This is a genomic window from Vibrio splendidus (assembly GCF_002873455.1).
GTDB classification, from domain to species: Bacteria; Pseudomonadota; Gammaproteobacteria; order Enterobacterales; family Vibrionaceae; genus Vibrio; species Vibrio splendidus_J.
Window position 1 is genome coordinate 57,672 of the sequence record NZ_MCUN01000052.1, and the last position, 57,671, is coordinate 115,342.

Genomic DNA, 57,671 nt, shown 5'->3' on the forward strand with positions numbered 1-57,671 from the left:
CACTGCTTACTGTCGATGACGTTATGGAGGGGATCCCTTCCATGATCCCTGATGTACAAGTCGAAGCCACTTTTCCTGATGGCACCAAGTTGGTGACCGTTCATGAACCTATCGTGTAGGGAGAAGTAATATGGCTGGTTCCACAAAACAATACTCAGGATTCGTTCCCGGAAAAGTCGAAACCGCTCCCGGTGACATCACTCTCAATGAAGGCCGCGACACAACGTCCGTTAAGGTTCAAAACATTGGCGATCGTCCTGTTCAAATTGGCTCTCATTACCACTTCTATGAAGCAAACCCTTCACTGATCTTTGACCGAGAAGCCACTAAAGGCTTTCGACTCAATATTCCTGCTGGTACTGCAACTCGCTTTGAGCCGGGTCAGTCGCGTAGCGTCGAGTTAGTGCGTTACGCCGGTAAGTTAGAGATCTATGGCTTCCAAGGAAAGGTGATGGGCAAGCTTTAAGCGCTCTTCACGGAAATAATTAAAATAACAAAGGATTGATCATGGCGACGATATCCAGACAGGCTTACGCCGAAATGTTCGGGCCAACAGTTGGAGACCGAGTGCGTCTTGCTGACACCGATTTATGGCTAGAAGTTGAAAAGGATTACACCGTATACGGCGACGAAGTGAAGTTCGGCGGCGGTAAAGTTATCCGTGATGGACAAGGGCAAAGCCAACGTCCAAGTGCCGAAACTCCAGATTTGGTGATCACTAATGCGATTGTGTTGGATTACTGGGGTATCGTAAAAGCCGATGTCGCCATCAAAGATGGTCGAGTTCAGGCATTGGGCAAAGCGGGCAACCCAGATGTTCAACCGGGCGTTGATATTGTGATTGGCCCGGGCACAGAGATTTTAGCCGGTGAAGGTTCAATCCTGACAGCTGGTGGCATTGATTCACACATCCACTTTATTTGCCCACAACAAATTGAAGAAGCGCTAGCTTCAGGTGTTACCACCATGATTGGCGGTGGCACTGGGCCAAATACGGGTACCAACGCAACCACATGTACGCCGGGGCCTTGGAACATGCACCGCATGCTGGAATCGCTCGATCAATTCCCAATGAACTTTGGTTTGCTCGGTAAGGGGAACGCTAGCCAACCGGAAGCACTACGTGAACAAGTAGCCGCAGGCGCAGTTGGTTTGAAGTTGCACGAAGACTGGGGAACCACACCTGCGTCAATCGATACCTGCTTGAGCGTTGCTGACGAGATGGACGTACAAGTGGCGATTCATACTGATACCTTGAATGAATCTGGCTTTGTTGAATCGACACTGGGTGCAATCGGCGATCGCGTGATTCATACCTATCACACCGAAGGTGCAGGCGGTGGTCATGCTCCCGATATTATTCGCGCTGCAGGCGAACCGAACGTTTTGCCCTCCTCAACCAATCCAACACGACCTTACACCATCAATACGGTCGATGAGCATTTAGACATGTTGATGGTGTGTCATCACCTTTCACCATCGATCGCTGAAGATGTCGCGTTTGCTGAATCGCGTATTCGCCGTGAAACCATTGCCGCAGAAGACATTCTTCATGACTTAGGTGCGTTTTCTATGATCGCTTCGGATTCTCAAGCGATGGGGCGAGTGGGTGAAGTAATAACTCGAACTTGGCAAACCGCGCACAAGATGAAAGTTCAGCGCGGTAGCCTAAAAGAAGATTCAGACTACAGCGATAACTTCCGTCTAAGACGTTATGTCGCTAAGTACACCATTAACCCAGCGATAACTCATGGCATGTCTCATGAAATCGGTTCGATTGAAGCCGGAAAATTAGCTGACTTAGTGTTGTGGAAACCTGCTTTCTTTGGTGTGAAACCAAGCGTGATTTTGAAAGGCGGCATGATCGCCATGGCACCAATGGGTGATCCAAACGCTTCTATTCCAACTCCTCAGCCAGTTCACTATCGCTCTATGTTTGGTAGCTATGGTAAGGCGTGTCAGAACACATCAATGCTGTTTGTCTCTAAGGAAGCCAAAGCGCAGAACATCGATAAGAAATTGGGTTTGCAGAGTTTGATTGGCGTAGTGAGCAACTGCCGAAACATCAGCAAAGCCGACATGAAGCTCAATGATTGGATGCCGAAGATTGAGGTGGATTCTCAGACGTATCAAGTACGCGCCGATGGTGAATTGCTAACTTGTGAGCCTGCTGAAGAGTTGCCAATGGCACAGCGGTACTTTCTATTTTAAGAGCTTGGCTGAAGGCTCTTGTTTAAAGGCTTAGCTGAGGGCTCTATTTTAACTCTCAATTGAGGGCTCTTTGACAGAAGTCTCTTATTCTAGTGACACTATTTTGAACGTTATAAATCTCACAAGGAGATTGAGGTAATAGCATGATTGAACTTACTCAAATTCAAGCCGAGTTGAACACGGCTCCAGATGGCTTTCTAAGTCTACCGATTGATAGCCGTATTAAGAGTCGTCTTAAAGTCACACTCGATGACGGTCGAGACGCAGGGCTGTTTCTACCACGCGGCCATATCTTGCGTGGCGGTGAACAATTAACTAGTGAGTGTGGCTTAACTGTCGAAGTGAAAGCGGCACCGGAAACCGTGTCGACTGTTTACTGTAAAGACTCGCATCTATTAACTCGTGTTGCTTACCACCTTGGTAACCGACATGTTCCGTTGCAAGTGGAAGCGGGCTGGGTGCGTTATCAACATGACCATGTTTTGGATGAAATGGTTGAAGGTTTGGGCGCGACAGTGACGACCGAAAAACAACCTTTTGAACCTGAAGGTGGCGCTTATGGCGGTCGCTCGGGTGGTCATCATCACCATCATTAATCGAGTCATTTGAGACTCACCCATTTATAGATACAACCACGATATTAATAACAATAATACCAATCACAGTAAGTAAGTGATCAACAATAGCGCAGAAAAAAGGCTTGAGAACAAGGCATAATTTTTCGATAAGTAGTTATTCTACAATCAAAAATTATAACGCAGTTATCGAGCATTTTAGCAAGCTAGGGTGAGCAATTATTTACTACGATTGGTATAAAGCAAGGAACTCGCGATGAACTTTAAAACAGCTGCAGGCTTATGCACTTTCACAATAGCTTCTCTAACAACATCGACATTGGCATTGGCTCACCCGGGGCACGGTTCGCATTCGGTTCATGAGTCTCACTCATTTATGTCTGGCTTAACTCACCCAGTGACAGGCATGGATCACCTAATCATGCTGATCGCTTTTGGTCTGCTAATTGGCGCACTTTCATTTTCCACCAAGACAAAAGCAGCTCTGATTTGCGGTGGATTGGTGTCTTTAGTGGTAGGGCTTATCGCAGGCCAAGCCCTAGGTTTCTCTGTGATTGTTGAGCCTGCCATTATCGCTTCTCTGTTTGTCGTCAGCTTATGTTTATGGCATGTATTCTCACCATCAACCAAGCGTGTAAACAGCGTATTAGTTGCTTCGATTGCTATGTTGTTTTTCCATGGTTACGCACACGGCGTTGAAGCCGCGAGCAACCTGACTCAGTTCGCAACAGGCATGAGTATCAGTGCTTTGGCTCTGATGGTTATCGGTACTTTTGTTGGTCGCGCGGTTTACTCTAAATGGTTGTCAGTCGGCGTGGCTTCAGCAAGCGCATTATTGCTGTTAGTCGCGTAGGCTCTCGAACTTATTTGATTCTAGAAGACTGAGGGCACGGTTATGACTACAACAGAAAATGTCGCCATCTATCGTCTGTTTCAATTGATCAGTCCGTCATTGCCGATTGGTGGGTTCACTTACTCGCAAGGCCTAGAGTTAGCGGTTGAAGCGGGGTGGGTGACCGATCGCGATAGCATGGAACAGTGGCTCAATACCATCGTCAGTTCCAGTATCGCAACCTTGGAATTGCCCATCTTAGAGCGTCTTTATCACGCGCTAGAAAAGGGTGAAATCGATGAGATTGAGCATTGGTGTAACTATTTATACTCAAGCCGTGAAACCAGTGAATTGCGAGCGGAAGAAAAGCAGCGTGGGCAGGCATTGAACACCTTGTTGAAGCGCTTGGATATCGATATTTCGCTGGTGGATTCTGTTGATAGTCATCCAAACCAATTGTTGGGCATGTGTATGGCGGCTCAGCATTGGGGTATTGATTTAGAAAATCTCAAGCAAGGTTACTTATGGAGCTGGCTTGAAAATATTGTTACCGCAGGCGTGAAACTGGTGCCTTTAGGTCAAACCGATGGTCAGTTGGCACTGATTAATATCACCAACACCTTTCCTGAGGTAATCGAAAAGGCAGGCTCGATAGAAGATTGGATGATAGGCAGCTTTTCGCCATCAATGGCATTAGCAAGTTCACTGCACGAAACACAATACACACGACTATTTCGTTCGTAGCGGTCAGCTAGAACGGTGTAGTAAAAAGAATATAAGGAAGTAGACAATGGAAAGTTATAAGCAACCCCTTCGAATTGGTATTGGCGGCCCGGTAGGGTCAGGTAAAACAGCGCTATTAGAGGTGCTATGTAAGGCGATTCGCGACAAGCTCAATATCGCCGTGGTAACAAATGATATCTACACCCAAGAAGATGCCAAGATACTTACGCGAGCAGAGGCTCTAGAACCAGATCGTATCATTGGTGTAGAAACGGGTGGTTGCCCACACACGGCGATCCGTGAAGATGCGTCGATGAACCTCGCGGCAGTAGAAGAGCTTGCTAAGCTGCATAAGAACCTTGATGTGGTATTCGTCGAAAGCGGTGGCGACAACCTCAGTGCGACGTTCAGCCCTGAGTTAGCCGACCTTACTATCTACGTGATTGATGTAGCGGAAGGGGAAAAGATTCCACGTAAAGGCGGGCCGGGTATTACGCGTTCTGATCTGCTAGTCATCAACAAGATCGATTTAGCACCGTATGTTGGTGCGTCACTTGAGGTGATGGAGCAAGATACGCAGCGCATGCGACTAACCAAGCCATATGTGTTCACCAACCTAAAAGAGAGCCAAGGCTTAGACTTCATCATCAACTTTATCGTGACAGAAGGCATGCTAACCATGAAGGAGCCTTCTACGATTGAGTAGAGTTTGAATACGTTCGCTTTCTTTTGAAGCCAATAGATACAAAAAAGCCCTTTTTATTATCGATAGGGCTTTTGGGTTTAAAGGATTTTTAACGTTCTAGTCGAAGCTAAAGCTCGCTCTTAGCAACTCTTGTTGTTACTTGCGATTCAATTACACCATCTTCAACTTGGGTGGTGATCACTTCGCCCACCTCAACATCGTTGATTGATGACACAGTCTTGCTCGATGCGGAATGAGTAATGCTGTAGCCACGCTTTAGAGTTGCCAGCGGGCTCACTGTTTCTAGCTTCTCGGCAGCCATAGCGAGCTGGTGGCGAGTGGTTAGTAGTGTTTTATCCATTGCATCCAATAGTTTTTGCTCTGAACGTTGCAGATGCAGCTTCTGTTCACCAAGGCGCTTCACTGGCGAGTTCAACTGAAGCTGATGTTGTTTACGTTCAACACGCTGCGCATGCTGCTTTAAGTATTGAGTCATACCACGACGTAAACGCATGTCTAAGTCATCAAGCTGCTGACTCTGCTTTTGCAGTTGGTAGCTCGGGTGTTGTTTCTCTAAGCGGTATTTCAACGTTTGAGTTGATTGCGCTTGTTTGATTAACACATGACGAATCGCACTCACTAAACGAGCACGTTTAGAGGCATAAGCTTGCTCTTTATGACTGTTGTCACGGCTAACCAATTCAGCGGCTGCTGATGGCGTTGGAGCACGCATATCTGCGACGAAATCGGCGATAGTGACATCAACTTCGTGTCCAACGGCGCTGATAATCGGGATCTGACTTGCTGCAATTGTGCGAGCAACGATCTCGTTATTGAAACACCATAAGTCCTCTAATGAGCCGCCGCCACGGCCAACGATCAATACATCACACTCGTTACGCTCATTGGCACGTCCAATCGCTTGAGCGATCTGAATCGAAGCTCCTTCACCTTGTACCATGGTCGGATACACGATGACTGGCAATGACGGGTCGCGTCTTTTCAGTACATCGAGAATATCGAAGAGGGCTGCGCCTGTTTTAGATGTGATAACACCAACGCACTTAGGGTGTTCTGGCAGAATTTGTTTACTGGATTGAGCAAATAAGCCTTCCGCCGCCAAGTTCATCTTAAGTTTTTCAAACTCTTGCTGAAGCTTGCCGTCACCTTCTGGCTGCATACTTTCGATGATCAGCTGATAGTCACCGCGTGGCTCGTAAAGAGACAGACGTGCTTTGACTAAAACTTGATTACCGTTCTGAGGCTTAAAAGTCACACGACGGTTATTGCCACGAAACATAGCGCACTTAACTTGAGCGCGAGAGTCTTTAAGCGAGAGGTACCAATGACCAGAGACAGGTGCAGAGAAATTTGAGATTTCACCAACGAGCCAGACTATTCCCATTTCGTTTTCTAATAGGAGACGAACCTCTGAGTTGAGGCGAGAAACAGTAAAGATGTTTGGATTAGTCATAGAAGCACTATCTTTCCTTGAAGGAAGGTCTTTCTTGGAATCTCACAGGGCGTGAGTATGGAAGATAGCGGCAATATAATACATAGCAAGGGGGTAAATGCAAATTAAAAATACAAAAATGTGTAGCCAAGCGATTTCGTTGGCCGTATAATCCGTCCGCAATATCTAATCCAAATGCAGTTTGATTTTCCTTAATTGGCTGCCCTCATTAGGCGAAACGATGAGATTGGATTGTTTCTTTTTACTCCTATTATTGTGAGATATTGCAAATGCTAAGAATTGCCAAAGAAGCGCTGACATTCGACGACGTACTGCTAGTGCCAGCACACTCCACCGTTCTCCCTAATACAGCTGATCTTCGCACTCAGCTGACGAAGAATATTTCCCTAAACATCCCAATGATCTCTGCATCGATGGATACTGTGACAGAAGCTCGCCTAGCGATTGCACTGGCACAAGAAGGCGGAATAGGCTTCATTCATAAGAACATGTCTATTGAACAACAAGCTGAAATGGTTCGCCAGGTTAAAATTTACGAAGCAGGTGTGGTTTCTCACCCTGTTACTGTAAACCCTGACGCGACAATCGCTGATGTTGTAGCTCTTACTCAAAAACACGGCTTCGCCGGTTTCCCTGTTGTTACTGAAACAAACGAACTTGTTGGTATTATTACTGGCCGTGACGTTCGCTTTGTGACTGACCTTTCTAAGAAAGTTGACGTAGTAATGACGCCTAAAGCTCGCCTTGCTTCTGTTAAAGAAGGTGCAACTCGTGAAGAAGTTCAAGAGAAAATGCACGAAGCGCGTGTTGAAAAAGTTCTTGTTGTAAATGATGACTTCCAACTAACAGGAATGATCACTGCAAAAGATTTCCACAAAGCAGAACGTAAACCAAACGCTTGTAAAGATGAGCGCGGCAGCCTACGTGTAGGTGCAGCTGTTGGTGCTGGTGCTGGTAACGAAGAGCGCGTTGCTGCTCTTGTTGAAGCTGGCGTAGACGTTCTACTTATCGATTCTTCACACGGTCACTCTGAAGGCGTACTTAACCGTATCCGTGATACGCGTGCTGCATACCCTGATCTACAAATCATCGGTGGTAACGTAGCAACTGGCGCTGGCGCTCGTGCTCTTATCGAAGCGGGTGTTAGTGCGGTTAAAGTGGGTATCGGCCCGGGTTCAATCTGTACTACTCGTATCGTTACTGGTGTTGGTGTTCCTCAAGTAACAGCAATCGCAGACGCAGCTGAAGTAGCAAATGAATACGGTATCCCAGTAATCGCAGATGGCGGCATCCGCTTCTCTGGCGATATCTGTAAAGCTATCGTTGCTGGCGCATCTTGTGTGATGGTTGGTTCAATGTTCGCGGGTACTGAAGAAGCACCGGGTGAAGTTATCCTTTACAACGGTCGTTCTTACAAGTCTTACCGTGGTATGGGTTCTCTTGGCGCTATGTCTCAAGGTTCTTCTGACCGTTACTTCCAATCTGACAACGCTGCAGACAAGCTTGTTCCAGAAGGTATTGAAGGTCGTATCGCATACAAAGGTCGTCTAAAAGAGATCGTTCACCAACAGATGGGCGGTCTACGTTCAAGCATGGGCCTAACGGGTTCTGCAACTGTTGAAGACATGCGTACTAAAGCTGAGTTTGTTCGTATTTCTGGTGCGGGCATGAAAGAATCTCACGTACACGATGTTCAAATCACGAAAGAAGCACCTAACTACCGTTTAGGTTAATAATACGTCCAAACGTTTGAATAATGTGCTGATTTAGTCGGCACATTACTATACCAATCGTAGTAAATAACTGGTCATCCTAGCTTGTTAAAAAACTCGATAACTTCGTTAGAATTTTTGATTGTAGAATAACTACTTATCAGAAAATTCTGCCTTGTTCTCAAGCTTTTTTCCTGCGCTATTCCTGAACACTTACTTACTGTGATTGGTATTATATCTAAAGCCTGTTTTGTTGAACGTATGATTTTTGCAAAACATTGCCTTATAGATAACTTACGAAAACGTTTGCTTTATTTCTTGAAGAGTTAATCAGAGGTGAGTAAACTCGCCTCCGTTTTATCACATAGCCAATAAGACTGCTTACAATGACTAAAAATATTCATGACCAACGTATTCTAATTCTGGACTTCGGTTCTCAATACACACAGCTAGTAGCTCGTCGTATTCGTGAGATCGGTGTTTACTGTGAACTTTGGAGCTGGGACGTAGAAGAAGCGGATATTCGTGAATTCAATCCAGACGGTATCATCCTATCTGGTGGCCCTGAAAGTGTAACGGAAGAGAACTCTCCACGTGCACCTCAGTACGTATTTGATTCAGGTGTTCCTGTCTTCGGTATCTGCTACGGCATGCAAACGATGGCTGAGCAACTTGGCGGTAAAGTAGCAACGTCTACTGAGCGCGAGTTCGGCTACGCTGCTGTACAAGTAACGGGTGAATCTGCACTTTTCGCTGACCTTGAGACAACTCAAGACGTTTGGATGAGCCACGGTGACAAAGTGGTTGAAATCCCTGCTGATTTCACGAAAATCGCAGAGACAGACACTTGCCCATACGCAGCAATGGCAAACGAAGATAAGAAATACTACGGTGTTCAATTCCACCCAGAAGTAACGCACACTAAAAACGGCCTAAAAATGCTTGAGAACTTCGTTCTTAACGCGTGTGGTTGTGAAGGTCTGTGGACTTCAGCGTCTATCATTGAAGACGCAGTTGCTCGTATTAAAGAACAAGTAGGTGACGACGAAGTTATCCTTGGTCTTTCTGGTGGTGTTGATTCATCAGTAGTAGCGATGCTTGCTCACCGCGCTATCGGCGACAAACTAACATGTGTATTTGTTGATAACGGCCTTCTTCGTTTAAACGAAGGCGAGCAGGTTATGGACATGTTTGGTGATCAATTTGGCCTTAACATCATTAAAGTTGATGCTGAAGAACGTTTCCTTAACGCTCTTGAAGGCGAAGCTGAACCAGAAGCGAAACGTAAGATCATCGGTCACGTATTCGTAGATATCTTCGATGAAGAGTCTAAGAAACTGAAGAATGCTAAATGGCTTGCTCAGGGTACTATCTACCCAGACGTAATCGAGTCTGCAGCATCTAAGACTGGCAAAGCACACGTAATCAAATCTCACCACAACGTTGGTGGTCTTCCTGATGATATGGAAATGGGCCTTGTTGAGCCTCTACGTGAGCTGTTTAAAGATGAAGTACGTAAGATAGGCCTAGAGCTTGGTCTTCCATACAACATGCTTTACCGCCACCCATTCCCGGGTCCAGGTCTAGGTGTTCGTGTACTTGGTGAAGTGAAGAAAGAGTACTGTGATTTACTGCGTCGTGCTGATGCTATCTTCATTGAAGAGCTTCACGCTGCTGACCTTTACCACAAAGTATCTCAAGCATTCACGGTATTCCTACCAGTACGTTCAGTTGGCGTAATGGGCGATGGCCGTAAGTACGATTGGGTTGTATCTCTACGTGCAGTAGAAACTATCGACTTCATGACTGCTCACTGGGCACACCTACCATACGACTTCCTAGGTAAGGTATCTAACCGTATTATCAACGAAGTTAACGGCATTTCACGTGTTGTTTACGATATTTCTGGTAAGCCACCAGCAACTATCGAGTGGGAATAATCTCTTAGAGATTTAACCAGTTTTGATTAAGATCTTAAGCCTCGAACTCAGTTCGGGGCTTTTTTCTTTCTGATTCAGGGTATTAAAGAGCCATATCTAACCGCTAGAAACCAAATCAGTTGGAAACTAGATATCAGCTCAAGAAAGCATGAGACGCGTTGTTACGTTTAACTATACATAAAACTATCACTCGCACTTTTTATAAATTCATATCGCAACAGCTAGGCTATTTCCCATGTGCCACATACTCTTTGATGGACTTATTAAGGACAGATAAGAGAATCCATCATGTTAAAAATCAAACATTTGGCGACAGTAGTTGGCTGCACTTTAGCAGCACACAGTTACGCGTCTTTGAACATTCAACCTGATCCGCAAAACCCGAATGGCTACCTTGTTGAAAAGTCGGCATTACAAGCTGCTGAACAAGCGAAAACATCCGATCCTATGTATGCGATCTGGTCACAAGCATTACAAACTCGTCCCAATAGTATTGTTGAAGCTATTGAGCCGGGTTTAGCCTCGAATCCTGAAAACGTAAAACGAGTCGAGCGTGTATTCCCTCAATCTGAATGGGACTTCCTCACTCAAATGGCGGCGCCAGAATACACCTACACTCGTTTCTTACGTGCGATTGGTAAATTTCCCGCTTTCTGTGGAGAGTACACTGACGGCCGTGACTCCGACGCCATCTGTAAGAAATCCATCATCACCGCTTTTGCTCATTTCTCACAAGAGACGGGCGGTCACATCGCGATAGACAACACCTCTGATAACCCATTAGCTCTCGAAGAGTGGCAGCAAGCGCTGGTGCATGTTCGTGAAATGGGTTGGTCTGAAGGTCAAGAAGGTTACACCACCGGTTGTGGTCAGAATGATTGGCAGAATGCACGCTGGCCTTGTGCTGCAGGGCAGGGCTACTTTGGGCGTGGTGCTAAACAGCTCTCTTATCACTTTAACTACGGCGCGTTCTCGGAAGTGATGTTTGATGGCGATGCAACGGTTCTATTGAACAATCCCGGTTTAGTGGCGGATTCTTGGTTGAACTTGGCTTCTGCTATCTGGTTCTTCCTTACGCCTCAAGCACCTAAACCAGCAATGCTGCATGTTATCGACCGTACTTGGACGCCATCTCAACGCGAATTGGATGCAGGTATTGGTTATGGATTTGGTACCACGATTAACGTGATTAATGGTGGTATCGAGTGTGGTGAGCAGAACAAAGACAAAGGCCAACCAGTTAACCGTATTCGTTACTGGGAAGGGCTAGCGGCACACTATCAAATTCCGGTAGAAGCGGATGAAGCCAATACTTGTTGGCAGCAAACGCCTTACGGAAGTTTGAACCTCAACGGCGCAACCGATGTGTTGTACACCAACTGGGATGGCAACTGGAAATACTACGCAGACCGCCCAGAAGGCTACTCATTTGAATGTGAGTTGGTTGGATTCCAAACGGCATATTCAGCGCTGGTGGCTGGCGATTATGAGAAGTGTGTGACCAACTTTTATGGGTCACATGCGAGTTGGCCTGAAGTGAAAGTGGTCGATAAGCTTGATCCAGTAGACCCTGGTACTGATCCGGGGGGTAATGGTTGGAGTGCGACCAAGGTTTACAACGCTGGTGACCAAGTTACTCACAACGGTGCAACCTACGAAGCGAAATGGTGGACACAAGGGGATGACCCGGCCAATGGCGGCCCTTGGAAATTGGTTGCTGGAGAGCCAACACCACCCGTGACAGACCCATCGCCAGTTGCCCCTGAACCTGTCGATCCTGATCCGGTTGACCCAACACCAGTTGAACCACCTGTTACCGAGCCGCCTGTCGTCGTTGACCCATCGGTGTTTATCACATGGCAAGCGGGCGTTAGCCAAGTGAGTAACGGTGATAAAGTGACTCATAACGGCAAGTGCTTCGTAGCGAAAAACGGCCCGGGTGTATGGGAAAGCCCTGTTCAGTCGAATTGGTTCTGGGATGAAATTAGCTGTAATTGATCGTCTGAATACTGAAAATCGGTCTAACCGACGAGTTCAGTAGTACGACCATAATGATATAAATAATCAAAAGCCGAAAGTTTCTACTTTCGGCTTTTTTTCGTTTCGAACTTGGCTATCTAAGGAGGGCTATTGGTCTATTTGGCTATGTTGAAGCGTATTTAAAGACTAATTATCCAGTTAGAGGATAAAGTTCTGTACAAATGATGATTGTGAATTTATATTCAAATTTAATTTATATTTATTCTTTTTATTTTAGGGTTAAGGTGTACCTATGGAACAGACAGATATCACGTCACTCATCCCCATTGTGATTACTTTGGTGTTGTCGTTGGCGACAAGGAATGTAGTGATAGGCCTATTTGCAGGCGTGCTGAGTGGTGTGGCAATGCTCACTGGTATGTTTAGCGAACTTAACCCGCTTGATACGTTTGGTACCATGGTGAAAGGTTACTTAGTCCCTCAACTTACCGACAGCTATAACGCTGGTGTGATCATGCTGTTGGTGTTCATCGGTGGCTTTGTTGCTTTGATGGAGAAATCAGGCGGTGGTGTTGCGTTTGCAAAACGTGTTACTCAATGGGTAAGCCACAAATGCCAAGCTCAAATCTCAGCATGGTTGGGTGGAATCGTTATATTTTTCTCAGACTTAGGTACTCCGTTAATTGTTGGCCCTGTTTTTCGTCCCCTTTTCGATAAACTGAAACTCTCAAGACAGAAGCTAGCATTCATCATCGACTCAACCTCGTCGCCCGTCGCTATTCTTATCCCTTTCATTGGATGGGGCGTTTACATCATGAGTCTAATTCAAAAAGAGTTTACGACGTTGAACGTCAACATGTCTGATTGGGATGCGTTCATCGGTGCAATTCCTTTTCAGTTCTACGCATTCCTAGCGATTTTCATCGTCCCGTTAGTGTCCGTTAAAGGTTTAGACTTTGGGCCAATGGCAAAAGCCGAGCGTGATTGCCAAGCGGGAATCGATACTGGCGTGAATAGCGACTCACTGAATCCGTTCTCGCATAAAAATGCAAAGGCCTCTTTTGTTTGGGCTCCATTGTTAGTGATGCTGGTGGTGTTGTGTGCCATGTTGGTTCCTCAAGGCTTCCCATTCCAAAAGGTCGCGGGTTCCTCGTTCAGAGCGGCTTTATCATCGGCTTATTTCTTTGCCGCGATCACCTTGATCTCGCTAATGGCGTGCTACGGTGTAAGAAAGCTGTCTGATGGCGTTTCTGTTTACTTAAAAGGCATGGGAAACATGATGCCAGTGGCGATCATCTTGGTATTGGCTTGGGCGTTAAGCACAGTCGGTAAAGAGTTGGGCGCAGCGGCTTATATCGCCGATCAAGCACAGAGCGGCTTCCCTTACTGGTTAGTACCTGCCGTTGCGTTTTTACTATCGGCTATCATTTCATTTGCTACCGGATCGTCGTGGGGAACCTTCGCGATTATGATGCCATTGGTTATTCCTACGGCTGTGGCAATAGATGCTCCGCTTCTCGTTGCGATTGGTGCGGTGTTATCGGGAGGCTTGTTCGGTGACCATTGCTCGCCTATCTCTGAGACAACGATTCTTTCTTCAACAGGGGCAGGGTGTGATCAGTTTGAACACTTTAAGACTCAGCTTCCTTATGCATTGATGAACGGCTCTATCGCTTTGGTTAGCTTTGTTGTGGCAGGCTTTACTGGAAGTGCATTGGTGGTTCTAGGTGCGCTTGTTGCTCAGCTTATTCTTGTAACTCTATTAGCTAAGCGTGATGCGAGTAAAAGCGCTTCTTCAGAAGTTCAATCTCAAGTGTCTGAATCTAAAACACAACAAGCGTAATTTAAGATTACCAAACAGGGGTGAGATTCCTGATATCTCGTCCCTCGATTCTGGAATGACGTAGCCCCAGCCTTTATCTAATTCCCCAACACTTACCTCACGCGTCATTCCCTACAGTGAGGAACGAACGTGATAGGGAATCTCTTGTATGTGCCGTAAGAGTTTATATCGAAGAGTAGATACCAATATATCGCCCCTCGATTCTGGAATAATGTAGCACTAGCCTCTATCTAATTGCCTCGACACTTACCTCTCTCGTCATTCCCTACAGTGAGCAACGAGCTGATAGGGAATTTGTTTATTGATAGTCTCAGTGAATTAAACAGACTGGTTATGAAACTAATTTTCCATAAGATCATTTGTACAATCTTAGTTTGCGATAACTGGATTACCTAGTTGTACGGTTTATAGATTAAAATTTTCTGATAATTTTTATCGATTTTTTTTAATCAACCACTTTAATAAGGTAAATTCGCAATGTCGACCAAACTAGCTAACCCAGCGCCATTAGGCCTAATGGGTTTCGGTATGACCACTATTCTTCTTAATATCCACAATGCAGGTTTCTTTCCAATCGATTCAATGATTCTTGCTATGGGTATTTTTTACGGTGGTCTGAGCCAAGTTATCGTGGGCACTATGTGTTTCAAACGTGGTGACACGTTCGGTACGACAGCATTTACTTCATACGGCCTATTTTGGTTATCTCTAGTTGGTTTGATCGTGATGCCTTACATGGGCCTTCCAGCAAGCCCTGCTGCATTCATGGGTTGGTACCTATTACTATGGGGTATCTTCACAGGCTTCATGTTCATCGGTTCTCTATGCTACCCAGTAGCGAAGCAGGTAGTATTCGGTTCACTAACTATCTTGTTCTTCCTACTAGCCGCTCGTGATTTCACTGGCAGCGAACTAATCGGCACTATCGCTGGTTTTGAAGGTATTTTCTGTGGCGCTTCAGCTATCTACTTTGCAATGGCACAAGTAATCAACAACGAATACGGCCGTACAGTACTGCCTATCGGTGAGAAGAAAGCACCTCAAATGGCAACACAAGAAATCGCTGCGTAATGCTCTAACTCGGGAACAGTTAGTTTGTTATAAGCAGTCAGTTCGTTATAAGTAATGAACTCGTTATAAACATTGGTTTGTTATGAATAGAAAAAGGGGTTAGCCGAAATGGCTAACCCCTTTTTTATGCGTTATTAATAGAGCCAGTTAAAGCGATCTATTTGTTAAAGCAATCTATTTGCTAAGGCAATCTTAAGATGAAGGTTGCTCTACAGGTTTAGCGTCTGCAGCTTCTGCTTCAGGAGACTTACCTGTTTTACGCTTGTACTTTTCCTCCCAGTAAGTAGCACCTTTGATGCCTAGTTTTACAGGGTTGAACGTGTACTCAGTCACACCTTGTTTCTGCTGTTCTTCGTAGTCTGCTAGAGCTTTAAGCGCAGGTTTAGACATGAAGAAAATGATCAGAATACCTACGATGTTTAACCATGCCATCAAGCCAACACCAACATCACCCATTGCCCATGCAAGGTTAGCTGTTTTGACTGTGCCATAGAAAACCGCAGTGATAAGAACAAGCTTAAGTACGAACATCATGCCAGGGATCTTGATGGTACGACGTAGGTAAGCAATATTCGTTTCTGCGATGTAGTAGTAAGCAAGAATCGTTGTAAATGCGAAGAAGAACAACGCAAATGCGATGAACGGCTTACCAATGCCTGGTAGCGCACTTTCAATAGCAAGTTGTGTAAATACAGGTCCATTAGCACCGATATTTGCAGCTAGGTTCTGAACAAGGAAGACACCTTCAGCACCGCCGTGAACATTATAAGCACCAGTGATGATAATCATGAACGCCGTAGCAGAACATACTAGAAGTGTATCGATGTAGATAGAGAATGCTTGTACCAAACCTTGCTGAGCAGGGTGATCAACACTCGCAGCAGCTGCCGCGTGAGGACCAGTACCTTGACCCGCTTCGTTTGAGTAAACACCACGCTTAACACCCCAACCAATTGCAGCACCAAAGCCCGCCATAGGTGTGAATGCATCACCAAGAATCATTCCGAAAACAGCTGGCACTTGTCCGATGTTCAGCAGAATGATAACGAACGCGATGATGATGTAAGCCAATGCCATGAATGGAACAACGATTTGTGTGAAGTTCGCAATACGTTTAACACCACCAAAGATGATGAAAGCAAGGATGATAGCAACAACAGTACCAGTGAAAATTTTAGCGAAACTGAATGTACCGATAGCTGTTTCAATCATATCTCCTGAGCCAAATGCAGCTTCTACAGCATTACCAATACTGTTTGACTGAACTCCTGGAAGCAAAATACCACATGCAAAAATAGTCGCGATAGCGAAGATCCATGCGTACCACTTCTGACCCATTGCTTTTTCAATGTAGTAAGCCGGACCACCACGGAACTGGCCTTCGTCTTCTTCTTTGTAGATTTGCGCTAGCGTAGATTCTGCGTAAGCAGTCGCGGCGCCAAAAAAGGCAACAACCCACATCCAAAATACGGCACCCGGGCCACCGAAACCGATAGCGGCAGCAACACCAGCAATGTTACCTGTACCGACACGACCAGATAGCGAAACGGCCAGAGCTTGAAAAGACGAGATGCCTTTTGATGAGCTTTTACCCGATAGTAGCAAGCGCCACATTTCAAAGAAGTGACGGATTTGAACAAATCGAGTCATGATGGAGTAGAACAAACCTGCACCTAAACATAGGTAGATAAGTACTGGACTCCAGATTATTCCATTCAAAAAATCAACGAATGACTGCATGAGTATTTTCCCTGTTAGTTTTACTTATGATTGTTTTTCGAACAACACAATACTTCACTTGTAACCCGAGTGTTAAATTATTTAACTGCCCATTAGGATTACTGTGACATAAAGCAAGTTACAGAGGGTGTTTGTTAACGCTTAGTGCTAGTTCGATAATTGTCCCATTTAAATTAATATGCAACTAATTTAATTTATTGGGTGTTTTGTAGAGTGAATAAATAGTGATTAATACAAAAATGGAAGTTTTAGCCATGCAGAAGAGACTAAATTGAGAAAACAGCACTGAAAGCCGCTTGGCATGAACGGCTGATATATGAATTTTGGAGTAAGGCAAGCTAGAATATATCACCAGTGTAGAGTGAACGAGCAGGTCTAAGAAACTGTGTTTCTTGTAGGATCGATAATTTTGGCTTTAATGCCTACCTAGTAGAAATTGCTAATCTGGGTGTTGTTTCAAACAACCACGAACCCTCGCTCCTCTAGTTCTTGAGCGAACTCAGACTGAGTATTTGGCTCACCGTGAATCAAATGCACCTCTTTCGGTGGAGTTGCGATGCCTTCTATAAATCGGCAGAGATCTTCTTTATCAGCATGGGCAGAATAGCCAGACATGCCATGAACTTGAGCATTAACCTCAACGTCTTTGTTATCAATAGAAACCTGCATTTCGCCTTGTTGCAGCTCTCGCCCGAGCGTTCCGTGCGCTTGATAGCCCGCTAAAATCACATCGGTTCGTTTATCGGGAAGCAAGGCGGATAAGTAGTTCATGATCCTGCCGCCTTGACACATTCCAGAAGCTGCGACCACAATTGCGGGTTCACCTGTCGAACGCAGGCGATTGACGATTTTCTTATGCATTCTATGCCCATCAACCGTAATGCATTGCTCAAAAGCGAGTGGATGACGTTTCAGCTCTAGGCGTTGCTTGGCTTCTTGCCCCCATAACTCTTTAAAGCGTCGGTAGGATCGCGTTACCTTTTCTGCCATAGGCGAATCGAGGATGATAGGAATATCGCTGCTGAGTTGATGCTCAAAGATCAGGTGTTCGATATCAAACAACAGCTCCTGTGTTCTACCGATACTAAATGCCGGGATCAGGATGACACCACCATCGAGTAACGAACGGTCAATAATTGCTTTGAGGCGTTCAGAGCGTGTAGCAATATCGTCATGTGTACTGGTGCCATAAGTGGATTCGATAAACAGATAGTCGGCTTGTTGTGGTGGTTTCGGATCCGGCAGCAGTGGTGTGTTACTTGGGCCCAAGTCACCTGAAAAGACTACGATCTCTTGGCTTGGTAACTTAATCTCGATATAGGCAGAGCCTAAGATGTGCCCTGCAGGTTGAAAACGAGCATACAGAGTGTTTGGCCTATGATGATCCTTTTTGTTATTTTGCTGTTTAGAGACAATTGGAAACCACTCCCCATAAGGTTTAGGAGCAATCAACGAATGAATTTTTTTAAGGATGAGTTTGGATTGTTTATGACTGAGCCCTTGCAGTTTTAGGCCGTCTTCAATCATTAAAGGGGCGAGTTCAGCCGTCGCCTGAGTGCAATAAATCGGTTGGTTAAAGCCACTGGCAAGCAACCAAGGTAACCGTCCGATATGGTCAATGTGAGTGTGGGTCAGCAGAAGAGCATTGAGGTGGGAAGTTTCAAATTCAATATCAAGAGGGCGTGCGTCCGAACCTTGAAGCTTTTTGCCTTGAAGATCTAAACCTTGAAGCTTTTTGCCTTGAAGATCTAAACCTTGAAAAAGGCCACAGTCGATAAGCACCGCTTGGCCTGAATCTCTTAGTTCGTGACAAGATCCTGTGACGGTATGTTTGCCGCCATGATGAATCACTTCCATCGTTTACTCCCATTCCTCTATAAAGCCTTCAACGCCTGTTTTTATTTTGCGGATAAGCGCCAGCAAGTAAAACAAGAATAATGAGAGTTGCGATCGTTGAGTGTCTTTTTAAGTAATTGAGCGATGACTCAGTGTATTCGTTGCGAGTTAGTTCGTAGAAGAACCGTCTGAATCCAGTTCTGGGTCTTGTTGCGCCTCTAAACGAGCCACTTCGGCATCAAGCTCTGCTATTTTTTCTGCCATCAAGGCATGACAGCGATTAGCTAACTCTCTTGCGTCGCTGAGCTTGTATCCGGATACCTCTATAGGATCAAGCATCTCGGTGATCACAATGCCATTATTAACTCGGTTGAGATCAATCTTATTGTGTGTGGTGCTGGTACACATCGGGGTGATAGGCACACCGGCTTCAATAGCCATCCGAAAAGCGCCCGTCTTGAATGGCAGTAGCCCACGCCCTTTACTACGCGTTCCTTCAGGGTAAACCCAAACAGACAGATCTCGCTGATGAATAGCTTCCGCCACTTGCTTGATGGTATCGCGTGCTTTGGACTTATCTTCGCGGTTAATCATGATGTTACCGGTGATCCAATACAGCAGCCCAAAGAAAGGCACATACAACAAATCGCGCTTGCCTAAAGAAACCGTGCGAGGCCTTAGCATCCCAGGGTCAGTCACAAAGTCTAATATGCTTTGGTGGTTAGAAATGTAGACGCTTTTTTCTGACGTTGGCGCATTGTCTAGGCCGCGCTGCACCAGTTTTACACCGACGATCTTTTGGAGTTGATTGAACCAACGGCAGAAAACGTACACATGCTTAGGGTTCTTGGGGCTAAACAAGCAGTAAACAAAAGCACATAGAGTGGTGAAAATAATAAACACCGTAGCCAAAATAATACGAAGAACAGCAAGCACAATTCACTCCTTACTCACCGCAAGATTGCAGTGATTAAATAGTTTTAGATGCTTGAAGTTTTCACTCTATTTAACCGAATTGCAACAATTAACTGTTATAGGGTTCTGTTTTTAGATCTTTATATAAAACAAGGACTAACAATGGGTGTTTGACACAGTTATCGAGCTTACACGTGTTCACCAGTAATGGCTGATGATCACCAATACTGTTTATTTGGATCCGACTTTTCTACCCATTCCGGATCTTGACGCGACTCTAAATAGAGTTGTAGGCCGTTATAAGACATGAAAGCTGCAGGGCCGCCGAGGTGCTCGAAATAGTCAAAATACTCATCTTCGAGAACACAAAGGTGGGCTAAATCTTTAACGTTATTCATCATTGCCCATTGAATGGCAAAAACAGGCGCTATTGAGCCTGAAATACTCACCTCTTCGACATTTGGGTTGAACAGTGAATTGGCTTGCTTAAGCTGTATTTCTTCTTGTTCAGACTCTTGCTGTAACACCTCTTCGATGATCTCTGAGCGTTTGGTATTAGAGACATTCTTGTTCAGCTTGGCGATTCGAAGCGCGTAGCTAAAACGGTCTGTTGAAACGATGTCGACAAGTTGCGATAGCAGGTCTTTGTCTACGCCCGCAGCCTTGGTGAAATAGTCGATACAGGAATTGATTGAGGCATAACGAGTACCGTCAAACTCAAAGCCACTGGTTTCGTCGTAGACCTCTATTACAATGTCATCAACCGACAAAGGCCAACCTTTATAGTCGACTCGCTGCTTGGCGATTTGATACATCTTCCAAGCACTGCGCCCAAACCCGCCAAGTGTCGAACCTGAAAAATCAGAATCAATAAGCTCTTGTTCCGTCCAATTTTCACCAATCCCTAAGTGCTTTGCGTACTTATCGATGAGTGCGTGTTTTATCTGATCGCGCACAGCCCAAATTGAGGTTAGATCCTTTGCATACCTAACACTCGCGCACTCCTTGCAAGCTGGCAGTGCAATCGGTGAATAGTCTATCTTGGCAATAGCCTGTGCAGTCTTAGGGAATTCAACAACATCATTGGAAGGTTCACCACAAAACCAACAGGTGTGGCGCAGGTTAAATGGGATATCTATGTGTGAGTATGTGGTCATTAGTCTTTTATCGGCTGGGTGCTTGAGGTTGGTTTAATTATCAAAACAATTATCCCTGTTCGCGCGTCAGCTTGCACCTTGTTTGTTTTTGTTTTGCTGACGAAACTGATTCGTGATGTGACTCGCCTGATGAGCTCATTAGGTGGATGTTGATATAAAACAGTCACTAACGATAAATATTGATTGGTGTGGCTGAACTTATATGAGCTACTAGCAATCGCCCAAGCTCCCCATTACTATTGACATAGACTCCTTACTCCAATAGCGCATATGTCCTCATCGATTCCTTTTTACGATAAAAATGCCCACACACTTTGTGAGCAGTACAACTCAGTGACGTTCGAGACGGTGCATCAAAGTTGGCAAGCTTATTGGCCTTTAGAGGGCGATAAAGTGCTAGATGTTGGTGCAGGAAGTGGTCGTGATGCGCTATGGATGCACAAAGCCGGAGCTGATGTTATTGCGATAGAACCAAGTGCTTCATTACGCGAACAAGGCTCGAAATATACAAGCCCAAGTGTTACCTGGATTGATGATTCACTTCCCTCGCTTAGCCGCACTGAAAACCTCGGAATGCGTTTTGACTTGATATTGGTGAGCGCGGTTTGGATGCATCTTGCCTCGTCTCATCGAGAGCGTGCATTTAGAAAGTTGTCTAACTTGCTGGCTCCAAATGGCAAGTTGGTGATTAGTTTGCGTCATGGGGAGTTTCAAGACAGTCGACAAGGCTATGAAGTCTCAGTTGAAGAGCTCGAGCGTTTATCAAAAAACAGCGCCTTGTTGGTTCGTCATGTTGATGATAGCCAAGATACATTGAACCGCAGTGAAGTGTGGTGGCAAACCGTTGTGATGACATTACCAGATGATGGTTCCGGTGACTTGAACAAGGTGCGACACATTATTGTGAATGACAATAAGTCAGCGACATACAAGTTGGCCTTGTTAAGAACCTTACTGAGAATAGCTGATGCTCATTCAGGCGCTGTGATTGATCGAACTGATGGGAAAATTTCACTTCCAATGGGCTTGGTCGCTCTTTATTGGGTTAGACAGTTTAAGCGCTTGATTGATATCGATATAGAAGGCACTGGGATTCAGCAAAATAGCAACACAACGAAGGGACTTGGGTTTGTAAAAGAAGATGGCTGGAACAAACTCAAACATCTAAGTGCTGATGATCTAGCTATTGGAACTATGTTTTTGGGCGAGGAAGCCAAGGCTTTACAAAAGCTATTTTTACAGACGATCAGCACCATTAAATCAGGGCCTGTGACGTTTATTTATCAAGGTTCGAAAGACAACAGACTATTCGATATATACCCTCCTCAGAAACGACGGAGGAGCCAAGAATCGCTGGTCATTGATAGTGAGTTCTTAGAAAGTTTTGGTTACTTCACACTTGATGAAAGCCTTTGGGAGTGCTTTAGAATCTACCACTCTTGGATTGAACCGCTGGTGGTGAATCAATGGGTCATGGAGATGCAGCGTTTCGAGTTGAACCGACAGCGAAGCATTTCACTACAGACTTATCACGACTGCTTGGTATGGATCGATCAAAACCATGATACTCGCGATGTGCGTAAACGTGTCGAGCAACTTAGATCTGATCGTGCCGACATTGTCAGCGTGTGGAGTGGAAAATCATTAAAAAATGAGTATCACGTTGATCACTGTTTGCCTTTCGCTTACTGGCCAAACAACGATAAGTGGAACCTCTTTCCTACTACAAGCAAAGAGAACTTAAGTAAAAGTGATAAAGTTCCTACGGCTGAAAAGCTGCGCTCGTCTAAGTCGAGGATTCTAGAGTGGTGGCAACTCGCTTGGAACGATTCGGCTCATTTTGAACAACAATTCTTTTCAGAAGCCGCGCTTTCGTTACCTAACATCCCTGCGCAGTGTCGAGACTTTGAAGAGGTGTTCGATGCAATGGGCTTGCAGGTACGTGGTGTAAAAAGCAGACTGCTGATTAGTGAGTGGCACTGATCATTAAGTGGGCTAGTTATCCCAAATAACCCTCAACAAACTAATCATCGAGAACATAATGAAATACATCGGAATTGATGGCTGCAAGTCGGGTTGGATCGCTTGGATTGTCTCTGACAATGAGATACCTGCGTTTAAAGTGGTAAACACCCTCGATGAGTTGCTTGACGATCTTACGGGAGCAACAACGTTAATCGACATGCCTATTGGCTTTAGCGATTCGCTTACTCCAGATAGATTATGCGACAAAGCGGCAAGACGTTTTCTCACCAGTAAGCGTGGCTCTTCCGTTTTTCCCGTTCCGTGCCGAGAGGCGGTTTACCAAATAGATTACATTGCGGGGTGTAATGCCAATGTGCAGCAGCTTGATAAGAAGTTTTCTAAACAGACTTGGGGAATTGTGCCCAAAATCCGCGAGCTTGATGAGCTCATTGAAACTCATCCCAATCTTTCTATCAGGGAATCACATCCTGAGGTGGTGTTTGCAGCTTTGAAAGGCGAACCGCTGACGTTTTCCAAACGAACACTAGAAGGCAAAGAGGAACGGCTTTCTATTATTCAGCAACTCGCCCCTCAATGGTGTGACCGCTTGTCGTTGGCCATTTCAAATACCAAGCGTAAAGACGTCGCGATAGATGATATTTACGATGCTTTTGTACTGATGTTGATCGCCTATTACGCTCCGCAATTATCGACCTTACCTGAACTTTCTGATGTTGGTGGAGAAGCTGACAAGGATCAGAACGGACGAGTTAGAGAGATTGTTTATTGGAACAAAACGCGCTAACAAAGCGTGCGCTCAACTTGGCTTAATATGTTACTTTCCAACTTCTGCTACTTTCCACTCTTACTATTTTTGAGTCTTTTATATGAAACGTTTTATTGTCGGCTGTCTGGCCACTGTGCTCAGTGCTGCGAGTTATGCTCAAGTTGCTCCTATATCTCAATGGCAATGCGACATGATGAAAAAGAACAATGTCTTGAGTAATGGTGCGCCCGTTGGTTGTGAGCGACTATCCAAAGTGGATTTCGATTTCATTAATTTCAAAGGGGAGACACAACAGGGCAATATGATCGTGCTTGATGTTATTGCGCCTGCTGTTGAACAAATCTTTTCAGAGCTTAAACAGCGCAATTTCCCTCTTCATTCCGCTCGTTTAATGCGTGAATTCAGAGGTGACGATAACGCCTCAATGGACGCGAACAACAGTAGCGCGTTTAACGCTCGTCCTATTACAGGCGGAGGAGGTTGGTCGAAACATGCCTATGGTGTGGCAATCGACATCAACCCAGTTCAAAACCCTTTCTTAGAGTTTGATAGCAACGGAAGAATCACGGTAAAGCCTTCACAATCTGCGACTCGCTATGTGAACCGTACTCGTTTTCGTGCTCGTGATGAAATTGAACGCCGAGGCATGGCAGAAGATGTGGTTGAGCTGTTTGCTCATCACGGATTTATGATCTGGGGAGGAGATTGGAATAGCCCAATCGATACTCAGCATTTTGAGGTCGGCTCAAGAAAATTCGTTAACAAACTGCTTTCTAAACCACAACCTGAAGCCAAAGTGTTATTTGAGCGCTACGTCGAATCTTATCGACAGTGCTACCTCAAAAATAAAGGTGAGAACGCAGAAAAAGCTCGAGCTATCTGTGCAAAGAAAACAGTCGGGACTTTTTAGTGCTATGTTTATCTAGAACCGTTTGTGTTTTAGCAAGTTAAACTCGCTTCAGGTGTGTTTTGAATAGCTAAGGTCAGCGCTTGTCGTTGGCCTTTTTTGTATTCATTTTTTCAATAGAACACCACGTATTGAAAAGGTTATTGGGTATCCATTAGTCAATAATCGATAAGCGAATGCAGCGCAAAGTCATCGGTTTGTCATTGAAAAACTCATAGCGTTAACGTTATGTGAGAACCATTGCTGGTGGGGGAACTCTTTACCGAATCGCCAGTATTATTAGTGAACTGATCACAACGGACCAACTAATGAAAAAGATACCTTTGGCTCTAACTCTTTTAAGCACTCTACTTTTTTCACAATATTCTTTGGCTACAGACACTTCGCGCACGACTCAAAACCCAACTTACGAACTCGATGGCAAGGCGGTATTAGGCCGTACTGAGAATGTGTATCTCTCTAATGTTCAAGGGCTAGAAGATATTCCTTTCATCGGTAAAATTGATACCGGTGCAGAAACCACCTCTATGCATGCGGAAGACATTCACGTGAAGAGCTCAAATGCCGACTACAAAAACCTCAAAGACAAAGAGTTGATGGCGGCGTTAACCGAAGACCTGTTGAATAATTCCGATGTTGATTACGATGATTGGAATGGCAGTACCTTTGCGAAATATGAAGCTGTGGTGTCTTTTAAGGTTCAAAACCCGCGCACTGGAGACATGGTATTAATCGAAGCACCTTTAGAGCGTGTCAGCATGATACGTAGCCGCACCAGCAGTACACCTTTGCTTCGTCCTACGGTCAAGATGTCACTGACTATTGCGGATCAAGAATTAAAATCAGACGTCAACCTAACAGACAGAAGCAATTTTTCAGCACCAGTGTTGATTGGTAAAACTTTTCTTGCTGATAACGCTTTAGTGTTTGCAGGCTATGACTACTTGCAAGAACAGGAAAATGCGACAGTAGTAGGCCGAAAAGAGATCGTTTCTATCTCGGGAATGGCGATGAATGCGACCTTCTCATTAAATAATCGCTACAGTATTTTGCATTCAAAAAATATCGATGTAGACAAGAAAAACAACGAAGTCACGTTTGATATGGTCGATAACGATGGCAAACAGAAAGAGATGACACTGCCATTAGTTCGTATGTTAAGCGTGAGTGGTAAAAAGAGACCTCTGGTATATGTACCAGTCCAACTCGATGAAAACACAACCAAAGACGTTCTGGTGTACCTACGTGACCGCTCCAGTAGCGAGTCACAGTTGAGATTTGGTACAAGCACCGCTAGCGAACTTTTCATGATTGATACCAACGCTGAGAATATTCTTTCTGAAGGATCTGAGAATTTCAGCGAGGTCGCGAAAAAGACTGAGCCACTGATTATCTCACCGGAAGAAGATATCACATTAGATGGTTTCCCTATGAAGGCTGTTGCTTCATTTACTGTCAACACGCCTTTGTTGAAGGTCGACAGTTTTGAAATGACAGGTAAAGGCAAAGATGCTTCTGTTGAATTTTATCTTACAGATGTAAATGGTGAGAAGCAGAAGATAACAAAGCCAATTATTAAGAAGCTTAAGGTCGGTGATGATACTCGTCCGGTGGTAAGTGGTGAGTTTTTGGGCGCTGGTAAAGTTCGCCAACAAGAGTTTGCTATCGATGTGCTTAACAGTAATGAGAAAGAGGCCTATTTCATTTTAGGTAAGAAGATGGCGAAAGATGGGGTATATGTGAATACTCGATCTGATTATCTTTTGAAATCGGAGCCTTTGTTTAAAGTAGGGCATATAGAAGTTGTTGAAGTAAACGGCATGACGTTCCCGGCCAAGTTGGATACTGGCGCAGATGTGAGCTCAATGAACGCAGTCAACATCAAACGATTTAAGAAAGACGGCCAAGACATGGTGAGTTTTACCTACCAAAATAACCAAGGCGATAAGCAAGAGTTCACCAAGCCAGTGATTGATGTCATGCGTATCAAAGCCAAGAAAGGCGAGAAGGTGAACATTCGCCCAGTGGTAGAAATGAAGGTTAAGCTCGGAGACCTAGAGAAAGAAGTGAGAGTAAACCTTCAAGATCGCTCACGCTTTGAATACAGCATGATCCTTGGCAAGAACTTCTTAAAGCACGGCGCGGTAGTGAGCAGCGATGAAGATTACTTACTGGGCGATATGGAGTAAACCCCAAACCAGCTTAAGTTCGCAGTAGAGCAGTTCCAAACAGCCACACATTTCAGTATTCGGATGTGTGGTTTTCTATTGAGTGCTCTACAAAGCACATCAAGCTCTACCCTCTCTTGGGGGGCAAATGATCTAGTTCTTGCTCAAATTTAACTTGTTAAGCATAGAAATAGAATTATCAAAGATAGCTTCGGTTATGTGTTTTGGGAAGTCTTCAGGTAAGCGTGCAGCGAGGCGCTCAATTGCTTTAGGCAATTCAGTTTGCATGTTATCCAATATGCTTTGCATGCTACCAGAATTAAAGCCAACTGAATGGGCTGTATCAAGAAAGTGGCGAGAGTAGATCTTGCTTATTTGGTACTTCTTACCACGACTTGCTTTTAATCCCATTGCTAACTTTAATTTTCTTATGTTTAGTCCTTTTTTCCCCGTGATAGGGTAAGCAGACAAAATGTCATAAAATGGTGTTAAGCGATAACTACCTTGCTTTTCAATAAATATTGAATAGTTCTTTGCATGTCCATCAATAGCGCCTATAGCCCATTGGAAAACTTGAAACTTCATGAAGTTATGTCTGTCTTCCAGTGCATTTGATGAGCCTTCAAGTAGCTTCATAATATCGGCTATTCCTGGTCCCCCATCACTTTCGTATTTTATAGATGAAGGGATCCCTTTAGCTTGACAGATATCTTCCTGAGGAAGGCGCAATAGTTGTGTGCGATCCTTAATCCAACGTCTATCAAAACGCTCAACAGCAATGGCTTTATAATTATGGGTTGTGATGATCTCGACTTTCGGAACATCAAACCCTAGCTCTCTAGCTAACTCAATACAGATGAACTCATTCTCGACACTTTCAGTCAGATCTAAAATAGAGGTGGGTTGTTTGATCTCACCAATAGGTAGCTTAATGATATGGCTTGTAGGTGTATTTCCTTTAGGTAAACACCAATCTCCATTCAACCTTAGCAATGCTGTTTTTTCTTGAGCGCCAGCAACCGATATTCGGAAATCATCTTCTTCCTTAATCATACCTAATGGAATATCGGAATGATGGGCAGCTAAGATTTTTTCAAGCCGAGATTCATCAAGAAGTTCGTATGATAGTTTGTTCTCGATATAGGGTTGACTTGGTGGGAGCAGAGCAATGGCACCTACGCTGTCTTTACCAATTTCCTTTAGAAGGTCAAAAGGCTGGTTTGAAGCTGTTTGATAGCGAGCAACAATCCTATTACGTATAGCAATATTGTCTGGTAGTAGATTGTCGAAGTAGTTGATAACGGCATCAGAAGTTATCGTAGGTACTTGTAGCTTAAGAGATAAAGATAATGGGCGAGATTTGTCGTTACTTAGCCAAGACTCGTTATATTTAAATTCATGAGAGCCATTGTTTTGTTTTGTTAGAGTACCGACTAACTCACCATTCATATAGGCATTAAGTTGCTGCATTACCAATCTTCCTCATCAACAGTGCGTTGACTATTTTTTGCATCTTTGGATTCGATTTTAAGGGTGAGATCTAATGCTTGGATGAGCTTGAACATTGTTGAAATAGTTGCCTTTTCTGGTCTATTTTCAAAGTTCGAAATGGTTGCTTGTTTTATCCCTACTTTTTTTGCCAGCTCAGACTGAGTCCACCTATTTTTTTGGCGTATTAGTAGTAAAGTATTAGCTAATTGTTGTGGGCTATAAATCACAAGTTGTCACTCCTTACTATGAAGTTTCATCCCCATGAGAGGATATTGGCCATGCTATCCCAACAAAGGGATATATGTAATTTTATACCTTGTGGGGGATATTGCAAGCTATATACCTTGTAGAGGATAAAGTAGGATTATCAAAGCCTTTAGCTTAAAGAGGTATTGCAAGAAGGTGGCTACCAGCCTTTATTAGACTTGTCGCTAAGTTCTTCTACGATTGGCGATTATCCGTGCGGGTAAGGTGAGGTGATGGTTACACGTAAGTAGATCAAATATGCCACACAAAAGTTAATTAGAAATACTGACTTTGAAGCGCATGAGATGGTTCGAAACTAAAGTCATGGGAATCAAAAGCACTTTACACCGTGCGTCACCCTGTGAGTGAAAGGTTGCGCGTTTAGTACCGATAACATAATTGATGACTATAGAATAAAAAAGGGCCAACTCTTTCGAGTTGGCCCTTTCCAAACGTTTGGTGGAGCTGGCGGGAGTTGAACCCGCGTCCAAAAATCATTCATCATTGGTACTACATGCTTAGTCGATCTTTAATTTCACCAGCAACCTGCGAACCGACACGCTAGTTAAAGGCTAACCTGAATTGTTATTCGCGCTTTTCCTCTCAGGTGGGAGAATCCGCGCTAGCTAGTTTGGGTTTGATCTCTTATTGGTCCCCGTCTTACGAGCGGAAGCTAGGGTAAGAGAGCTCTGAGCAGGTTATTAAGCTGCTAGTGCGTAGTTTTCGTCGTTTGCGACTATTTTTTTGCGGCTTTTAACGTGGCCAACCGCCCCACGGCATGCACCTCAGACTTCAAAATTCCTGTCGAATCCTAAATCAGCCCCAAGTGTTATTTGCATAGTACCAGAAAAGCTTTGCCTGTCTAGCACTGTGCGTTTAAGTGCTTAAAATTAACGCAAATTACTCTTCATAATTCGTGCTTTATCTCTCGCCCAATCTTTTTCTTTCATATCAGTACGTTTATCGTGCAGCTTTTTACCTTTCGCTACGCCAACTTTAATCTTCGCCCAAGAGCGAGACCAGTAAAGCGCGGTTGCGACAAGTGTCATGCCTTCACGGTTAATACGACCGATAAGGTTGTCGAGTTCTTTTCTCGACATTAGTAGTTTACGGATGCGTGTTGGGTTCGCCACGATATGAGTACTCGCTTGAGTTAGCGGAGTGATCGTCATACCACTGATGAATGCTTCGCCGTCTCTGATGTAGACGTAGCTTTCTGCGATATTGGTTTTGCCTTCACGTAGGGATTTTACTTCCCAGCCTTGTAGCTCAAGCCCCGCTTCTATCTCATCATCGATGAAATATTCGTGGCGAGCTTTCTTATTAAGCGCAATGGTATTGCTACCGGCTTTTGATTTTGATTTATTCTTTGCCATAATGGCCTCATTATACGGATTGCACCCTAGTTGGGGAATCCTTTTTATTTGCGCTCTGGCCCAATACAATTAAAATTGCAGTTTGTGTTAATGTAACGCTGTCTTTAACAGGAGTCTATATGCCAAAGGTTACTCGTTCAGCATTAGTGTCGTTTAGTGCCGACCAGATGTTCAGCTTGGTCAATGATGTTGCTCGTTATCACGAGTTTTTGCCAGGGTGTTCTGGTTCACGTGTGATCGAATCTTCAGATTCAACTATGGTGGCTTCGGTTGATGTATCTAAAGCGGGTATCAGCAAAACATTTACCACATCGAACCGCTTAGCGGATGGCGCGGAGATCTTGATGGAGCTGGTGGACGGCCCGTTCAAAAAGCTGCAGGGCGGTTGGTACTTTACTCCGCTCGATGAGCAAGCGTGTAAGGTCGAGCTTAAGTTAGAGTTTGAATTTTCTAGTCGAATGATTGAAATGGCATTTGGGAAGATTTTCAACGATCTGACGAGCAATATGGTCAGTGCTTTTACTCAGCGCGCGAAACAGGTTTATTAAGTCATGACTATTGAATCGGATATGATCCACGTAGAAGTTGTGTTTGCGCTTCCACATGAGCAGCGTGTGTTTACCTTGGTGGTGAATAAAAATGCGACTGTTGAAGAGATTATTGCACAGTCTGGTGTTTTGGAATTGTATCCTGAGATCGACTTAGCAAAAAACAAGGTTGGTGTATTCAGCCGCAACGTTAAGCTAGATGCGACGGTTCGTGATAAAGACCGTATCGAAATCTACCGTGCACTGTTAGCCGATCCAAAAGAGATTCGCCGTAAGCGTGCTGAGCAAGCGAAAGCAGCAGCTGCTAAATCGTAATGCTAAACAAGTTCGACTAAGAAGAGAGCTCGCTAAATTGGCGAGCTTTTTTGTGCCTGTTGGTTAGACAACGCAGATAATTTGTTAGCAGATATTAAAAAGCCTGCTCGTGAGCAGGCTTTTGCGATTCTTGCTTTGTCGACTGATAGCTTTATCGGCTAAGAGCTTTGTTGACTGGAAAGCTTTGTTGGTTGAAAGCTAGCGAAGGCTTTCGAAGAACTCATCACTGGCTTCAAAATCACCGTTGATCGTTACTAGAGTGCCTGTGGCATCAAAGTTAACGACTAGGTTTTTCTGAATCGGGTCTTCATGGCCTTTTTGGTGGTGGTAAATGTAGTACCACGTATCTGGGTAGCCGTTTTCGATAAGCATTGGTGAGCCCATAACGTAACGAACTTGTGTTTTTGTCATGCCAAACTTTAGCTGATCGACAGCCTCTTGTTCAACATAGTTACCCTGATTGATGTCAATTCGATAAACCAACTTCTCTAGTAGAGAGCAACCGGTCAACATTGTTAGTGCAAGTGGAACTGCAACTAACCACTTTTTAATTCGCATAGTTTGAGATCTTTCTTCGCTAAAATACTGCCTGATAATAAACAAGCTCCAGCAAGAAGTAAAAAGCTCCTTGCGCTTTGAGCTTGTTATGACTGGCAATTTTGAATTAAGTTGCAAAATTGCCAAGATTTTTCGGTAAATTATCAGAAAGTTGCTGAATATGTAACCTAAGCTGCGATTAATAACTCTTTTGCATTGGCAAGTGTCGATTCGGTAATTTGGCTGCCACCAAGCAGTCGAGCAAGCTCTGAGACGCGTTGTTGCTCATCCAGCGTGTGCATTTGAGTCTCAGTTTTACCTGATTTCGTGTTCTTCGCTACAAACAGCTGTTGGTGACCGCAACCGGCAACTTGAGGTAAGTGAGTCACACACATCACCTGCGTAGATTCGCCCAGCTTACGTAGCATTTTTCCGACAACCGCAGCGGTTGGTCCACTGATACCCACATCGACTTCATCGAAAATCAGGCTTGGTGTATCCACTTTTTGCGCCGTGATCACCTGAATCGCCAGTGAGATTCGTGATAACTCACCACCAGAGGCCACTTTAGCAATTGGCTGCATTGGTTGGCCCGGGTTTGTCGAAACAATGAAGGTCACGTTATCCATACCCAATGGAGAAGGGTGTGTATTGGTGTTGTTTACTTCAATGGCAAACTGCGCTTTTTCCATGCTCAATTCATGCATGCTTTGCGTGATCAGTTTGTTGAGCTCTTTTGCATAACGAGTTCGAGATTTATGAAGCTTCTCTGATTTAGCAACGAACGATTGGTATTGGTTTTCTACCTCGTTTGCTAAGTCCTCTAGTTTTTCATCAGAGCAATCTAGCGCTTCAACTTGTTGTAGTAAGTCTTGATGGTGCTTATAAAGTTCTTCAGGTAATACGTGGTGTTTACGAGACATCGACATCACTTTAGAGAAACGCTCTTCAACGTAAGCCATACGACCGGGATCAACATCAATACTGTCTAGGTATGTTCTTAATTCGTTGTTGGTCTCTTCAATCTGAATAATGGCTTCAGACAGTAAGCTCGGCAATTCAGCCAATCTTTCATCAAGCTCAGCTAACTGAATTAGGGAGTTATTGGCCGATTGCAGAATACCAAGCGCATTAACTTCTTCGCCTTCATAAATAAGCTCAATAGCTTGTTGGCAGGTTGTGGCCAGTTCTCCGCTATTGGAGAGGCGCTTATGCTCTTGTTCGAGGTCTTCATATTCTTCCTCCCCAATAGACAGCTCATTTAACTCTTTGATTTGGTATTCAAGAAGTTGTTTTTGAGCTTGATTTTGCTGGCTATTTTCACGTAACTCTTTCAAGTGGTTATCGGCTTGTCGCCAGGCTTGGTAAGCATTACGTGTCGATTTCAACAGGTTCAAGTGGCCTGCGTATTGATCAAGCATCGCCATTTGGTAGTCGCTTTTCATCAACTGATGGTGCGCGTGTTGACCATGAATGTTAATCAGCAGTTGGCCTAGAGACTTTAATTGTGAAAGAGGGACTGGGCTGCCGTTGATGAATGCACGAGAACGACCTTCTTTTGAGATGGTTCTGCGTAAGATACATTCACCGCCATCAAGCAGTTCGTTGTCTTCTAACCAGCGGGTAGCGTGCAGATTGTTCTCAAGTAAAAAAGCGGCACTGACTTCGGTTTTCTCTTCACCTTGTCGAACCATTCCTGCATCGGATCTTCCCCCAAGACATAAGCCTAAAGCATCGATAGCGATAGATTTACCCGCACCCGTTTCACCGGTGATTGTTGTCATGCCTTTAGAGAGTTCTAGCTGTAAAGACTTAACAATAGCGAAATTATTAACACTTAGATGAGCCAGCATTTTTATTTACCTGTATAACTGAACAATACTGTATATAAGTTCAGTATATACTGTTTCTTTATACAGTAAAGTCGGTGGGCGAAATTTTTTTGCGATAGCTCTCAGAATTGAGTGCGTCCGTAGATCACTGAAACCGCTATAGATTCCCAACTCAGTCGTTCCTCCCTGGCGGGAGTGGAGGTATAAGGAATTGAAGAGAAGCGAGAGCCGAAGGGCTTTTTACTGGCAATAAAAAAGGCTGACGAATGTCGTCAGCCTTTCAAATTTTTGATTGCCACTGGAGCGTTTATCCTTTTAGAACAGCTTACTCGACCAACCTAGTTTGTTACGTAGAACATGGTAGTAATTGTAATCTTTAGGGTGGATCAGCTTGAGCACATTCGGGCTTTGGTAGATGTGGATCTCATCACCAGGAGAAACAGGTAACGAGATTTGGCCATCGCAGCTGACTTCTTGAGTGCCGCGGTTATCAGGCGATACGATCAGCTTGATACGACGCTTTCCATCCACCACTAGTGGGCGGCTTGAAAGAGTGTGCGGGAACATCGGTACTAATGAAATTGCATTTAAGCTTGATGACAGGATAGGGCCGCCACCGGAAAGTGAATAAGCGGTGGAACCGGTCGGTGTTGAGACGATTAAGCCATCAGAACGTTGTGAGAAGGCAAAGCTGTCATCGATATACACTTCAAACTCGATCATGCGTGCGACTTGGCCGGGGTGAAGTACGGCTTCGTTAAGTGCCGCATTGTGGCTTTTTATTTGACCATGACGGTGAATTTCAGTTTCAAGTAAGAATCGCTCTTCTTCCATGAACTCTCCCTTTAGCACATCAGTAAGCGCACTCTGGAAGTTTTCAGGGTTGAGATCGGTTAGAAAGCCAAGGTTACCTCGGTTAACACCAATGACTGAAATATCGAAACGTGACAAGATTCTAGCGGCACCGAGCATATTTCCGTCACCACCCACTACAATCGCGAGATCAGCACGTTTACCCAATTCAATCAGGCTAGAAAAATGTTCTTGTGGGATATCGTCTAAAATAGTGGCGAGTCTATCATCAACAAACACTTGATAACCCTCAGTACTTAACCACTGATAGATCTCTCTATGAGTCTGAATTGCTTGCTGATCTCGAGGTTTACCAATAATTGCGATGACTTCAAATGGCTTTTTCATAACGTTTCCAAACGAATTAGGCTTGAATCAAAATTCTTCATCCCCATAATAAAGGCAAGTTGAACGTCTATGCGAGTGTTTTATATCAATTTGAGGCGCAAACACGCCTGTCACTGGCATTGAAAACGAATTCTGGAGATATCATGAGCAACGAAGAAAACAAAGTAACCGAAGAAGAGCTAGATCAGATCATTGCTGAAGCTGAGAAAGTTGAAGAAGCTGAACTGAATGAAGATGCGGCTGATGAGCAGGAATCAAAAATTGCTCAATTAGAAGCCGCACTGCTTTCTAGTGAGTCTAAAGTGAAAGAGCAGCAAGATTCTGTTCTTCGCGCAAAGGCTGAAGTTGAGAATATGCGTCGTCGTACTGAGCAAGAAGTGGATAAGGCACGTAAATACGCGCTAAACAAATTTGCTGAAGGCCTACTACCTGTTATCGATAACCTAGAGCGTGCAGTACAAGCTGCAGATGCTGAGAACGAAGCGGTTAAGCCGATTCTTGAAGGTGTTGAGCTAACTCACAAAACGTTCGTAGATACAGTGGCTAAATTTGGTCTTACAGAGATCAACCCTGAAGGTGAAGCATTCAACCCTGAATTCCACCAAGCAATGTCTATTCAAGAAAGCCCAGATCATGAGTCAAACACTGTGATGTTTGTTATGCAGAAAGGCTACGAGCTTAACGGCCGTGTTATTCGCCCTGCAATGGTAATGGTTGCTAAGTAATTGAGTAGCCGTTTGCTAAGCAGTTGATTATTGAAGCCGCGAAGCGAGAAAGTGATGGCGACAATATAATTCACTGGTTAACGTAAAATGAAAAGAGAGGCATATGCTTCTCTTTTTTTATGCCTGTAACTTGAGACTCCACGTAAATAGTCACCAAAATCGCATTAAGAATGTCGTTCCTTTTAATTTATTCAGATCAACAATTTAGAGTTTTATATTATGAAACTGGTTGTTATTAAAGAAATGTTTCGATGTCACACTTGTAATGTTTTTGTAAATAAATGCTTTTAATTGTTATCTTTGTATGTAAAATCCACTGCAATATAGCGATTTAGGTCGCATATATAACTATAAAAGTACAAATTTTAAACACAACAAACTGGAGAAGAACGATGGACAAATCGCTCTCAGGTAAGATTTTTGTAGGCTTGTTTGCCGGCCTTATTATTGGTACTGCTATTCAGTACCTATTCAGCGGCATTGCTATTTTTGATACGTACCTGCTCGGCGCTGCAGAAGGTGCTGGTGGTATGTTCGTATCACTTATCAAGTTGCTCGTAGTACCTCTTGTATACGTATCTATTGTTTGCGGTATCGTTGAGCTAAAAGATATTCGTTCATTTGGTCGTCTTGGTGGTAAAACCTTTGGTCTTTACATTATTAACACCATCATCGCGATTTCAGCTGCTCTAACGATTGGTCTTATTTTCCAACCGGGTGCTGGTGCGAATCTAGCGGGTACAGTTTCTGAGACAATTGCTCTTACAACAACTGAAACACCAGATATCTTCTCTCTTGTTGTTAACATTGTTCCTAGTAACCCTGTAGAAGCATTTGCAAGTGGCGACATGCTGCAAATCATCTTCATGGCTATTTTGACAGGTCTTGCTATCCAAGCTCTTGATTCTCGTGGTGGCCCTGCTATCAAGACATTCAAGATGGCTAACGAAATCATGATGAAGCTTATCGGCCTAGTAATGAGCCTTGCGCCATACGGTGTATTTGCTCTGATGATTCAACTAGGTGCAACACTTGATGCAAACACGCTAATGTCAGTTGCTGGCTATGTAGCGCTTGTTGTAGCAATGCTTGTGTTCTGGATCTTCTTCTTCTACCCAATGATGGTTGGTTCATTCACTGGTATTTCTCCAAAGCAGTTCCTACGTGCAACTCGTGAGCAAATCCTTTTCTCACTATCGACTGCAAGTTCGAACGCTACAATTCCAGTAACAATGCGTACTCTTACTGACAAACTGAATGTATCTAAGTCAGTGGCAGGTTTCGGTGTACCATTAGGTGCAACAATGAACATGTCTGGTGTATCTATCTACATCGCACTAGCAACTATGTTCGTCGCAAACGCATTTGGTCAGCCAATCAACACTGCTGACATCTTTACTCTAGGTTTAACTATCTTGCTACTGTCTATTGGTGCTGGTGGTGTTCCGGGTGGCGGTGTTGTTATGGTCGGTGTTCTATTACACCAACTAGGTTTGCCACCAGAAGGTCTAGCGATTGTTGCTGCTGTTGACCGTATCTGTGACATGTTCTGTACTTCTTCTAACGTTGTTGGTGATACTGCGGTTAACACTATCGTAGCGAAATCTGAAAACGAAATCGGTGTTGAAGCTAGCGAAGAAGCTGAGCTAAAGAAAGCAGAAGCATAATTCTTAATTAGGATTCGATAATTAGAAGCCCCGCTCAATGAGAGCGGGGCTTTTTTGTTTCTGATGATAAGTGCTTTGGGTTATCTGGTTACTTAGTCAAAAAAATCGTTGGTTGGTGTTAAGTCTCATTTTTTCTTTTTACTCGTGCCGAATTGGCCATCTGTTTTCAATTTTTAATATAGATCACATATAATAATACAATATTATTTTATTGTTCTGGCAACCTACATTATGACGACGTAAAGGAAACCAAATAATGAAGTTGTCTTACCTTAGCTTATTAACGGCGAGTCTTTTAGCGGCTCCGGCTCTTGCTTCTAATCACGATGTTGGTCAACAGTTTGACCTTGACCCAGAAAAAGCACCTGCACAAAACTTTGATCTATCTAAATGGAAAATTAACTTACCGGAGCTGACGACTGAAGGGTCTAGAAAAGGTAAAACGCTGGAGATTGGTAAAAAGGAACTGTCGAATGTAGACACGCCTTACGTTCACCCTAAATGGTTTTACACGGATGCCGAATCTGGTGCGATGGTGTTTGTGGCTCCGAATACAGCTCCAACGACGCCAAACAGCAAAAACACGCGTAGTGAGCTAAGAGCGATGCTAGCGGATAGCTACTCTTCTCCGAGCAACAATTTCGCGATCTCAAGCCATAAGAACGCAGAAGAGTTTGGTTCTATCGGTGGGCAAATGACGGCGACACTTTCTGTTGATCAGGTCAGCACCAGCGGCAACTATAAAAAAACAGGTGCATTTTCAGTCGTAATTGGTCAAATCCACGGTTCGGATAATGAACCTCTGAAAATTGTTTACCGTAAGTTACCAGAGCATGAGCATGGTTCGTTAACGTGGAACTATGAATTAAATCCACCCAAAGAGCTGAAAGATGCCAAAGACGAAAACGGCAAGAAACTTCGTAAAGATATTCGCCATGATGTATTTGGCCAATACAATCTGAAAAAAGGCAGCTCGGATCCTACTGATGGTATCAAGCTAGGTGAAGTGTTCTCATACGATGTGAATATCAAAGATAACATCATGCACTTAACCTTTACTAAGAATCCAAATTCAACAGAACCAATTGTGAAGACGTATGATGTTGATTTAGCGAAAGGTAAATACCAAGGACACGACGTGGATCTTGGTTATGGTCAAGACTGGATGTACTTCAAAGCGGGTGCTTATAACCAGTGTAATACCAAGAAGTCTAGCTCTGCTTGTGAGTGGCGTGGTATGGAAGCGGGTGATTACACACAAGCAAGTTTCTACCAGTTAATTCTTAATCAATAATATTGAGAATTAAAAATAGTGCAGAATCAATAACGGTTCGACTCGCTGTGATTTGAAAAAAGACCTTCCATCTGAAGGTCTTTTTTATGCGAAAGAGGATCGGGGGGACATTTTCTTTATGATGGTTACTGCGTGAATATGTCAACTTTCGAGCCTTAAGTAGTAAGGGGTGAGCCACTTTTTATCTTTAAGTTGAAAGATAGGGGGAAAAATAGATTTTTTTTACCTATTTCCCTTGAAAACTAGTTTGCAGCCCTTATCTATGGTGCATACGAAAGCAAAATACATTTGCATTTAAATTTTGTGTATTAGGGTTGAATCCCTGATTACTACCCCCCACATAGTGGGTATAGCAAAAAACTAAATAGAATTTATTCGGAGAAAGCCTGATGGGTCGAATCATTGGTATTGATTTAGGTACTACTAACTCTTGTGTTGCTGTTCTTGACGGTGACAAACCACGCGTATTAGAAAATGCTGAAGGCGAACGCACAACAGCATCGGTAATCGCATACACTGAAGGCGAAACGCTAGTTGGTCAACCTGCGAAACGTCAAGCAGTTACTAACCCTCAAAACACGCTATACGCGATTAAGCGTCTAATCGGTCGTCGTTTTGAAGATGAAGAAGTTCAACGCGATATCGAAATCATGCCTTTTAACATTGTTAAAGCTGATAACGGTGATGCATGGGTTGAAGCGCAAGGCCAAAAAATGGCTGCTCCTCAAGTATCTGCTGAAGTTCTTAAGAAAATGAAGAAAACAGCTGAAGACTTCCTAGGCGAAGAAGTAACTGGCGCAGTAGTAACTGTTCCTGCTTACTTTAACGATGCACAACGTCAAGCAACGAAAGATGCTGGCCGTATCGCTGGTCTAGATGTTAAACGTATCATCAACGAACCTACTGCTGCTGCTCTGGCTTACGGCCTAGACAAGCAAGGTGGTGATCGCACTATCGCTGTATACGACCTTGGTGGTGGTACATTCGATATCTCTATCATCGAAATCGATGAAGTAGAAGGCGAGAAAACTTTCGAAGTTCTTTCAACTAACGGTGATACTCACCTTGGTGGTGAAGATTTCGATAACCGCATGATCAACTACCTAGTAGATGAGTTCAAGAAAGAGCAAGGTATCGACCTTAAAGCTGATCCACTAGCAATGCAGCGTGTTAAAGAAGCAGCAGAAAAAGCGAAAATCGAGCTTTCTTCTACTACTCAAACTGACGTAAACCTACCTTACGTTACTGCTGATGCAACTGGTCCTAAGCACATGAACATCAAAGTGACTCGTGCGAAGCTTGAGTCTCTAGTTGAAGACCTAGTTCAACGTTCTCTTGAGCCACTGAAAGTTGCTCTAGCAGATGCTGACCTATCTGTAGGCGAAATCACTGACGTTATCCTAGTTGGTGGTCAGACTCGTATGCCTATGGTTCAAGCTAAAGTAACTGAATTCTTCGGTAAAGAGCCACGTAAAGACGTGAACCCTGACGAAGCTGTTGCAATGGGTGCTGCTGTTCAAGGTGGTGTATTAGCTGGTGAAGTTAAAGACGTTCTTCTTCTAGACGTTACTCCTCTATCTTTCGGTATCGAAACGATGGGCGGCGTAATGACTAAGCTTATCGAGAAAAACACAACTATCCCTACTAAAGCGGATCAAGTGTTCTCTACAGCTGAAGACAACCAAAGCGCAGTAACTATCCATGTTCTTCAAGGCGAGCGTAAGCAAGCGACTTACAACAAGTCTCTTGGTCAGTTCAACCTAGAAGGTATCCAACCAGCACCACGTGGCATGCCACAAGTTGAAGTAACATTCGACCTAGATGCTGATGGTATCCTGAACGTATCTGCTAAAGATAAAGCGACAGGTAAAGAGCAGAAGATCACTATCCAAGCATCAGGCGGTTTGTCTGAGGAAGAGATCGAAGCAATGGTTCAAGAAGCAGAAGCTAACAAAGAAGCTGACAAGAAGTTCGAAGAGCTAGTAACTGCACGTAACCAAGCTGACCAAATGATTCACGGCACTAAGAAGCAAGTAGAAGAAGCTGGTGAAGCTCTACCTGCAGACGAGAAAGCTAAAATCGAAGCCGCTATCGAAGCTCTAGAATCAGTTAAGTCTGGTGACGACAAAGAAGCTATCGACGCTAAAGTTCAAGAACTTATGCAAGCTGCTCAAAAGCTAATGGAAATTGCTCAACAGAAAGCTCAAGCTGAACAAGCTGGTGCTGACGCTGGTGAACAACCTAAGCAAGACGACGACGTGGTAGACGCGGAGTTTGAAGAAGTTAAAGACGATAAAAAATAATTTCGTCGCAGAGTAGCCTGATTTCGTTGTCGGAAGTGCTCACCTACTAGCGTAGGCTCCGCGCTTCCTCCTAGAACTCAAGCTACTTGCTTAGAAATTCATTGTCTCAAAGACTTATTATTGCGGGCGTCAGAGGTAACTCTCACGCCCGTAAATTTGTATTTAGACTTGTCGATCTAGATAATAGCTTTATTCGGTGTTTCAGCCGGCAGAACTTTTATCTAGATTGATACACAGACTACTGAAGTGATCATTCGGTAGTAGCAATTATTTGGTGACCTAGAACATGTCAAAACGTGATTTTTACGAAGTATTAGGCGTAAGCCGCGATGCATCAGAGCGCGATATTAAAAAAGCGTACAAACGCTTAGCGATGAAATTCCACCCGGATCGTAATCAGGGTGATGACAGCGCAGCAGACAAATTTAAAGAAGTAAAAGTAGCGTACGAGATCCTAACCGATTCTCAAAAGAAAGCAGCTTACGACCAATACGGCCACGCAGCTTTTGAACAAGGCGGCATGGGTGGTGGTGGCGGTTACGGCGGCGGTGGCCAAGGTGACTTCGGCGATATCTTCGGTGATGTGTTTGGCGATATCTTTGGCGGCGGTCGTCGCGGTGGTGGTCAAGCGCGTGCACAACGTGGCTCTGATTTACGTTACAACATGGAGCTTTCTCTAGAAGAAGCAGTTCGTGGTGTATCTAAAGAGATTGAAGTACCAACACTTGTTGAATGTGACATTTGTGACGGTAGCGGCGCGAAAGCGGGTTCTTCTGCACAAACGTGTGGTACTTGTCATGGCCACGGCCAGGTACAAATGCGCCAAGGTTTCTTTGCGGTTCAACAGACTTGTCCTACTTGTAACGGTAAAGGCAAGATCATCAAAGACCCATGTAACTCATGTCATGGTCAAGGTCGCAAACAGAAGACGAAAACGCTTAACGTTAAGATCCCAGCAGGTGTTGATACTGGTGATCGCATTCGTCTATCTGGCGAAGGCGAAGCAGGGGAGCACGGCGCTCCAGCTGGCGACTTGTACGTACAAGTACACGTAAAAGAGCACAACATCTTTGAGCGTGACGGCAACAACCTTTACTGTGAAGTGCCAGTAAGCTTCTCTATGGCTGCTTTAGGCGGTGAAGTTGAAGTTCCAACACTGGATGGTCGTGTAAACCTTAAAGTGCCAGAAGAAACACAAACGGGCCGTATGTTCCGTATGCGTGGCAAAGGCGTGAAAGGCGTTCGTGGCGGCGGTGTGGGTGACCTAATCGTTAAGCTAGTGGTTGAAACTCCGGTTAAGCTAAGCTCTCGTCAAAAAGAACTACTGCGTGAATTTGAAGAAACATGTTGTGGTGAAGCGGCAAGCAAGCACAAGCCAAAATCTGAAGGTTTCTTCAGCGGTGTGAAAAACTTCTTCGATGACCTAACTAAGTAATTGATAGTAATTTGAACATTTTAAAGCCTGCCAGTGTGCAGGCTTTTTTGTATCTGTAGATCGGAGAAAAGAAGCTCAGAGAAGAAAAAGTCGAGATTTCTCAGATAAATTATCGAGCCCTTTGGTGGTTGCTCTTGTTACTTCCAACACGCTTCTGGCTTTGAAACACCTGAGTGGTGCAATTCCAAGATATCGGTAATTGAATCTAAACATCCATCATTCACTTGTTGCGAAAGTGGTTCAGCTTGAATGGAATAAGTAGTGCTACTGGCCGAAATTGCTAACGTGTAGCGACTAGTGTCGATATCGCAAAACAAGCATGTCCCTCCTGAAATAATATTCTCCGCTGCGGATGCATAGTTTCCTGTATATAGGGTTTCTATCTCCAGTTGCATCTTGGTCATATCGGCTAAAGCAGTGACTCGATGTGCTTTGATTACATGGCTTGTATAACTTGGGTAAGCTATGGCGCCGAGTATCCCCATAATGACAACAGCGAGCAATAATTCGATCAATGTCATCCCTCTAATGCTTAACTTGTTGTTGTTACATATATTTTTTCGAATCATCACGAGTAATTTCCTTTGATATCTCTGCCTATTTTTCTCCGGTGGTAGCATCGGCGCAAGATTAAATACGGTTACGAACGGTATTACATAGGAAATTGGGAAATGACTCGCGGGTTTACTTTATTAGAGCTGTTAATCACGGTGTCGGTGTTATCGATACTGATAGCGACGGCTGCCCCGAACTTTAGTTCAGTAACGCAAACCGTGAAGATGCAACGATTGGCTAGCGAGTTGAATGGTTTTCTTATTCAGGCTAAGTCAGAGTCAGTAAAAAGGAATCAAGATCTTTGGGTTCACTTCTCAATGGAAAAGAATGAAATGCAGTCAGCTGGAGATTGGACTATTTGGTTAAAACCTACCGAAGACTTGTCAGGTGAGACCCTATTACAGTTGTCGGGCGAACCTTTTCGTGACCTTTCTTTTTCTCATAACTACACCGGAGATAGAATCAGTTTTGAGAGCGTTCGTGGAAGGCCCTCTCGAGGGACTCTTTCTCTGGCTCCCAATACGGCTTCAACCGATCGACTTTTGATCAAGTTATCCAGTCCTCCGGGGCGTATTAAGGTGTGTGGCGAGTCGAGTGCGAAGTATGGCTATGATGCGTGTTAAGGCAATAGTCACAGCTCCTCACAAGCAGCAAGGCACATCACTGATTGAATTAATGGTGGCCTCTGTGATTGGCGTGTTCGCTATTTCGATTATTGGCAGTGTGTTTATTACGGGACAAAGAATCGCTAAAGATAAAGGCATTGAGTTGTTGCTGCTGCAAAACCTAACCAGCACCATGCAGGTTATGAAAGAAGATATCCAGCGAGCGGGTTACGATGGTTCAAACGGTGATTCCATAAAGCTATCTGGAGCGAGTAACACCATCCAAGTGAGTGGCGGTATTGCGGTTGGTTTTGTTTATTTCAGAGAGGGTTCCAACGATAACAAAGATAATCGAAATATCGTTTATCGGAAAGATGGCACTAGGCTACAAATTTGTGAAAAGGGCACTACTGTGTCCGAGGCGGTCCTCACATTTAGTCAGGTTACTGGATGTTACTCGTTGTTTGATGAAAGTATTCTCGAGGTAGACGAATTCAATATTTCTTCTCGGGTATTGGAGCAAAATTCAGTTAAAACTATGCTGACTGATATCAGCATTGCGGCATCCATTCCAACTGCAGGTGTTTCCAAATCGATTTCGGTTTCCGTTAAGCAGAGGAACTGGCAATGATGATGTTTAGAAAGCAGAGTGGTGTGGTGACTTTATTGATTACATCAGTGCTTTTAATCGGTGCTTTAGTGGTGACGTTAGGCACGTACCGCAGTGTATTCCATCAAATTAAAGTGGCTCAGAATGAGGTTCAGGGAAGACAAGAACATTGGCGTTCGGAAGGCGGCTTAGAATGTACCTACTCCTACTTACTTGAATTAGATAAAACCATTGCTGATATCAAAGACGCGGGTGCCCGACCTGCAGATTTTTCTGATTGGTGTTCCCCATACGAAAATCAACCGCAAATTGAAATCTCTGATAGTGCGATTTCTAGCGCTTACGTTGTGGCGTCATCCTCGAATGCGCAGTCTCTTTTTAAGACAATAAGAGAAAGCTCCCAACTTGGAAGTGGGGCGATTCAATCAACAGGGCCGATTGAGATCATTGGTACATTAAGTCTGAAGCCGACAGTAAAAGAAGAACCGATCAGTGGTAATGAATATGAATGCGTCAGTGTTACTTTTGCCGACCTTTTTACTTACCAATACGATTCAACGCATGGTGATTCAGGACAAACGTTAGGCTTAGAAGTGCTCGACCCAAGTGCGGATGGTCCGTTTTCTGGTTTTGATGGCGTGTGTGACAGTGAATATAAAACGGAGATACCCAAAGGTAATTCGGGAAGTCGCTATTCAATCTATGCACCTGACTCCTCTCAAGGAACGAATCCGCCTCCCTTCCAAAAAGACTTTAATCCTGATCCAAATATGAACCCGTTTTATACTTTCTTTGGTATCGCGAAAACGGATCAAAATATTGTCGACTTATCACAAGACACTGACCTTTTTAAGCACGTACAGATACTGAATGCGACAGAGTGTGGCACCGAAATCATGGACCATTTTACTTCTGGGCAAACCAAGGGGTTGTGGGTTGAGGGAAATTGCCATATCAATTCAGCGGTTGCCGCCGCCAACAATCAATCTCAACTTCTGGTGATTCAAGATGGTGTGCTCGCGTTAAATGGTGCCATGACTTACAACGGTGTGATTTATCATTTGGTCGATTATCAAAAGAGCCATGTTAAAACTCGTATAGATGACTTCTGGGAAGCGCTTGTTACTCCCAATGTATTTGCACCGTTTATCAAAGACATCGATGACGCGACCGTCCTGAAAAAAAGTGTCGGGATTCAATTTGCTTCTGGTTTACCTTCAGGTGGCCTGATCTTCGATTCACCACTTGGTGTGACAACGATTGTGGGTGATATGGATTTGGATTTTCGTTCAGAGTCTAATCCAAGCGATCCGCCTTCGATTTATCAGTGGAAGCGAGGATCATGGAATGACTTCTAAACATCAAGGTTTCAGTTTGATAGAGGTGCTCATCTCGTTTTTGCTTATCGGTGTGGCTTCGTTGGGGTTGGTTAAACTGCAGGTCTATGCGGAACAAAAATCGGACTTTGCGCTTCACAGTGTGGAGGCTCTGCATTTTGCTGAAAGTCAGATGGAATATTATCGGACTCGAGTATCGGACGTGAGTGGGGCGGTCGGATTAATCCCTTTTTCGGATCTCAATCAAGCGAGTTACTGTCTGAACACGGCAAGTTCAGTTCCCTTGTCCGGTTTATCCGGCTCTGCCTATGCGATGACATGCGAAGTGATAAATGCCAATGGTGCTTTGTCTGGCGCTTTGAAAAACATTACGGTGACTGTTGCATGGCAAGATCGTATGAATAAATCGCAAAGCATTTACCTTGAAACTATGCTCTCCAAATACAGTGAGTTTGACTGATCCCGAAGCAAACGTTTACTGCATGCTAAGGCTCCCTCCCACCCTTTTACTGATAATTTTCACTCATCGGACATTGTTTGCTTACTGGTTAAAAGTCTGTATATAGAATGGTGTTTTTTGTGTTTTTATATTGTTGCCGTTGCATGGCATTTTTGCAAAATATGTCTCCATTTATGGAAAATAAGGTGGAATCTTGTGCTTTTTAATGACGACTTTAATAGAATATGTGCTGTACCAATAGGCCATGGTCCCAACTTATATTAGGCCTAAACAAACAACATCACATATGGAGTTACCATGAGTAACCAAGCCGTAAAAAAAGCACCATCGACTGAGAAGATCAGTGGGATGGACCGCTTTCTAAACTTCATTGAACGCGCCGGCAACAAAATCCCAGATCCAGCAATCCTGTTCTTCTGGGCTCTAGTTATTGTATGGGTAGCATCTGCACTTTTGTCGAATCTTTCATTCGATCTAATCAACCCTCAAACGGGTGCTGCTCTAGAAGTAAACAACCTATTAACTGGTGAAGCGCTTGCTAGCTTCCTAGCGAATATGGTTACCACGTTCACAGGCTTTGCACCGCTAGGCATCGTACTTGTTGCTATGCTGGGTGTTGGCGTTGCTGACTCTTCAGGCTTCATTACGACTGGCCTTAAGAAGATGCTGAACTTCACGCCAGCTAAACTACTAACACCAATGCTAATTCTTGTTGCTATCGTGTCTCACACAGCAGCAGATGCAGGTTACGTTCTAGTAATTCCTCTTGGCGGCATCATCTTCCACGCAGCGGGTCGTCACCCTCTAGCGGGTATTGCAGCAGCATTTGCTGGTGTATCAGGTGGTTTCTCTGCGAACTTCATTCCTTCAGGTATTGATCCGCTACTAGCTGGTTTCACTCAAACAGCGGCAAACGTTCTTGACCCTGCATACGTGATTAATCCTCTAGCCAACATCTTCTTTACTGGTTTGTCTTCAATTCTTATTGTTGCAATTGGTTGGTATGTAACAGAGAAAGTTATTGAGCCTCGCCTTGCTAACACACCTGTCGATGAAGATGCAGAACAAGCACCAGACTTAGGTACGTTCACGGCGATTGAATCTAAAGCATTCAAATTCGCTGGTTGGGCAATGGTTGCGGGTATTGGTCTGCTTATCGCTGCTTTGGTTCCTGAAAATTCAGCACTTCGTTCGCCTGAAGGTGAGCTAACAGCATTCTCTGCACCAGTGATGAAGTCTATCGTTCCTCTGATCTTCATCCTGTTTATTATTCCGGGTATCGTCTACGGCCGTGTAGCGGGTACTTTCAAGAATAGTAATGATGTTATCAAAGCAATGTCTGAGACGATGGCAACGATGGGCGCATACATTGTAATGTCGTTCTTCTGTGCTCAGTTCCTATGCTAATGGTTGTGGGTATCTCTCCAGAGCTATCTCAAGCGGCTTACCGTGTAGGCGATTCAGTGTCTAACATCATCTCTCCACTAATGGTGTTCTTCCCACTGGTTGTTGTTTACTGTCAACGTTACGTTAAGTCGACAGGTATCGGTACACTAGCTTCTCTAATGATGCCATTCTCGATTGCTATGCTAATCGGTTGGTCAATCTTCTTGCTAGCTTACTGGGCTCTTGGTATCCCACTAGGTATCCAAGCTCCTTACACTTACACAATGTAAGCTAAGTACTAAAAGCAAAATTTAGTAAGATAAAATCATCGAAGCCCGCACCGAAATGTGCGGGCTTTTTTTTGCTATCCTTTTCTACTTTTTTATCCAAGATTTTTATAGCCAAGACTTTCAATATCCAAAACTTTTTATATCCAAAACTTTTTATATTCAAAATAAAGGCACTCAGCTTATACTCCGGATTACGGCTAATTGTTGGCCGGTAAAATTAGGAAATCCAATCCACATGAAAATTCTGCTTTTAGTAGGGTTAATTGTTTTAAATGGTCTGTTTGCCATGTCAGAGATTGCACTGGTAGCAGCAAAGAATAGTCGGCTGAAACGCTTAGCCGAAAAACATCGCTCCGCTCAGGTTGCTCTTGATCTCAAAGAAAACCCAACCCGCTTCCTTTCAACCATTCAAATCGGTATCACGGTAATCGGCCTACTCAGCGGTATTGTGGGCGAAGCGACGCTATCTGCGCCACTGGCCGTTCAACTTGAGCTGTGGGGATTAGACCCAACACAAGCGAATATCTTGTCTACTGCGGTAGTCGTTGTCGGTATTACTTACTTCGCGATTGTTGTGGGTGAGTTGGTGCCAAAACGTTTTGCTCAATCCCAAGCTGAAAATATTGCTGTGCTGGTAGCGCTGCCTATCTTCTGGTTATCAAAAATTGCGACGCCGTTTGTTTTTGCGTTGTCAGCATCAACCGAAGGTATTCTTAAGTTAATGGGACGTGGTGGCGAAGAAGACAGTGTGACTGAAGACGATATTCATGCACTCGTGAAAGAGGGCTCTGAATCTGGTGTGATAGAACGTGGTGAGCAAGAGATGATTCGTAACATCTTGCAGCTTGATGATCGTCTTGTAAGCTCTTTGATGACGCCACGTCGAGACGTCGACTTTTTGGATATTGAGCAACCTGTAGAGCAGATATTTAAGAAACTGCGCTCTTCAAAGCACAGTGTGTTTCCACTGTGCCAAGATCACCTCAATAAAGTGGTCGGAACGGTGTCGGCCAAAGCCTTGCTTAATCAGGCGGGCAATTTAAGTATCCAAGTGATCATGGGGCTATCTAAGTCTCCGATTTATGTTCCAGAATCGATGAAGGCACTGCGTTTACTTGGCTACTTTAAAGAATCGGGTACAGAGATGGCATTCATTGTTGATGAGTATGGCGATGTGCAAGGCCTTGTGACTCACTATGACATTCTCGAGGCGATTGCTGGTGAGCTATCCAATAACCCGAATGACCTATGGACAGAGCAAGTTGAAGGCGGGTTGTTGGTGGATGGATTGATCCCTATCAGTGAGCTCAAGAACCGCTTAGAGCTGTCAGAGTTAGAAGGGGAAAGCGAAGGCTTCCAAACATTGAATGGCCTTATCACTTGGTTAATCGGGCGTTTACCCGATACGGGAGAAGTCGTTCAGTGTCAGCAATGGCAGTTTGAAATCATCTCGGTCGAGAACAACCGTATCGTGAGTGTTAAAGCGACGCAGATAGCTAATGATTTAGGTGATGCTGTCAGTTAGATAAGCCGCTAGCTAGATATTAACGAATAAGCTCGTACTTATTGTTCATTATCTCTTTATTTTTCATTATCTCGAAGATTAGGTATGCTTCACCGCATACCTTTTTTGTTTCTTATCCTTTGTTTTCTGGAGTTCCCTTTGTCAGACCATCAATTCAGCTCTCAAGATGAAATCTTCATGCGACGCGCCATCGAGGTTGCAAAGCAAGCAGAGAAAGAGGGAGAGGTTCCTGTTGGTGCGGTGTTGGTGAAAGATGGGGAGATTATTTCTGAAGGTTGGAACCGTTCGATTAGCAGCCACGATGCAACGGCACATGCAGAAATCGAAACCTTGCGTAAAGCTGGCCAAACCTTGGAAAACTATCGATTACTTGATACCACGTTATACGTTACGCTCGAGCCTTGCCCTATGTGTGCTGGTGCGTTGTTGCACAGCCGAGTGAAGCGCATTGTTTTTGGTGCGCCTGACTTAAAAGCGGGGGCGGCGGGTACGGTATTGAACCTCTTTGAAAGCCAAGCTTCATACCACTATGCCGATGTTGAGCATGGTCTGTTAGAAGAAGAATGCCGTGAGCAGTTGCAGGCGTTTTTTAAACGTCGTAGAAAAGAGATCAAAGAGAAACGAAAGCAAGAACGCCTGGTGGAAGAGCAGCGTTTAGCTGCCGATAAAGCAAGTAACAAGAATAAGGTTAGTAACAAGAACAAAGCCTGTAACAAAAAATAGAAGCAAGTTATCGGCACTCTCTATCGTAAGAGTGCCGCAGAAAACTGATTCTGAAATGATGTTTACTCAGAAAGTATCTGCATGAAAGCACGGTTGCGCCAAATGATCTTTTTCTTATTATTTGAAAGCATACGCTTACGACGGTTTGCAGCAACGGTCTTATCAAGGCGCTTCGATTTCAGTTTGTTCTTCATCATTTCAACGATTTCCTATTGGTCGTCTGGCTTTGTAATTATGACTTCAGTTTTAATTATAGTGGCTATTTGTTTATGAGCTCTGTCGCGAACTTAGCGATACTTTCTTAGTAACTATCGCAACGGTCAGTATCTGAACGCAACAGAGCAGAATATCGCTTATGGTGTGTCGTTATAAAGTTCGATTGTTACTGCAATATGACACCTCAAGTTTAATGGTCACGTTGTTTGTTCAATATCTAAATGCGAACCAGCCAATACGAGCCAGTCGCTAACGCACAAAAAAAAGAGCAATGCTAAATTGCATTGCTCTTTTTCATTTACTTGGAAGACTCGGTATTGCTCATAGCGGGTTCTGCCGCGCTGATTGTTGATTCAGCGCCGGAGATCTCTAAAGGAGGGATAACCACCAAACCTTCAAGGCTAGCTTCTTCCTCTTTGTTACGTTTATTCACATGACCAATAATGCTTTGGTAATAACGACGAATGTTCTCAACGTAATTCCTTGCTTCATCACCACGCGCATAACCGTAACGAGTTTTACTGTAGTACTTCTTCTGTTTTAGTAGAGGCAGCCTGTCTTTTACATCACCCCAAGCGTCAGGGTTGCCGCCTTGTGCTTTGGTTAAGCGGCGTGCATCCATCATGTGACCGTAACCTACGTTATATGATGCGAGGGCGAACCAGATCTTTTCATGTTGGGTGATAGAGTCTGGAACTCGATTTACGATACGACGCAAGTATTCTACACCACCTTGTACCGACTGTTTCGGGTCAAGACGGTTGGTTACACCCACACTTTTTGCTGTTGGTAGTGTCAACATCATCATGCCACGAACACCGGTTGGAGAACGTGCAACAGGGTTCCAGTGTGACTCTTGGTATGCTAAAGCAGCAATCAAGCGCCAATCAAATTCTTGTGAGTATTTCTGAAACAGTGGCGACCATTTTGGTAGCTTGCTGTCTAGCGCTCGGATAAAGGCACGCGTATCAACATAATCAAAGGTACCAATGTGACCGATGTACTTCTCTTCCAATGACGCTAGTTCACCAGATTGTTTTAGGTTACCAAAGAACTCAATCAGCAATGCATACAGGCTTTCATCTTCTGAACGCTCTAAATACCAAGAGATAGGTTGGTCTTCTGTCAGCTCAAATGCCAAAGCGACGTCTGGGTACAAACGCTGTGCTAGTGATAGCTCAATCGAGTCCGCTACCGTAAACAAGCGTTCGCCGGTCGACACTTCTTTTAGCAGGTCATTGATGTCTGCATTACCAACTGAATCGTAGATAAAGTCATCGTGCGTGTTCTGTAGCTGTTTTAGTGTTGGTTCGAAGTGTGAATCTTTCACTACAACTAAAGACGACGTCAGTGCTTCACTTGATGCCGCTTCTTCTGATTCAGCTTGCGTTTTTGTAAATTCAGCTTGACGATCATTTTCAAACTTGATCAGTTGATCGAGGTTTCTTGGTCGCCATTGACCTTTTTTGTACACGACTTGTTGGCTTACATAGTAATAAGCTGGCGCAGCGCGATAAGCACGTGTCAGGTTGTTGTTTTGAGTTAACCCGGTCGCGATAAGATCGATTTCGCCTTTCTTTAAGGCTGGAAATAGGCCGGATAAGCGGTATGCAGGTTTAACCTCAAGCTTTACACCAAGCTCTTGCGCAAACTCGCGAGCTAACTCGTAATCCAAGCCTGCTGGGCCATCGGGACCAATGTAATAAGAGAGTTGGTTATTCAGGGTGCCGACACGAAGAACACCGCGATCTCGTATCTGCTCAAGGACACTTTTAGGTTCAGACTCAATCTGGCATCCAGCTAGCCCAAAAAGAGCAATAGCAAGCAGAAGGAACTTAGACGAAAAGATGAGCGTAAATTTAGGCATCAAAATGAAATCTCGAAAAGTGGAAGCCCCTTTATACCAAACCCCGCAAGGCTGGCAAAGCAGGTTTATTTAAACAGTTGTAAAAGTGCTGATAAATGCAGCAAAACTGTCATTTATATCGTTAGATGAAAAAAATAACGCAAACGGTTGCTTTTGGTGTTACGTCACAAAAAGAAATGCTTTATAATGCGCTCGCATTGAAGAGGTGGAATCGGCATAGGTTTGTTAACCTTCGGGAATAGCTTCGAAGAAAACAGTTAGGTTGTTCCTATAACCCACTGAATTTATTCCAATATCACCTTAATCAACTGCATAAGAGACCTAAGCACATGAGAATTTTGCGTGGCTCCCCAGCTCTATCTGAGTTTCGTGTTAACAAGCTTTTAGAGCTTTGTCGTGAATTAAGCTTACCTGTTACAGGTATTTACGCTGAGTTTGCCCACTTTGCTGATTTAACGGCAGACCTAGATGCGTCTGAAGTTGAGAAGCTAGAAAAGCTACTGACTTACGGTCCAACGATTGAAGAGCATGAACCTGAAGGTTTGTTGCTGCTTGCAACGCCACGCCCGGGCACTATCTCGCCTTGGTCTTCAAAATCAACAGATATCGCACACAACTGTGGGCTGGCTAAAGTGTCACGTCTAGAGCGCGGTACTGCTTTCTACATTGAAACCTCTTCTGAACTTTCTGAGCTTCAACTTGTTGAGCTGAAAGCGATCCTGCACGACCGTATGATGGAAGTGGTTTTCACTGACTTCGAATCGGCAGCAGCACTATTCACAGTTGCTGAGCCTGCTCCTTATGCGGAAGTTGACCTATTAACTGGTGGACGTAAAGCGCTTGAAAAAGCAAACGTTACCTTAGGTCTTGCACTTGCAGAAGATGAGATTGATTACCTTCTTGAAAGCTTCACAGAGAAGCTAGGTCGCAACCCGACTGACATCGAGCTAATGATGTTTGCACAAGCGAACTCAGAGCACTGTCGTCACAAGATCTTTAACGCTGATTGGACTATCGATGGCGTTAAGCAAGAAAAATCATTGTTCAAGATGATTAAGAACACCTTTGAAACGACACCAGAGCACGTTTTGTCTGCTTACAAAGATAACGCAGCGGTAATGACAGGTTCTGAAGTCGGTCGTTTCTTCCCAGATCCAGAAACTCGCCAATACAACTACCACCAAGAGAAAACACACATCTTGATGAAAGTTGAAACGCACAACCACCCAACGGCAATCTCTCCATGGCCGGGCGCATCAACAGGTTCTGGCGGTGAAATCCGTGATGAAGGCGCGACTGGTATTGGTGGTAAGCCAAAAGCGGGTCTAGTTGCTTTTTCAGTATCTAACCTTAAGATCCCGAACTTCGTTCAACCTTGGGAAACTGACTTTGGTAAGCCAAGCCGTATCGTTACTGCTTTGGATATCATGCTTGAAGGTCCTCTTGGTGGCGCAGCATTCAACAACGAATTTGGTCGTCCAAACCTATTAGGTTACTTCCGTACTTACGAAGAGAAAGTAAACTCTCACGCAGGTGAAGAAGTGCGTGGTTACCACAAGCCAATCATGCTTGCTGGTGGTCTTGGTAATATTCGTGATGATCATGTTCAGAAGAAAGAGATCCCAGTAGGTGCAAGCCTAATCGTTCTTGGCGGTCCAGCAATGAACATCGGCCTTGGTGGCGGTGCGGCATCTTCAATGGATTCTGGTTCTTCTTCTGAAGATTTAGATTTCGCTTCAGTACAACGTGAAAACCCAGAAATGGAACGTCGTTGCCAAGAAGTTATCGACCGTTGTTGGCAGCTTGGTGATGCGAACCCAATCGCATTCATCCACGATGTGGGCGCGGGCGGTATCTCGAATGCACTTCCTGAGCTAGTAGACGATGGCGAGCGTGGCGGTATCTTTAACCTACGTGACGTGCCAAACGATGAGCCGGGCATGAGCCCACTTGAAATCTGGTGTAACGAATCTCAAGAGCGTTACGTAATGGCGGTTGCTGATAAAGACTTAGCGACATTTGAAGCGATTTGTAAGCGTGAACGCGCTCCATTCGCGATTGTTGGTAAAGCGACAGAAGAACGTGATCTTAAACTAGAAGATTCACACTTCGACAACACGCCAATCGACATGCCAATGGACATCTTATTAGGTAAAACACCTAAGATGCACCGTGACGCGAAAACGTTGAAAGCTAATAACCCTGCAATCGACCGTTCTGGTATCGAACTGAACGAAGCGGTTGACCGTGTTCTTCGCTTACCAACAGTGGCAGAGAAAACATTCCTTATCACCATTGGTGACCGCTCGGTAACTGGCCTTGTAGCTCGTGATCAAATGGTTGGCCCATGGCAGGTTCCAGTAGCAAACTGCGCAGTAACGGCAGCAAGCTATGACTCTTACCACGGTGAGGCAATGTCTCTTGGTGAGCGTACGCCAGTCGCACTTCTAGACTTTGGCGCGTCAGCTCGTCTAGCGGTTGGTGAAGCGATCACTAACATCGCAGCAACCAACATCGGCGATATCAAACACATTAAACTGTCGGCTAACTGGATGTCTCCAGCGGGTCACCCTGGTGAGGATGCAGGTCTTTACGAAGCGGTTAAAGCGGTTGGTGAAGAACTATGTCCGGCACTGGGTCTAACTATCCCAGTGGGTAAAGACTCAATGTCGATGAAGACTAAGTGGGAAGAGAACGGCGAGCAGAAAGAAGTCACGTCTCCGCTATCTCTTGTTATCACAGCGTTTGCTCGTGTTGAAGATGTTCGTAAGACGATTACTCCTCAACTACGCACCCCTGATAACCTTGAAGGACTAGGCAACACTTCTCTAGTTCTTATCGACCTAGGTAACGGCAAAAACCGTATGGGTGCAACAGCTCTTGCACAGGTTTACAAGCAGCTTGGTGATAAGCCAGCAGACGTAGACAACGCAGCACAGTTAAAAGGTTTCTATGAAGGCGTTCAAGCGCTTGTAGCAAACGACCAAGTTGTGGCTTACCACGATAAAGGCGATGGCGGTTTATTTGTAACGCTAGCTGAAATGGCGTTCGCAGGTCACTGTGGCGTTCAAGCTAATATCGAAGCATTAGGCGAAGACACACTAGCAGCACTATTCAACGAAGAGCTAGGTGCAGTTATCCAAGTTCGTAACGACGACCTAGATGCAGTCCTTTCTACTCTTGCAGCCAATGGCCTAGAAGCGTGTTCACATGTAATCGGCTCTGTTGCTGATTCTGATGAGCTAGTGATTAAGTCAGGCGCAGACGTTGTAATCCAACGTAACCGTACTGAACTACGTACTATCTGGGCTGAAACGACGCATAAGATGCAAGGTTTACGTGATAACCCAGTGTGTGCTGACCAAGAGCATGAAGCGAAGAAAGACAACTCAGACCCAGGTCTAAACGTTAGCCTAAGCTTTGATGTGAACGAAGACATTGCTGCTCCTTATATTAATAAGGGCGCTAAGCCTAAGATGGCAATTCTACGTGAGCAGGGTGTTAACTCTCACGTTGAAATGGCAGCAGCATTCGACCGTGCAGGCTTCGAAGCAACCGATATTCACATGAGCGATATCCTAACGGGTCAAGCAGTTCTAGAAGAGTACAACGGCCTTGTGGCTTGTGGTGGCTTCTCTTACGGTGATGTACTAGGCGCAGGTGAAGGTTGGGCTAAATCAGTTCTGTTCAACGACTCTACGCGTGACCAGTTTGAAAACTTCTTCAAGCGTGAAGATACTTTCTCTCTAGGTGTGTGTAACGGTTGTCAGATGTTGTCTAATCTACGTGAATTGATTCCTGGCGCTGAATACTGGCCACGTTTCGTTCGCAACGAATCAGAGCGTTTTGAAGCTCGTTTCAGCCTAGTTGAAGTTCAGAAATCTGATTCTGTATTCTTCAACGGTATGGAAGGTTCTCGTATGCCAATCGCTGTTTCTCACGGTGAGGGCCGCGTAGAAGTGCGTGACAACGACCACCTAAACGCGATTGAAAATTCAGGCACGGTTGCTCTACGTTACGTTGATAACAACGGTAACCAAACGCAGCAATACCCGAATAACCCTAATGGTTCGCCAAACGCTATCACAGGTTTAACGACTACAGACGGCCGCGTGACTATCATGATGCCGCACCCAGAGCGTGTATTCCGTACGGTTGCTAACTCTTGGTCTCCAGAAGGTTGGGGCGAGAACGGCGCTTGGATGCGTATGTTCCAAAATGCACGTAAGAATGTGGGTTAATCTGGTTCTTTAAGCAGATAGACTCAACAACATGAGAAAAGCGTAGATCGAAAGGTCTGCGCTTTTTTTATATCTCTAACTTTATGAACCAGAGCGAAATAATTGAGGTTTGCAGTTTGCTGTTCTAAAAAACTCCACTACGCTAAATGTTATGGAATCAATTTGTTAGGCGGATAATTTCTGTAATCAAACAGGGAGAGTTTTGTTCAGCTATGCAAAAACTGAATCAATCATTGTGGCATAAGAGGGAACTATGAAAACAACAATTACAAAAGCCGTTGCAGTGGCAGCGATTGTCATGTCGTTAGCTGGGTGTGTGGGTAGTAATGCGGTTACTGGGAAATTGATGAAGTTCAACGTTGAGGTTGTAGACAACCGTTACGCTCGTGCTGGTGTCAACTTCTTGCTTGCTCCAGTTTACGCTTTAACATTCGCAGCCGATTATATCGTATTTAACTCGATCGAATTCTGGGCGGGTAAAAACCCACTCACTGGCGCGCCTCACATTTTCGATAGCAAAGTTGATACCATGTTTGACGTGAACGATAGCCTAGATGATTCGCTGAAAGAGGCCCCACTTGGCTTCAACAATCGTCATATTGAGCAAGGTGAAATGCAACAAATTGATGAAAATACGATACGTATGGACATCACCTACAATGACGGACAAAAAGCAATCTTGTTGGGTGTTCGTGATGGCGACAAAGTCAGCTACTACATGAATGGCACGTTAGTCTCAGAAACCTCAATTCAGGCTCTTGAACAGCTAGCAGCAGAAAAAGCATAACTTTCAATTCTTTACCGATATAAAAGAAAAGCCGCTGGATTAAACCCCAGCGGCTTTGTAGTTTTTAGTAACTAGTAATTTAGCACCTAACGTTAGATTAGTTGTTGCTGTGTAGCTCGCTGTTCAGTTCAACAGATGACTTGTTCGCTAGACACTCAATTTGGCCAGTAATCGAGTTACGACGGAATAGAAGATCAGAAACACCAGCTAAGTCGCGAGCTTTAATGATTTCTACTTCGTTGCCTTCTTTATCTAACATGCGAACCTTAGTACCCGCAGTCACGTAAAGACCAGACTCAACCGTACAGCGGTCGCCCATTGGGAAGCCAAGACCAGCGTTTGCGCCTAGTAGGCAGTTTTCACCGATAGAGATAACCATAGTGCCGCCACCAGACAGAGTACCCATGATAGAAGCGCCGCCGCCGATGTCAGAACCGTTACCCACAACAACACCCGCAGAGATACGACCTTCAACCATGCTTACGCCAGTAGTACCTGCATTGAAGTTGATGAAACCTTCGTGCATTACTGTTGTGCCTTCGCCTACGTGTGCGCCAAGACGAACACGAGAAGTGTCAGCAATGCGAATACCTGTTGGTACGACGTAATCTACCATTTTAGGGAACTTGTCTACGCAATCTACAGATAGAGCGCGACCAGCAAGGCGAGCTTCGATTTGACGCTCAGCTAGCTCTGGAAGATCGATAGGGCCTTCGTTTGTCCATGCGATGTTGTGCAGTAGACCGAAGATGCCGTCCAGTACTGTACCGTGCGGTTGTACTAGGCGGTTAGAGATAAGTTGTAGTTTTAGGAAGCCTTCAGCAACTGATGCTGGCTTCTCGTCAGCCGCAAGAACAACAAGAACAAGTGGCTGCTCAGATGCTGCTGCTTTTTCTGCGAAAGATGCGTTTGCTGCATCATCGTTTGCTGAGAATGCTTTCGCTAGTTCTGCGCTTTGTGCAGCAGAGATTTCGATAGCTTGGTTGCCTTCAGTGTAACCTGCAACTTCTGCCACAGCTGCTACAAGAGCATCGCTTGGGTTTAGAAGTGGGTTAGGGAAGAACGCTTCAATGATTTTATTGTCGCGGTTTTTGGTTGCCGTACCGAAGGCTAGTGAAAAGTAAGCCATGTTGAATCTCCATGTGTTGAGTCTTGATTTTGCTATTCAATAACAGCGGCTCGAATAACAAGCGCTGCCGTTAGCAAAGTTAATTTAATTGCGTTCATCATAAAGAGAGCGCCCTCGTTATGAAAGGGCGTATCGGGATAAAGTCTGTAAAATGATATTGCTTGTCTTTTTAGCGATAGTTTTCTGCAATGAGAAAATGATGCAGTTCAACATAATTATGGTCGTACTCTAGATAAACAGCGCCTTGTACGCCTGTTCAATCCCTTCAATCAACATCTGCATACCGATAACTGCGAGTATTAAACCCATCATTCGAGTAATTACGTTCAGTGCGCTTGGTCCTACAGCTTTAACGAAGCGTTCGCCGAATACAAATAAGACATAGGTTAGGGTGCAGAGGAGGCCAAATGCCACGATGGTAATGATGGTCTCGTAGATTCCTTCGGTACT

General features: G+C 44.4%; 47 protein-coding genes, 1 other RNA gene and 1 pseudogene (2 of these 49 cut by a window edge). 32 read left to right on the forward strand and 17 right to left on the reverse strand.

The window, feature by feature from the left end:
- The 7 genes from ureA to ureG all read left to right on the forward strand — a co-directional run.
- On the forward strand, positions 1-119 hold the 3' portion of the coding sequence (ureA, locus tag BCU75_RS21470; protein ID WP_004735119.1) for an urease subunit gamma. Its footprint begins 184 nt before the window's first position; only the last 119 of its 303 coding nucleotides appear in the window; its start codon lies beyond the left edge, outside the window; the stop codon is at positions 117-119.
- 11 nt (positions 120-130) lie between these two features.
- Positions 131-466: an urease subunit beta gene (locus BCU75_RS21475; RefSeq protein WP_004735120.1), complete on the forward strand. Its 336-nt coding sequence runs from the start codon at positions 131-133 to the stop codon at positions 464-466.
- A 41-nt stretch (positions 467-507) separates the two neighbouring features.
- On the forward strand, positions 508-2,211 hold the full coding sequence (gene ureC / locus BCU75_RS21480) for an urease subunit alpha (protein ID WP_102475035.1): 1,704 nt from the start codon (positions 508-510) through the stop codon (positions 2,209-2,211).
- Between the two features lie 143 nt (positions 2,212-2,354).
- Complete coding sequence (gene ureE / locus BCU75_RS21485) at positions 2,355-2,807, forward strand: urease accessory protein UreE (RefSeq protein ID WP_102475036.1); 453 nt, start codon at positions 2,355-2,357, stop codon at positions 2,805-2,807.
- 235 nt (positions 2,808-3,042) lie between these two features.
- A complete protein-coding gene (locus tag BCU75_RS21490) occupies positions 3,043-3,639 on the forward strand; it encodes a HupE/UreJ family protein (RefSeq protein ID WP_102475037.1) in 597 nt (198 codons plus the stop codon).
- Between the two features lie 42 nt (positions 3,640-3,681).
- Positions 3,682-4,362 carry an urease accessory protein UreF gene (locus tag BCU75_RS21495; RefSeq protein ID WP_102475038.1) on the forward strand — a complete coding sequence of 227 codons (681 nt, stop codon included), beginning with the start codon at positions 3,682-3,684 and terminating at the stop codon, positions 4,360-4,362.
- A 46-nt stretch (positions 4,363-4,408) separates the two neighbouring features.
- Positions 4,409-5,047 (forward strand): urease accessory protein UreG, encoded by a 639-nt coding sequence (gene ureG / locus BCU75_RS21500; RefSeq protein ID WP_102475039.1) that lies wholly within the window; start codon positions 4,409-4,411, stop codon positions 5,045-5,047.
- Between the two features lie 106 nt (positions 5,048-5,153).
- On the opposite strand, the gene xseA is transcribed toward ureG, so the two are convergent.
- A complete protein-coding gene (xseA, locus tag BCU75_RS21505; protein ID WP_102475040.1) occupies positions 5,154-6,500 on the reverse strand; it encodes an exodeoxyribonuclease VII large subunit in 1,347 nt (448 codons plus the stop codon).
- 269 nt (positions 6,501-6,769) lie between these two features.
- On the opposite strand from xseA, the gene guaB reads away from it, so the two are divergent.
- The 5 genes from guaB (at position 6,770) to BCU75_RS21530 (ending at position 15,046) form a co-directional block, all read left to right on the forward strand.
- Positions 6,770-8,233 (forward strand): IMP dehydrogenase, encoded by a 1,464-nt coding sequence (guaB, locus tag BCU75_RS21510; protein ID WP_004735127.1) that lies wholly within the window; start codon positions 6,770-6,772, stop codon positions 8,231-8,233.
- 365 nt (positions 8,234-8,598) lie between these two features.
- A complete protein-coding gene (gene guaA / locus BCU75_RS21515; RefSeq protein WP_017106473.1) occupies positions 8,599-10,152 on the forward strand; it encodes a glutamine-hydrolyzing GMP synthase in 1,554 nt (517 codons plus the stop codon).
- A 288-nt stretch (positions 10,153-10,440) separates the two neighbouring features.
- The gene (locus BCU75_RS21520) at positions 10,441-12,150 is read left to right on the forward strand and encodes a chitinase (RefSeq protein WP_102475041.1); all 1,710 of its coding nucleotides are present in this window, start codon (positions 10,441-10,443) and stop codon (positions 12,148-12,150) included.
- A 274-nt stretch (positions 12,151-12,424) separates the two neighbouring features.
- Positions 12,425-13,975: a Na+/H+ antiporter NhaC family protein gene (locus BCU75_RS21525; RefSeq protein ID WP_102475042.1), complete on the forward strand. Its 1,551-nt coding sequence runs from the start codon at positions 12,425-12,427 to the stop codon at positions 13,973-13,975.
- Positions 13,976-14,452: 477 nt separating this feature from the next.
- A complete protein-coding gene (locus BCU75_RS21530) occupies positions 14,453-15,046 on the forward strand; it encodes an acetate uptake transporter (RefSeq protein ID WP_010440610.1) in 594 nt (197 codons plus the stop codon).
- A 192-nt stretch (positions 15,047-15,238) separates the two neighbouring features.
- On the opposite strand, the gene BCU75_RS21535 is transcribed toward BCU75_RS21530, so the two are convergent.
- The 4 genes from BCU75_RS21535 to BCU75_RS21550 form a co-directional block, all read right to left on the reverse strand.
- Positions 15,239-16,786 (reverse strand): alanine/glycine:cation symporter family protein, encoded by a 1,548-nt coding sequence (locus tag BCU75_RS21535; RefSeq protein ID WP_102475043.1) that lies wholly within the window; start codon positions 16,784-16,786, stop codon positions 15,239-15,241.
- Between the two features lie 456 nt (positions 16,787-17,242).
- Positions 17,243-18,643 (reverse strand): MBL fold metallo-hydrolase, encoded by a 1,401-nt coding sequence (locus BCU75_RS21540; protein WP_102475044.1) that lies wholly within the window; start codon positions 18,641-18,643, stop codon positions 17,243-17,245.
- 147 nt (positions 18,644-18,790) lie between these two features.
- Positions 18,791-19,558, reverse strand: a complete 768-nt coding sequence (locus tag BCU75_RS21545) for a 1-acylglycerol-3-phosphate O-acyltransferase (protein WP_102475045.1) — start codon at positions 19,556-19,558, stop codon at positions 18,791-18,793.
- Positions 19,559-19,755: 197 nt separating this feature from the next.
- Positions 19,756-20,694, reverse strand: coding sequence for a hypothetical protein (locus BCU75_RS21550; RefSeq protein WP_102475046.1), 939 nt, complete (start codon positions 20,692-20,694; stop codon positions 19,756-19,758).
- 270 nt (positions 20,695-20,964) lie between these two features.
- On the opposite strand from BCU75_RS21550, the gene BCU75_RS21555 reads away from it, so the two are divergent.
- From BCU75_RS21555 to BCU75_RS21570, 4 genes are all read left to right on the forward strand, one after another.
- Positions 20,965-22,677 carry a class I SAM-dependent methyltransferase gene (locus BCU75_RS21555; RefSeq protein WP_102475047.1) on the forward strand — a complete coding sequence of 571 codons (1,713 nt, stop codon included), beginning with the start codon at positions 20,965-20,967 and terminating at the stop codon, positions 22,675-22,677.
- A 58-nt stretch (positions 22,678-22,735) separates the two neighbouring features.
- Positions 22,736-23,464 (forward strand): DUF429 domain-containing protein, encoded by a 729-nt coding sequence (locus tag BCU75_RS21560; protein WP_102475048.1) that lies wholly within the window; start codon positions 22,736-22,738, stop codon positions 23,462-23,464.
- Positions 23,465-23,546: 82 nt separating this feature from the next.
- The gene (locus tag BCU75_RS21565) at positions 23,547-24,356 is read left to right on the forward strand and encodes a M15 family metallopeptidase (protein ID WP_102475049.1); all 810 of its coding nucleotides are present in this window, start codon (positions 23,547-23,549) and stop codon (positions 24,354-24,356) included.
- Positions 24,357-24,661: 305 nt separating this feature from the next.
- Positions 24,662-26,542 carry an ATP-dependent zinc protease family protein gene (locus BCU75_RS21570; RefSeq protein WP_102475050.1) on the forward strand — a complete coding sequence of 627 codons (1,881 nt, stop codon included), beginning with the start codon at positions 24,662-24,664 and terminating at the stop codon, positions 26,540-26,542.
- A 132-nt stretch (positions 26,543-26,674) separates the two neighbouring features.
- Here the strand turns inward: BCU75_RS21570 and BCU75_RS21575 are convergent, their stop codons facing one another.
- The 4 genes from BCU75_RS21575 to smpB all read right to left on the reverse strand — a co-directional run bounded on the left by BCU75_RS21575 (position 26,675) and on the right by smpB (position 29,634).
- The gene (locus tag BCU75_RS21575) at positions 26,675-27,991 is read right to left on the reverse strand and encodes a type II toxin-antitoxin system HipA family toxin (RefSeq protein ID WP_102475051.1); all 1,317 of its coding nucleotides are present in this window, start codon (positions 27,989-27,991) and stop codon (positions 26,675-26,677) included.
- Complete coding sequence (gene hipB / locus BCU75_RS21580) at positions 27,991-28,239, reverse strand: type II toxin-antitoxin system antitoxin HipB (protein ID WP_102475052.1); 249 nt, start codon at positions 28,237-28,239, stop codon at positions 27,991-27,993. The genes BCU75_RS21575 and hipB overlap by 1 nt, the downstream gene beginning before the upstream one ends.
- Before the next feature lie 476 nt (positions 28,240-28,715).
- Positions 28,716-29,082: a transfer-messenger RNA gene (gene ssrA, locus BCU75_RS21585) on the reverse strand.
- 66 nt (positions 29,083-29,148) lie between these two features.
- Complete coding sequence (gene smpB, locus BCU75_RS21590) at positions 29,149-29,634, reverse strand: SsrA-binding protein SmpB (RefSeq protein WP_004735156.1); 486 nt, start codon at positions 29,632-29,634, stop codon at positions 29,149-29,151.
- Positions 29,635-29,753: 119 nt separating this feature from the next.
- On the opposite strand from smpB, the gene BCU75_RS21595 reads away from it, so the two are divergent.
- Positions 29,754-30,182: an SRPBCC family protein gene (locus tag BCU75_RS21595; RefSeq protein WP_102475053.1), complete on the forward strand. Its 429-nt coding sequence runs from the start codon at positions 29,754-29,756 to the stop codon at positions 30,180-30,182.
- 3 nt (positions 30,183-30,185) lie between these two features.
- Complete coding sequence (locus tag BCU75_RS21600) at positions 30,186-30,497, forward strand: RnfH family protein (RefSeq protein WP_004735158.1); 312 nt, start codon at positions 30,186-30,188, stop codon at positions 30,495-30,497.
- Between the two features lie 198 nt (positions 30,498-30,695).
- On the opposite strand, the gene bamE is transcribed toward BCU75_RS21600, so the two are convergent.
- The 3 genes from bamE to nadK all read right to left on the reverse strand — a co-directional run bounded on the left by bamE (position 30,696) and on the right by nadK (position 34,066).
- Complete coding sequence (bamE, locus tag BCU75_RS21605) at positions 30,696-31,055, reverse strand: outer membrane protein assembly factor BamE (RefSeq protein WP_004735159.1); 360 nt, start codon at positions 31,053-31,055, stop codon at positions 30,696-30,698.
- A gap of 167 nt (positions 31,056-31,222) precedes the next feature.
- The gene (gene recN / locus BCU75_RS21610) at positions 31,223-32,887 is read right to left on the reverse strand and encodes a DNA repair protein RecN (RefSeq protein WP_102475054.1); all 1,665 of its coding nucleotides are present in this window, start codon (positions 32,885-32,887) and stop codon (positions 31,223-31,225) included.
- Positions 32,888-33,181: 294 nt separating this feature from the next.
- Positions 33,182-34,066 carry an NAD(+) kinase gene (gene nadK, locus BCU75_RS21615; protein ID WP_017074166.1) on the reverse strand — a complete coding sequence of 295 codons (885 nt, stop codon included), beginning with the start codon at positions 34,064-34,066 and terminating at the stop codon, positions 33,182-33,184.
- 143 nt (positions 34,067-34,209) lie between these two features.
- Between nadK and grpE the strand changes: the two genes are divergently transcribed.
- From grpE to dnaJ, 5 genes are all read left to right on the forward strand, one after another.
- Entirely contained in the window at positions 34,210-34,791 is a 582-nt protein-coding gene (gene grpE / locus BCU75_RS21620; RefSeq protein WP_017059864.1) for a nucleotide exchange factor GrpE, read from the forward strand.
- Between the two features lie 392 nt (positions 34,792-35,183).
- Complete coding sequence (locus BCU75_RS21625) at positions 35,184-36,458, forward strand: dicarboxylate/amino acid:cation symporter (RefSeq protein WP_076677861.1); 1,275 nt, start codon at positions 35,184-35,186, stop codon at positions 36,456-36,458.
- Positions 36,459-36,714: 256 nt separating this feature from the next.
- Positions 36,715-37,752: a polysaccharide lyase family 7 protein gene (locus tag BCU75_RS21630; protein ID WP_102475055.1), complete on the forward strand. Its 1,038-nt coding sequence runs from the start codon at positions 36,715-36,717 to the stop codon at positions 37,750-37,752.
- 389 nt (positions 37,753-38,141) lie between these two features.
- Positions 38,142-40,055, forward strand: coding sequence for a molecular chaperone DnaK (dnaK, locus tag BCU75_RS21635; RefSeq protein ID WP_017110244.1), 1,914 nt, complete (start codon positions 38,142-38,144; stop codon positions 40,053-40,055).
- A gap of 286 nt (positions 40,056-40,341) precedes the next feature.
- Complete coding sequence (gene dnaJ / locus BCU75_RS21640; protein WP_017079898.1) at positions 40,342-41,490, forward strand: molecular chaperone DnaJ; 1,149 nt, start codon at positions 40,342-40,344, stop codon at positions 41,488-41,490.
- 137 nt (positions 41,491-41,627) lie between these two features.
- Here the strand turns inward: dnaJ and BCU75_RS21645 are convergent, their stop codons facing one another.
- Positions 41,628-42,059: a type IV pilin protein gene (locus BCU75_RS21645; protein ID WP_102475056.1), complete on the reverse strand. Its 432-nt coding sequence runs from the start codon at positions 42,057-42,059 to the stop codon at positions 41,628-41,630.
- A gap of 102 nt (positions 42,060-42,161) precedes the next feature.
- Between BCU75_RS21645 and BCU75_RS21650 the strand changes: the two genes are divergently transcribed.
- From BCU75_RS21650 to tadA, 7 genes and pseudogenes are all read left to right on the forward strand, one after another.
- Positions 42,162-42,668 carry a GspH/FimT family pseudopilin gene (locus BCU75_RS21650; RefSeq protein ID WP_102475057.1) on the forward strand — a complete coding sequence of 169 codons (507 nt, stop codon included), beginning with the start codon at positions 42,162-42,164 and terminating at the stop codon, positions 42,666-42,668.
- Positions 42,649-43,281 carry a PilW family protein gene (locus tag BCU75_RS21655; protein WP_102475058.1) on the forward strand — a complete coding sequence of 211 codons (633 nt, stop codon included), beginning with the start codon at positions 42,649-42,651 and terminating at the stop codon, positions 43,279-43,281. The genes BCU75_RS21650 and BCU75_RS21655 overlap by 20 nt, the downstream gene beginning before the upstream one ends.
- Positions 43,278-44,618, forward strand: a complete 1,341-nt coding sequence (locus tag BCU75_RS21660; protein ID WP_102475059.1) for a hypothetical protein — start codon at positions 43,278-43,280, stop codon at positions 44,616-44,618. The genes BCU75_RS21655 and BCU75_RS21660 overlap by 4 nt, the downstream gene beginning before the upstream one ends.
- Positions 44,608-45,057: a prepilin-type N-terminal cleavage/methylation domain-containing protein gene (locus tag BCU75_RS21665; protein WP_102475060.1), complete on the forward strand. Its 450-nt coding sequence runs from the start codon at positions 44,608-44,610 to the stop codon at positions 45,055-45,057. Before BCU75_RS21660 ends, BCU75_RS21665 begins: the two co-directional genes overlap by 11 nt.
- 297 nt (positions 45,058-45,354) lie before the next feature.
- Positions 45,355-46,733 (forward strand): annotated as a pseudogene (locus BCU75_RS21670) (AbgT family transporter).
- A 235-nt stretch (positions 46,734-46,968) separates the two neighbouring features.
- Positions 46,969-48,258, forward strand: a complete 1,290-nt coding sequence (locus tag BCU75_RS21675; protein ID WP_102475061.1) for a hemolysin family protein — start codon at positions 46,969-46,971, stop codon at positions 48,256-48,258.
- Between the two features lie 84 nt (positions 48,259-48,342).
- Positions 48,343-48,981 (forward strand): tRNA adenosine(34) deaminase TadA, encoded by a 639-nt coding sequence (gene tadA, locus BCU75_RS21680; RefSeq protein ID WP_102475062.1) that lies wholly within the window; start codon positions 48,343-48,345, stop codon positions 48,979-48,981.
- A gap of 62 nt (positions 48,982-49,043) precedes the next feature.
- On the opposite strand, the gene BCU75_RS24725 is transcribed toward tadA, so the two are convergent.
- Positions 49,044-49,178, reverse strand: coding sequence for a hypothetical protein (locus BCU75_RS24725; protein ID WP_017106613.1), 135 nt, complete (start codon positions 49,176-49,178; stop codon positions 49,044-49,046).
- A gap of 317 nt (positions 49,179-49,495) precedes the next feature.
- Positions 49,496-51,064, reverse strand: coding sequence for a membrane-bound lytic murein transglycosylase MltF (gene mltF, locus BCU75_RS21685; RefSeq protein WP_102475063.1), 1,569 nt, complete (start codon positions 51,062-51,064; stop codon positions 49,496-49,498).
- A gap of 329 nt (positions 51,065-51,393) precedes the next feature.
- Here mltF and purL point away from each other — a divergent pair, with 329 nt between their 5' ends.
- Together purL and BCU75_RS21695 are read left to right on the forward strand one after the other, a co-directional pair.
- Positions 51,394-55,305, forward strand: coding sequence for a phosphoribosylformylglycinamidine synthase (gene purL, locus BCU75_RS21690; protein ID WP_102475064.1), 3,912 nt, complete (start codon positions 51,394-51,396; stop codon positions 55,303-55,305).
- A gap of 253 nt (positions 55,306-55,558) precedes the next feature.
- Positions 55,559-56,092, forward strand: coding sequence for a DUF3332 domain-containing protein (locus tag BCU75_RS21695; protein ID WP_102475065.1), 534 nt, complete (start codon positions 55,559-55,561; stop codon positions 56,090-56,092).
- A gap of 97 nt (positions 56,093-56,189) precedes the next feature.
- Here BCU75_RS21695 and dapD read toward each other — a convergent pair whose 3' ends face one another.
- Together dapD and BCU75_RS21705 are read right to left on the reverse strand one after the other, a co-directional pair.
- Entirely contained in the window at positions 56,190-57,221 is a 1,032-nt protein-coding gene (gene dapD / locus BCU75_RS21700; protein ID WP_102475066.1) for a 2,3,4,5-tetrahydropyridine-2,6-dicarboxylate N-succinyltransferase, read from the reverse strand.
- 228 nt (positions 57,222-57,449) lie between these two features.
- Positions 57,450-57,671, reverse strand: partial view of a MarC family protein gene (locus tag BCU75_RS21705; RefSeq protein WP_017079911.1) — the 3' portion only. The gene runs 420 nt beyond the window's last position; 222 of the gene's 642 nt are visible here — the last part of the coding sequence; its start codon lies off the right edge, out of view; its stop codon occupies positions 57,450-57,452.

Bases quoted from the DNA above. Each gene is read 5' to 3' on its own strand.
- BCU75_RS21475 (WP_004735120.1), top strand. From the start codon at position 131: ATGGCTGGTTCCACAAAACAATACTCAGGATTCGTTCCCGGAAAAGTC.
- ureC (WP_102475035.1), top strand. From the start codon at position 508: ATGGCGACGATATCCAGACAGGCTTACGCCGAAATGTTCGGGCCAACA.
- ureE (WP_102475036.1), top strand. From the start codon at position 2,355: ATGATTGAACTTACTCAAATTCAAGCCGAGTTGAACACGGCTCCAGAT.
- BCU75_RS21490 (WP_102475037.1), top strand. From the start codon at position 3,043: ATGAACTTTAAAACAGCTGCAGGCTTATGCACTTTCACAATAGCTTCT.
- BCU75_RS21495 (WP_102475038.1), top strand. From the start codon at position 3,682: ATGACTACAACAGAAAATGTCGCCATCTATCGTCTGTTTCAATTGATC.
- ureG (WP_102475039.1), top strand. From the start codon at position 4,409: ATGGAAAGTTATAAGCAACCCCTTCGAATTGGTATTGGCGGCCCGGTA.
- xseA (WP_102475040.1), bottom strand. From the start codon at position 6,500: ATGACTAATCCAAACATCTTTACTGTTTCTCGCCTCAACTCAGAGGTT.
- guaB (WP_004735127.1), top strand. From the start codon at position 6,770: ATGCTAAGAATTGCCAAAGAAGCGCTGACATTCGACGACGTACTGCTA.
- guaA (WP_017106473.1), top strand. From the start codon at position 8,599: ATGACTAAAAATATTCATGACCAACGTATTCTAATTCTGGACTTCGGT.
- BCU75_RS21520 (WP_102475041.1), top strand. From the start codon at position 10,441: ATGTTAAAAATCAAACATTTGGCGACAGTAGTTGGCTGCACTTTAGCA.
- BCU75_RS21525 (WP_102475042.1), top strand. From the start codon at position 12,425: ATGGAACAGACAGATATCACGTCACTCATCCCCATTGTGATTACTTTG.
- BCU75_RS21530 (WP_010440610.1), top strand. From the start codon at position 14,453: ATGTCGACCAAACTAGCTAACCCAGCGCCATTAGGCCTAATGGGTTTC.
- BCU75_RS21535 (WP_102475043.1), bottom strand. From the start codon at position 16,786: ATGCAGTCATTCGTTGATTTTTTGAATGGAATAATCTGGAGTCCAGTA.
- BCU75_RS21540 (WP_102475044.1), bottom strand. From the start codon at position 18,643: ATGGAAGTGATTCATCATGGCGGCAAACATACCGTCACAGGATCTTGT.
- BCU75_RS21550 (WP_102475046.1), bottom strand. From the start codon at position 20,694: ATGACCACATACTCACACATAGATATCCCATTTAACCTGCGCCACACC.
- BCU75_RS21555 (WP_102475047.1), top strand. From the start codon at position 20,965: ATGTCCTCATCGATTCCTTTTTACGATAAAAATGCCCACACACTTTGT.
- BCU75_RS21560 (WP_102475048.1), top strand. From the start codon at position 22,736: ATGAAATACATCGGAATTGATGGCTGCAAGTCGGGTTGGATCGCTTGG.
- BCU75_RS21565 (WP_102475049.1), top strand. From the start codon at position 23,547: ATGAAACGTTTTATTGTCGGCTGTCTGGCCACTGTGCTCAGTGCTGCG.
- BCU75_RS21570 (WP_102475050.1), top strand. From the start codon at position 24,662: ATGAAAAAGATACCTTTGGCTCTAACTCTTTTAAGCACTCTACTTTTT.
- BCU75_RS21575 (WP_102475051.1), bottom strand. From the start codon at position 27,991: ATGCAGCAACTTAATGCCTATATGAATGGTGAGTTAGTCGGTACTCTA.
- smpB (WP_004735156.1), bottom strand. From the start codon at position 29,634: ATGGCAAAGAATAAATCAAAATCAAAAGCCGGTAGCAATACCATTGCG.
- BCU75_RS21595 (WP_102475053.1), top strand. From the start codon at position 29,754: ATGCCAAAGGTTACTCGTTCAGCATTAGTGTCGTTTAGTGCCGACCAG.
- BCU75_RS21600 (WP_004735158.1), top strand. From the start codon at position 30,186: ATGACTATTGAATCGGATATGATCCACGTAGAAGTTGTGTTTGCGCTT.
- bamE (WP_004735159.1), bottom strand. From the start codon at position 31,055: ATGCGAATTAAAAAGTGGTTAGTTGCAGTTCCACTTGCACTAACAATG.
- recN (WP_102475054.1), bottom strand. From the start codon at position 32,887: ATGCTGGCTCATCTAAGTGTTAATAATTTCGCTATTGTTAAGTCTTTA.
- nadK (WP_017074166.1), bottom strand. From the start codon at position 34,066: ATGAAAAAGCCATTTGAAGTCATCGCAATTATTGGTAAACCTCGAGAT.
- grpE (WP_017059864.1), top strand. From the start codon at position 34,210: ATGAGCAACGAAGAAAACAAAGTAACCGAAGAAGAGCTAGATCAGATC.
- BCU75_RS21625 (WP_076677861.1), top strand. From the start codon at position 35,184: ATGGACAAATCGCTCTCAGGTAAGATTTTTGTAGGCTTGTTTGCCGGC.
- BCU75_RS21630 (WP_102475055.1), top strand. From the start codon at position 36,715: ATGAAGTTGTCTTACCTTAGCTTATTAACGGCGAGTCTTTTAGCGGCT.
- dnaK (WP_017110244.1), top strand. From the start codon at position 38,142: ATGGGTCGAATCATTGGTATTGATTTAGGTACTACTAACTCTTGTGTT.
- dnaJ (WP_017079898.1), top strand. From the start codon at position 40,342: ATGTCAAAACGTGATTTTTACGAAGTATTAGGCGTAAGCCGCGATGCA.
- BCU75_RS21645 (WP_102475056.1), bottom strand. From the start codon at position 42,059: ATGATTCGAAAAAATATATGTAACAACAACAAGTTAAGCATTAGAGGG.
- BCU75_RS21650 (WP_102475057.1), top strand. From the start codon at position 42,162: ATGACTCGCGGGTTTACTTTATTAGAGCTGTTAATCACGGTGTCGGTG.
- BCU75_RS21655 (WP_102475058.1), top strand. From the start codon at position 42,649: ATGGCTATGATGCGTGTTAAGGCAATAGTCACAGCTCCTCACAAGCAG.
- BCU75_RS21660 (WP_102475059.1), top strand. From the start codon at position 43,278: ATGATGATGTTTAGAAAGCAGAGTGGTGTGGTGACTTTATTGATTACA.
- BCU75_RS21665 (WP_102475060.1), top strand. From the start codon at position 44,608: ATGACTTCTAAACATCAAGGTTTCAGTTTGATAGAGGTGCTCATCTCG.
- BCU75_RS21675 (WP_102475061.1), top strand. From the start codon at position 46,969: ATGAAAATTCTGCTTTTAGTAGGGTTAATTGTTTTAAATGGTCTGTTT.
- tadA (WP_102475062.1), top strand. From the start codon at position 48,343: ATGCTTCACCGCATACCTTTTTTGTTTCTTATCCTTTGTTTTCTGGAG.
- BCU75_RS24725 (WP_017106613.1), bottom strand. From the start codon at position 49,178: ATGATGAAGAACAAACTGAAATCGAAGCGCCTTGATAAGACCGTTGCT.
- mltF (WP_102475063.1), bottom strand. From the start codon at position 51,064: ATGCCTAAATTTACGCTCATCTTTTCGTCTAAGTTCCTTCTGCTTGCT.
- purL (WP_102475064.1), top strand. From the start codon at position 51,394: ATGAGAATTTTGCGTGGCTCCCCAGCTCTATCTGAGTTTCGTGTTAAC.
- BCU75_RS21695 (WP_102475065.1), top strand. From the start codon at position 55,559: ATGAAAACAACAATTACAAAAGCCGTTGCAGTGGCAGCGATTGTCATG.
- dapD (WP_102475066.1), bottom strand. From the start codon at position 57,221: ATGGCTTACTTTTCACTAGCCTTCGGTACGGCAACCAAAAACCGCGAC.